The organism is Synechococcus sp. OH20 (genome assembly GCF_047502685.1).
Taxonomy (GTDB): domain Bacteria; phylum Cyanobacteriota; class Cyanobacteriia; order Thermostichales; family Thermostichaceae; genus Thermostichus.
In genome coordinates this window covers 1-57,311 of sequence record NZ_JANSIQ010000007.1, presented here as the reverse complement: position 1 = coordinate 57,311, position 57,311 = coordinate 1, and the positions used below count along the sequence as shown (strand labels likewise).

Genomic DNA, 57,311 nt, shown 5'->3' with positions numbered 1-57,311 from the left:
GCTGCCTATTTCAGGATATCCCTATCCCCGTGGCTTTTTCGCGGGATCGAGTAACAGTTTTCGGCGTTTTTTTTGCATTCCTTATCAAAGTCTCCGCCATTCTCACAGGAGACTCCACAGCAGCGCTCACCTGTCAGGCAAGGGGGAAATCAAGGTAGAAATGCACGGAGATCCACACTCAGCAGTTCAGGAAATAGGGCAAGCGAGCCCCACGCTTTGGCCAATGAAAGCGAACGAAAGGAACCAAAATGAACCCAGACACAACCAGACAAACCAGGCCGGAGTAGAGGTGAAAAACCCCGATCGGATCGGCTTGCTCCATTCCCTCGCCTGCCCAGGATCCCAGCGCCAAGGCTAGGAGATTGTTCAAGGCATGAGCCAGGACAGGCAAGCTGAGGGAGCGAGTTTGCAGGTAGAACAGGCCCATCACCAAGCCGAATACCGTCAGCCCGATCGGGTTGGGGTGCAGCAGGCCAAAGACAATGGAGGAAGCCAGCAGCCCCCTGGAGAGACCCCACTTGAGGCCCCAGCGGTGGAGCAAAATGCCGCGAAATAGCCACTCCTCCGTTATGGGGGCCACCACCACAATCGAGAGCCAGCGTAACCCTTGATACACCTGCGGCCAGGGCATTTCCCTATCCTTTTCCCCCAGCGAGTGGAGCATTGACTCCGCCAGCTCCGGTGCAGGCAGCGACACCAGGTAGAGCATCAACAAAGTTGTGCCCGTGGAGAGCACCACCAAAGCCAAAACCACCCGCAGCAGGGATCCCCAGGGAACAGCAGCCCGCCAGTTGCCCCACAGCCGCCTCATCTGCAAATGGGCCTGCTGCCCCCGTCGCCAGCTCCAAATACAGGTGATGACGAAGGTAGAGCAATAGATAAGGTAGGCCAGCAGCGGGTCGTCCGAGGGGAGATGCAACAGTTTGGCCAAAGCGATAGCTCCCAAACCTACACCCAGGTTGATCAACACGAAGGCCAACAGCAGATGCCGCGCCTTGAGGGCTGCAAACCCAGTTAAACTCGGCTCAGCAGGCGGTAGCGTGCGGGATCCAGACACAAAGGCAGCTGTTGCAATTTTCCCATTCTAGTGACAGCTCACCCCCAGGTGAGCCGCTGTCAACTCCCCTCTCCCTTTTGGGGAGGAGCCGGGGGTGAGGGAAGCGGCGCAAAGCGCTTGGGGAGTGTCTTAACCTGATTTGCAATAACCATCCATCTGATGCAGCGAGCCGGTGGCTGCCTCCAAGAGTCGCTAGGTTGAGTCAGCAAGTTAAGATGTGTTACGGGATCCGTTGGGGTTTCTATGGGCGTAACACTGTCAACACCAGCAGCGAGACAGCATAACTTGGGTTCCGCGGCGGCAGGTTCTCCGGCTTTGCCCATCCCGCCAGGGTCGGTTTCGCAGTCAAGCCTGCGCTACGACCCAGAGCAATTGGCCAGGCAATATCGGGGGCGTTGGGATCTGGTGCTGGGGCGTCTCTTTCAGTTGATCACCCCCTTTTTGGGCTTGTTGGCCTGGGTGTTTTGGGATCGCTGGCGAGGAGTGGAGCAGAAGCATCGCCCCCAACACGCGATTCGACTGCGGGAGATCCTCACGCAATTGGGGCCGACGGCCATCAAAATCGGCCAAGCCCTCTCCACCCGTCCCGATCTGGTTTCGCCCCTGTTTTTAGAGGAACTGGCCAAGCTTCAGGATGAGCTGCCCCCCTTCGAGAATGCCGTTGCTTTTGCCCTCATCGAGTCGGAGATCGGCCAACCCACAGACAAAATCTTTCGAGAAATCAGCCCCGAGCCGATTGCCGCCGCCAGCCTGGGGCAGGTTTACCAAGCCTATCTGCACACGGGCGAGAAAGTTGCCGTCAAGGTGCAGCGGCCCGATTTGATCGGGCGCATCTCCCTCGACATGTACATCATCCGCAGCCTGGCCGCCTGGGCCAAGCGCACCTTCCGCCGCATCCGCAGCGACTTGGTGGGCATTGTCGATGAATTCGCCGGGCGGCTGTACGAAGAGATGGACTACACCCAGGAAGGCCGCAACGCCGAGCGCTTCCTGGAGCTGTACCGCCACCCCTCCATCTACGCCCCCAAAATTTACTGGGAGTACACCCGCACCAAAGTGCTGACGATGGAGTGGATCGACGGCATCAAGCTGACCCAGCTCGACAAAATCACTGCCGCAGGGCTGGACGGGCGGCACCTGATCGAGATCGGGGTCAACTGCTCCCTTAAGCAGCTTTTGGAGCATGGCTTTTTCCACGCTGACCCCCACCCAGGCAACCTCTTGGCCATGTACGACGGGCGGCTGGCCTACATCGATTTCGGCATGATGAGCACCATCCAGCCCCACCAGCGCTACGGCCTGATCAAGGCCATTGTCCATTTGGTGAACCGGGATTTTGTCGCCTTGGCCCAGGACTACGTGGATCTGGAGTTTCTGGATCCCGACACGGATCTCACCCCCATCATCCCCGCTTTGGAGGCTGTCTTTGCCGAGGCCCTGGGCAGCTCCGTGGCCGAGCTGAATTTTAAAAGCATCACGGATAGGCTCTCGGGGGTGATGTACGATTTTCCCTTCCGCGTGCCCGCCTACTACGCCCTGATCATCCGCTCTTTGCTTACCCTGGAGGGGATCGCCATCGGCTTGGATCCCAACTTCAAAGTGTTGAGTGTGGCCTATCCCTATGTGGCCCAGCGCCTGCTCACCGACCCCGCCCCAGAGCTGCGCACCTCCCTGCGGGAGCTGCTGTTTAACCAAGGGCAATTTCGCTGGAACCGCCTGGAGAACCTGCTGCGCAACGCCGCCAACAGCGAAGATTTTGACCTGCAGGGATCCCTAGAAAAAGCCGTCGAGTTTATCTTTTCTGAGCGGGGGGCTTTCCTGCGGGAGCGCCTGGTGGATGTGCTGTTCTCCAGCTCAGGGAACGGCACCTCAGACGGCTTGGCTCATTTGCAGCGTCTGTGGGAACTCCTCAGCCGCAACCCGACCTTTCAGCCGCTGCAGCTTCTGCCCATCGTCGCCAAAGTGGCCGCCAAGCCGGAAGCCCAACAACTGGGCCGGCAATTGGCCTCCCGCTGGTTGCAACGCTCGGCAGCCCGCCTCATTCGGGACCTGCTGCTGCCGGATGTAGAAAAGCCCAGTTCACCCTCTTCCCGCAACGGGATCCCTGGGCCGTCAGCCTCTGAACGTACTGCTCAACTTCCCCTCACGGCCTAGCTCGGCTGCCTTCAGGGGGCAGTATCGCCTTGAGGGTTCACAGAGGTCAGAGCCAGGGCAATCCACTCGCGAAATTCATCGCGGCGGAAAACCTGGGGGCGAGAGCGGGGGCCAAAACGCATCAGGCTGGGCATGCCGTGCTCCTTAAGCCGAGACTGTAGCCAGGTGCCCACACCGGTTTTGCCATCGTTGGGCATTTCGGTTTGGAAGTCACTGTACATCAACAACAACTGGCTGCGAGATTGGAGCACGGCATTTTCTTGGATTAACTTCGGCAGAGAGAGGGCGGTGGCTGAACCTGCCTCTTTGCTGCCTTTGGCAGCTTCACGGCGACGGTCGCGCGGGCGTGGGTTGACACTTTCACGGCTCTTACGGGTTTTGGGTTCACTAGGCATAGAATCTCCTAAACGACAGAGTGGCTTCCCAACAAGGGTCAAAGCCGGAACTCGCAGGCCAAAGGCCGAGCCCGCTGTGAAAGTGGCCCGATGGGTACAGTTCTGGAGCAATCGCTGAAAAGAGTGCCACGTGCTCTTGGGTAAGCGAAGAAGAACTGCTCTGAGCCAGCGCAAAGGGCCAGGATCCCTTCAGCGCAACAGCAGTCTGCAGCGGGTCGAGTTCCTGCCAGCACATCCAAGACTTATCGTCGTCTTTCCTGTCGGAGGCCAGTTTGGCTACCACGAATCCGCAGGGCAGGCAAGCTTGGATGCTACCCCTATATTGACTTAAAAATGGACAAGTGGACAGTCCCCAGCCAAGAACTCAGGCCTGAAGATTTTGCCGCCCGTTGCGGATCACTCGCAACGATTCCAACAACCGCAACTCCAGGTCTTGCAAAACCTGATCCACGTAACGGTGGGCTTCCCGCTGCAGGCGCTCTGATTCCTGCAGTGTCTGCCGCCGCACTTCCTCGCTCTGTTGATAGGTTTGTTGCAACAACTGCTCCGCCTGGGCTTGGGCTTGCCGCAGGATGGTCGATTCGTTGAGAAGCTGCTCGGCTCTGCGTTGGGCCATGGCTACGATTTCTTGGGCATAGCGATTGGCCTCGGCCAAAATCCGATCCCGCTGGCGCAGCAATTCTTCCGCTTCCTCTAGGGCTGTTGGCAAGTTGAGGCGGATAAAGTCCAACTGCTCCAAAATGCTTTCTTCTTCAATGAGCGTGCGAGACCAGAACAGGCGAGGGCTGCTGAGAATGGCCGCTTCCAGTTGATCCAAGGCTTCCTGGACACGCATCAACGCCAGGGTCTGATCCCCAAACGGTACGCCGGCACGATTGGAAGCATCAGAGGGCAATTCTCGCATCAGTCCAGAAGAGGGTGGCCGCGCTGAGCAAAAGGGCAAAGCAGGCAGGATAACGCCTACCATATCAGGTTCTCGGTTTCCTGAATCTACGCGGTCTCCCCTAGGCTCCAACCACTCCCTGTCAAATGGATGTTCTTTCTGATACGCGGAAATGATAGGCTTTCCCCTTGCGGAGGGGGTGAACCAAACGGCGTGGGTGGGTGGTTAACCGCTCAAAAAACCCAGTAGTCTGGCGACTGAGACCCAAGCTTCAGGCGAGGGAGTGTGTCAACGACAGCTATCTGTGGCACACTGAGGAAAAAGGAGTTGGGCTTCGAGCCGCTCATGCCACAACCGCAGCCTCCCCGCAGACTGGAAGACCAATTTGTGGAGAATGTCTCCCGTTACCCCACTTACTTCGTTACCGTTTTGCTGGGGGGAATCTGGGCTGGCCTCCAGCCTTTTGTTGGTTTGTATCGCAAAAGTCCGGCGGCGGCGGCCCTGGTTACACTGGGATCCCTGCTGTTGCTGCTGTTTGTCTATTTCACCCTGCGAGGCATGACAGGGCACACTCTCCTGCCGGCGTGGATGTTGCGTTGAGGGCATGGGGGATGGACGAAGCGATAGAGTGGACGCCAGAAGCAGAGGCGCGCCTTAAAGAAATCCCCTTCTTTGTGCGTCCGGCTGCCCGTAGGAAGATTGAACAGTTTGCCCGCGAAGCCGGGATCCAGAAGATCACGGTGGCAGTTTACGAGCAGGCCAAGCAAAAGTTTGGCTCCTGAGGGATCCCTCCTGCTGGCCGTAGCAGGGAGATTGGGTTTGCCGCTAGCTTGGTAGAGGCGTTCTCCTCTGTTTTTTGCAACTCATGGCAGATTGGATCCTGTTGGCACTGGTGGGTTCTGCAACCTACCTGCTGCTGCAAAAAAGTGTGGCCCGCCTCTCCAAGGTGCCGTGGCGGATCCTGTGGCTGGTGATGATGCTGCCCCCCTTGGTTTGGGTGCTGGGGCGGCAGGTGCTTCAGTACGAAGTGCCCCCGTTGCTGATGTTGGTGCTCTTTCTCACCTCTTACTTTATCAGCATGACCTTGGTGCGGCGAGGGGGCATTCGACCCACAGACCCCCGGCCTGAGGCGCCAGAAGGGGATCCTTCTCTGGCTGCAGAATCTGAGCCGGAGGAAGAGGAAGAAGACAGCGCCGCCGATCCGGTCTCGCTGGCTCTTGCCCACACCCCCATTTCCGAAGTGCCGCGGGAAAAGCTCAACCACTGCTTCCCCTGGAACGTTTTTTATTTGCAAAACGTGGAGTACCGTCCCCAGGCGATTATCTGCCGGGGCAATTTGCGGGCGGATCCCACCGAAGCCTATGAGCGGGTACAGCGCAATGTAGAAAACACTTTTGGCAAACGCTTCTTGGTGGTGCTGCAGGAGGGGTTTGCCGGCAAGCCTTTTTTTGCCCTGGTGCCCAACCCGGCGGCGCGGCGCTCTCTGGCGGATGGTCGAGAGTTGCCTGTGCTGGCTCTGGGGCTATTGCTGTTCACCTTCTGGACCACCCTGAGTGCTGGGGCCCAGGCGGCTGGGGTCAGCCCTGACCGGCTGCTGCATCTGCCCTCGCTGATGAAGGGGCTGCCCTATGCGGTGGGGATCCTGGCCATTCTGGGATCCCATGAGTGGATGCGCTATTGGGTGGCCCGCCGCCATGGCATCAAAACCTCGCTGCCCTACTTCATCCCGGTGCCCTTTGTGTTGGGGACTTTTGGGGCGTTTATCCAGTTGAAAGAGCCGGTGCCCAACCGCAAGGTGCTGTTTGATATTGCTGTTGCCGGGCCGCTGGCAGGCAGCCTGGTCGCCTTAGTGATGCTGCTGCTGGGGCTGGTCTTTTCGGTGCCTGGGGATCCTCCGGCAGTGCCAGAGGGGCAGCCCACCCCGATCAGCTTCCATCGCATCGACCCACGCTTCTCGGTGCTGCTGGCAATTCTGGCTCGCCTGGTGCTGGGGGATCAGCTGCAGCCGGGGCAGGTGATCGATCTGCACCCGCTGGCCTTTGCCGGCTGGCTGGGCCTGGTGGTGGTTGCCTTTAACCTGGTGCCGGTGGGCCAACTGGATGGGGGGCACATTGTCCATGCGGTGTACGGGCAGCAGATGGGGGCCAATGTGGGGCGGGTAGCCCGCTGGCTGGTGCTGCTGCTGGCCCTGACGGTGCAGCCCTGGCTGTTGTTGTGGGCGCTGCTGCTGTTTGTCATCTCCAGCGCCGACGAGCCGGCCCTCAACGACGTCACTGAGCTGGATGAGGCTCGAGATTTGCTGGGGCTGGGGATGCTGACGCTGCTGGTGCTGATCCTGCTGCCGGTGCCGCCATTTTTGCAAAGCTGGCTTGGCCTGGTCTAGATCGAGGTAGGATCCAAACCGCCCCCGACCTCGTTTCCTTTCATGGAACCCAGCCTGATCGTCCAGAAATACGGCGGCACCTCCGTCGGCTCCATCGAGCGCATCCAAGCCGTGGCCCAGCGGGTAGCCCACACGGTGGATCAGGGGCAGCGGGTGGTAGTGGTCGTCTCGGCCATGGGCGACGAAACCGACCGCCTCGTGGAGCTGGCGGAGCAGATCTTGCAGGGATCCCCGACCACGCCGGCCCAGTTGCGGGAGTGGGACATGCTTCTTTCCACCGGCGAGCAGGTGAGCATTGCCCTGCTGGCCTTGGCGTTGCAGCGCTTGGGCTGCCCTGCCGTTTCGCTGACGGCGACCCAGGTGGGCATTGTCACCACCCGGGATCACAGCCGGGCCCGCATCCTGCACATCCACACGGACCGCCTCTGGCAGCACTTGGAGCGGGGGGAGGTGGTGGTGGTGGCCGGCTTTCAGGGCATCACCAGCCCGGCGGAGCTGGAGATCACCACCCTGGGGCGGGGGGGATCCGACACCACGGCGGTGGCCTTGGCGGTGGCTTTGGGGGCAGAGCTGTGCGAGATCTACACCGATGTGCCGGGGATCTTCACCACCGACCCGCGCAAGGTACCCGAGGCCAGGCTGTTGCCAGAGATTACCGCCGACGAGATGCTGGAGCTGGCCAGCCTGGGAGCGCAGGTGCTCCACCCCCGCTCGGTGGAGATTGCCCGCAACTACGGCGTCAAGCTGCGGGTGCGCTCCAGCCTGGAGCCCTTGCAGGCGGGATCCGAGGGCACCCTCATTCTTTCTCCTCCCCCCCGTCCTCGCCCCGCCGATAGCAGCATTGAGCTGGGCCGGGCAGTGGATACGGTGGAGCTGGATCGGGATCAGGCCAAGGTGGTGCTGGTGGGAGTGCCGGATCGTCCGGGCATTGCCGCCCAACTGTTCCAGGAAATTGCGGCAGCCGGGATCAACGTCGATTTAATCCTGCAGTCGCTCCACCTCAGTGCAGCCGAGGGATCCCCTACCAACGACATTGCCTTTACCGTCAGCCGGGCGCAGGCAGCCCAGGCGGCAGCCGTGGCGCGGCAGGTGGGCCAGGAGCTGGGGTGTAGGGAAGTCCTCGTCGAGGAGGCGGTGGCCAAGGTCAGCATTGCCGGGGTGGGGATGATGGGTCGCCCGGGCATTGCCGCCGAGATGTTTCGAGTGCTGGCGGAAGCCGGGATCAATCTCCAGATGATCTCCATGTCGGAGATCAAGGTGAGCTGTGTGGTGGCTGCCGAGCGGGCTGGGGAGGCCGCCCTGGCGCTGGGGGAGGCGTTTCAGGTGATTCCCCATTTGCATCGGGTCACGGCAGCCCTTGGCCGGGATCCCCTCCCCAGCAACCACCCAGTGCGGGGCGTTGCCCTGGATCTGAAGCAGTCGCGGCTGGGCATCCGCAAGGTGCCGGATCGTCCGGGGACGGCTGCCCATCTGTTTGGGCGCCTGGCCGCAGCTGGCGTTATCGTCGATACCATCATCCAAAGCCAGCGGGGCTACCACAATGGGATCCCCAGCACCGACATCGCCTTTACGGTGCCTCAGGACCAGGCCAGGGCGGCTGAGGCCGTGTGCCGGCAGGTGGCCGAGGAACTGCAGGCGGCGGGGGTCGAAGCCGACCACGACATCGCTAAGGTGAGCATCGTCGGTGCCGGGATGGAAATTTATCCCGGCGTGGCGGCGCACTTTTTTGCTGCCTTGGCCGACGCCGGGATCAACATCGAGATGATCGCCACCTCGGAGATCAAGGTAAGCTGCGTGGTGCGACAGGAGCAGGGAATCCACGCTCTGCAAGCTGCCCACCGCGCCTTTGAACTCGACCGAGCCTAGTCGGCTTTGGCTGCCAACAGCAGGGGGAAGTGGTGGGCGTTGGGGGCGTGCATGGCCTGGATCCCCAGGTTGGCGCGGTTGACCAGGTCGGCGTAGGTGGGGATGAACCGGCCCTGGCCGTCCAGGATGGACTGGTTGAAGTTAAAGCCGTTGAGGTTAAAGGCCATCATCCCAATGCCAATGGCTGCCGCCCAAATCCCTACGGTCGGCAGGGCCGCCATCCAGAAGTGAACGGAGCGGCTGTTGCGCCAGCCAAGGCCGGGGATCCCCAGCCGCCCCAAGAAGGCGTAGTGGCCGGCCAGGAAGTTGTAAGTGACTTCCTCTTGGCCGAAGCGGTAGCCGGCATTGGCCGACTCCTCTTCCGAGGTCTCCCGGATCAGGCTAGACATCACTAGGGAGCCGTGTAGAGACGCCAGCAGGGCGCCGCCAAACACCCCGGCTACCCCCAGCCAACTGGTGGGGTGCATCAAGATGTTGTGTTCCGCCTGGAAGGCCAGCATGAAGTGGAAGGTGCCGGCAATCCCCAGCGGCAGCCCTTCCGAGAAGCTGCCCTGGCCAATGGGGTAGACCAAGAGCACCGCTGTAGCAGCAGCCGCCGGCGCAGAAAAGGCCACCGCAATCCAGGGGCGCATGCCCAGGCGGTAGCTCAACTCCCACTGCCGGCCAAGGTAGCACCACACCCCAATGAGAAAGTGGAGCACGATGAGCTGGTAGGGGCCGCCGTTGTAGAGCCACTCATCCAAAGAGGCGGCTTCCCAGATGGGGTAAAAGTGCAGGGCAATGGCGGCTGAGGTGGGCACCACCGCTGCAGAAATGAGGTTGTTGCCCCCCAACAAAGAGCCAATCACCGGCTCGCGGATCCCGTCCATATCCACCGGCGGCGCGGCAATGAAGGCAATTACAAAACAAAAGGCTGCCGCCAACAACGTTGGGATCATCAATACGCCAAACCAGCCGATGTAAAGCCGATTTTCGGTGCTGGTGATCCACTGACAAAAACTACTCCAACTCCACAGCCGCCGCGCAGCAGCGGAGCGACGAATGACCGTACTCATAGGCCAACTCCTAGAAAATTTCAGCAAAGCCCCCTCTCTCTTGGGTTTGCCGAACCGACGTCAGGAGAGCGCTCGACAAGGCCTGGCCTGAGGGAGCCTTCTTCCAAACTAGACAGTTTTCGGGATGCCGACAGGGATCCCTAACTTGCGCAGCCAGAATGTGAAACAAATTGATTTATCGATACAAATAGGCAAATCAGTGTTGCAATTTTGATGCCTTGGTCTCGGCTTTTCCTGGGCAGCCAAGGCCACTTTCTTCAGCCGAGAACTTCGGAGTTTCTTAAGGTGAAGGTCTTAAGAATTTCTTCAGAAAGGTAACCCAAGAAGGTTGAGAGCTATCGTCCAATTTCGGCGTGAAACTCCTGCAGGGACTTCACCTGCAGGGATCCCAACTGTAGAGCCCGGATGGCGGCGGCAGTGGCTTTGGCCCCGGCCAGAGTAGTAACCAAAGGGATCTTGTAGGCCAGGGCAGTGCGGCGGATCTTTTGGCCATCTTGCTGCGCCTCGACACCGGAAGGGGTGTTGACGAGGAGCTGAATCTGGTGGTTTTTGATGGCGTCGATGACGTGGGGCCGGCCCTCGTGCAGCTTGAGCACCTTCTCGACAGGGATTCCGTGCTCGGCCAGAACTTTTTGTGTGCCGGCAGTGGCCAGCAGACGAAAGCCCAGCTTGACAAACTCTTGGGCCACCGGGATCACGGCTTGCTTGTCGCGATCGTTAACGCTGATGAACACCGTGCCCCCTAGGGGCAGGTTTTGGCCAGCAGCCAGTTGCGCCTTGGCAAAGGCACGGCCAAAGTCGGTGTCAATCCCCATCACCTCACCGGTAGAGCGCATCTCCGGCCCCAGCAGCGTGTCGGTACCAGGAAACTTGTGAAACGGCAGCACCGCCTCCTTGACAGCCACGTAGGGTGGGATCACCTCCTGGGTAAAGCCCAGCTCCGCCAGGGTTTTGCCGCTCATCACCTGGGCGGCATAATCGGCCAAGGGATGGCCAATGGCCTTGCTGACGAACGGCACGGTGCGGGAAGCGCGCGGGTTGGCCTCCAGGACGTAGACCTGCTCCTTCTGGACGGCGTATTGCACGTTAATAAGCCCCACCACCTTGAGAGCTTGGGCCAGCTTCACCGTCCAGTCGCGAATCACCTGCAGCACTTCGGGGCTGAGGGTGCGGCTGGGCAAGACGCAGGCGGAATCCCCCGAGTGGATCCCGGCCTGCTCGATGTGCTCTAGGATCCCGCCAATGGTTACAGCCCCGGTGCGGTCGGCAATGGCATCTACGTCCACCTCCACCGCGTCCTCCAAAAACTGATCCACCAGCACGGGACGGTCGGGATCCACCGCCACCGCCAGTTGCATGTAGCGCTGCAGGTCTTGATCCGAATAGACAATCTCCATGGCCCGTCCCCCCAGCACATAGCTGGGCCGCACCACCACCGGGTAGCCGATGCGGCGGGCAATTTCCAGGCTTTCTTCCACGCTGCGGGCAATGCCGTTGGCCGGTTGGCGAATATCCAGCTCCCGCAAGATGCGCTCGAAGCGCCCGCGATCCTCGGCTATGTCGATGGAGTCGGGGGAAGTGCCCCAGATGGGTGCCTGGGCTGCTGCCAGCCCCTGGGCCAGTTTCAGGGGGGTTTGGCCGCCAAACTGCACGATCAGGCCCACCGGCTGCTCAGCTTCGACCAGGTTCATCACCTCTTCGTGAGTGAGCGGCTCAAAGTAGAGGCGATCGGCGGTGTCGTAGTCGGTGGAAACCGTCTCGGGGTTGGAGTTGACCATGATGGTCTCATATCCGAGGCGGCTGAGGGCAAAGGCAGCATGACAGCAGCAGTAGTCGAACTCGATCCCTTGGCCGATGCGGTTGGGGCCGCCCCCCAGGATCATCACCTTCGGCTTGGCGGTGGGGAAGGTCTCGGATTCGCTCTCGTAGGTGGAGTACTGGTAGGGGGTGGTCGCCTCGAACTCGGCAGCGCAGGTGTCCACCGTCTTGTAGGTGGGGATCACCCCCAGTTGCTTACGGCGATCCCGCACCTGAGCTTCGCTGGAGCCGGTCAGGTGGGCGATCTGCCGGTCGCTGAAGCCCATTTGCTTGAGGTGCCGCAGATCCTCAGCACTCAGGGATCCCAGTTCTCGCCCCTTGAGGGCTTGCTCCACTTCCACCAGCTCCTGCAGCTTGTCGATGAACCAGGGATCAATATGGGTAAGCTGGGCAATTTCCTGGGCCGAAAAACCCATGAGCAGGGCGGTGCGAATGGTCAAGAGGCGAAAGGGGTTGGGGGTGCGCAGGTTGGCCCGCACTTCCTCCGGCTTGGGGAAGACTTCTGGCCGGTCGCTGCCAAAGCCGGGGCGGTCGATCTCCAAAGAGCGCAGCGCCTTCTGGATGGACTCCTGGAAGGTGCGGCCAATGGCCATCGCCTCCCCCACCGACCTCATCTGGGTGGTCAAGACCGGCTCCGAACCGGGGAACTTCTCAAAGGCAAAGCGAGGGATCTTGGTGACCACGTAGTCGAGGGTGGGCTCGAAGCTGGCCGGAGTTTTGCGGGTGATGTCGTTGGGGAGCTCCGGCAGCGTGTAGCCCACGGCCAGCTTGGCAGCAATCTTGGCAATGGGGAAGCCGGTGGCCTTGCTGGCCAAAGCAGAAGAGCGGGAAACCCGCGGGTTCATCTCAATCACCCGCACTTCACCGTTGGCGGGGTTGACGGCAAACTGCACGTTGGATCCCCCCGTTTCCACCCCGATCTCGCGCATGATGGCGATGGCGTAGTCCCGCAGCCGCTGGTACTCCTTGTCAGTAAGGGTCTGGGCCGGGGCCACGGTGATGGAGTCGCCGGTGTGTACCCCCATGGGGTCGATGTTTTCAATCGAGCAGATGATCACCACGTTGTCCGCCAGATCCCGCATCACCTCCAGCTCAAACTCCTTCCAGCCAATCACCGACTCCTCCACCAGGATCTGGGAGACCGGGCTGGCCTCGAGGCCGGCGGCGCAGATCTCTTCAAATTCTTCTTGGTTGTAGGCCACGCCGCCGCCCGTGCCCCCTAGGGTATAGGCGGGGCGGATGATGAGGGGATAGCCGATCTCGTGGGCGATTTGCTTGGCTTCGGCCAGGCTGCGGGCCAACCCTGACCGCGGTACGGCCAGGCCAAGCCGCTGCATTGCCTGCTTAAACAGCTCCCGATCCTCGGCCTTTTCGATGGCCTCCCGCTTGGCCCCAATTAGTTCCACGCCGTACTGGTCTAGGATCCCGCGCCGGGCCAGTTCCACGGCCACATTTAAGGCCGTCTGTCCCCCCATGGTGGGGAGCAGGGCATCGGGGCGCTCCCGCTCGATGATCTGGGCCACGAAGTCCGCCGTCACCGGCTCGATGTAGACGCGATCCGCCATACTGGGATCCGTCATGATGGTGGCCGGGTTGGAGTTGACCAGGATCACCTCGTAGCCCTCCTCTCGCAAGGCTTTGCAGGCTTGGGTGCCGGAGTAGTCGAACTCGCAGGCTTGGCCAATGACGATCGGCCCCGCTCCAATGAGCAAGATCTTGTGAATGTCGGTACGGCGCGGCATGGGATCCCAGGGGTGGCAGAGTCAGCCTTCTATTGTAGGAGGTCACCTGCAGGTCAAGTTGCTCGTCGGGATCCCTCTTTTTTGGGATTGGCCCGGCTGGCTGCGCTCGCCAACAAAACAGGCAAGGCCGCTGTGCAACTCACTTGGCTCTGAACTCTTGGGGTTGTAGGTGCCGCAGCCAAGCGTTGACGTTGACCCGAATCCGTTGCCCAACCTGTAAGAGGCGGTGCAGATTTTCGGCGGAAATGTCGCGGCACTCTTCTGGGGGCCAAGCCGGGCAGCGGGGGCCGACCTGACGTTCCAGGGTCGCCAGGTAGAGCTCTTGGAGACGATCTAGATTAATGGGCAGGCGCAGATCCGCGGCCAATTGCAACCACTCTTCCAGGTTGTGGAGCTGTTCGCCAACAGTCTCCAGCTCAAAAGCGTGGGCAAGCTGCCACATCCCCCGCTGCAAGAGCCGATCCAGAACACGGGCTGCTTCTTCCCGCCGCAACTGACACCCCAACTGCTCCGCCTCACGGGCGATCGCCCGCAACTCCATCAGGTGATCCCGCTTGCCCTCTTCTATTTCCATCGCCCGCAAACTGTTCAACAGGCGCTGGTTGAGGGTGATCTGAGCTGCGGCCAACAATTCTTCCGGGATCGGCAGGCCATCGGCACGAAAAGCCATCAGGATCCCGTAATTGTCCAGGTAGGTTTGGCGATAGAGTTGGGCCAGGCGGTCTAGGGTATCTTGGGTAAGCCAGCGCATCATCTGCTGCCGGTCTTCGTCGTTCAGGGCGTTGAGGTCAAAGGTTTCCGGCCCAAACAGATCTTGCAGAGCCAGGATCATCTCCACCCGACTGGGGGATCCGGCCAGCAAGCGGGTTTTCAACTGTTCATAGCTGCGCCGCCCGGCAAACGGCCTAACGCCACATTGAAAGTCCCAGCCGCCGATGTGGAGCATGGCGTAGATCAGATCGTGCTCTTCGCGGGTGCTGGGAAAGGTAAGCTTCACCCGCCCGATGGCCAGTGTGGATCCCCCTATCGTCAGGCGCTCCTGATCCACTGGATCCAACCCATACCCTTGGGAGCGGGGGATGCCGTTAAAGAGAGACAGCATGGCGTGCTGGGCCACCAGCCGCTGTGGGCTGACCAGGGTGGGACGCACCAAGGCGCAGTAGACCCCCTTGCCGTCTTTGTAGAGGTCGAGGTTGCTGGGAGCCTTGCTCAGGCGGTTGAGGAACTCCTCTTCTAGGCTCACATCCGTCACGGCTGCCGCCAACTGGATAGCCCGTGCCGCATAGCGCAGGATCTGCACCCCTTCAGGACGGGATAGCTCCTCAAAAAACCAGCCACAACTGGTAAACATCAACTGGCTGTAGCGCTGCATCTCCAACAGGCGCAGCACCTGCACCTGATCTTCAGCCCTGAGGCGGTGGCTCTGATGCTCCCGCAAAAACGAATCGCAGCGCTCCCGATCCAAGATCACCTCAATGTAGTGATCCCGCGCCAGCCAGGGATCCCGCAGGTAGGCTCTGGCTTCCGTCTCGTAGATCTCGGCAAGCTGATCCCGCAGCCAGTTGAGGGCCTCCCGCAACGGTTGCCGCCAGCGTTGGTGCCACCCACCCACCGCTCCACAGCCACAGTCGCGCGACCAACGTCCTACCCCGTGGGCGCAGCTCCAGGCGGTGACCGGTTTCAGTTGCACCTCCCAAGTGGGGGGATGTTGGCTGAGAAAATGGCTGTAGTTGCCCACCTGCCAGCCCCGGCGAGGAAATTCCTCGCAAAAGGCATAGGCCAGCGTGCGCTCCACTCCGCGCTTGTGGTGGCCAAAAGTCTCGCCATCGGTGGCACAGTTGACCAGATAGGCTTCCCCCTCGGTGTCCGGGTGCAGAGCGGAACGGATCCGCTCCGCCAGCGACTGGGTGCTGTAAACGATATCCCCAAAGCCCAAGTCACGGGAAATGGGGCCGTCGAAAAAGAAAATATCCAAGTACCCCTCTCGGTCGGGGGTAAAGCAGCGGTAGGGCCGCCGGGGATCGATCTGGTTCTGGCTGACATCCATCCATTCCGTTTGCCCCAAAGGGCGAACGCGCTGCGCCTGGCTGGGGGCCAAAATGACGAAGCGGATCCCACAGTCGACCAAGGCTGTAACCGTCGCCGCGTCGATGGCGGTTTCCGCCAGCCACATACCTTGAGGATGGCGCCCAAAACGGTGTTGGAAATCGGCAATCCCCCAGCGAATCTGGGTGTACTTGTCGCGCTCGTTGGCCAGCGGCAGGATGACGTGGTTGTAGACTTGGGCGATGGCATTGCCATGCCCCTCCAGCCGCTCGGCGCTGAGACGGTCGCCGGCCAAAATGCGCTGGTAAACCTCAACGTCGTGCTCCTCCAGCCAAGAGAGGAGGGTGGGGCCGAAGTTAAAGCTCAGGAATTCATAGTTATTGACAATGCGCACCACCCGTCCCTGGTCATCCAGAACGCGGGCAAAGGCATTGGGCCGATAACACTCCGCCAGAATGCGCTCGTTCCAGTCGTGAAAGGGGCTGGCGCTGGGCTGACGCTGAATGCGGTTAAGCCAGGGATCCTCCCGCGGCGGCTGATAGAAATGGCCGTGTAACACCACGTAGGGAGCAGTTGCCCTTGGCCGCGCCGAGGCCCGATCGCCAGCCCCCGCCGAGAAGGGAGCTATCTGGGTCGGCGAGTCTCCATAGCCTGACTGTGCCGCTGGCCTGTCGGAATTCTTGGAGCCACTCGGCATCATAAGATCACACTCCTTAAGCTCCCCCCAACTTGGGTTACAGGGGGACGAGCCGTTAACTTAAATTCATATTCATACGTTACAGCGATCCCCGATCTGCGGCGGTGAATGTAAAAGATTCAGTTAGAAATTTGACAGGCAACAAACATCGGTCAGTAATCTTTGCGTTTTTCTCACAACAGAAGGGATCGCGGCTGGATCCCTTCCCTGAGCAGACCCAAGCTCGCCAACTTACATTGCCCAGTGCCACCAGCCCAGACCCACCAGCACCGCCGTGATGCCGTAGAGGCATCCCACCACCTGCACCTCTGACCAGCCGCCCAGCTCCAGATGGTGGTGCAAGGGCGACATGCGCAGCAGCCGTTTGCCTTGTCCGGTTTTGCGTTTGGTGTACTGGAAGTAGCCCACCTGCAGGATCACCGACAGGGCTTCTGCCACCAGCACTGCGCCCATCCAGGCCAGGGCCCAGAGCTGATCCCCCAACAGCGCCAGCCCTGCCAGAGCGCCCCCCAAGCCCAGGGAGCCGGTATCGCCCATAAATAGCCGCGCCCGGTGGTGGTTGTGCACCAGAAAGCCCAGACAGGCGCCGCTGAGAGCAAAGGCCAGCCCTGCCAACTCCGAATCCGCTGCTGTCAACCCAAGCCCCGCCAGGACAAGGGCCACCACCCCTGCCGCCAAGCCGTCCATGCCGTCGGCAAGGTTGACGGCGTTGTTGGTTCCCACCAACACAAACAAAGCCAGCGGCCAGAACAGCCAGCCCAGGGAGAGGGTGCCTATTCCCGGCAGGGTTAGAACGGTAGGGATCCCTTGCCAGGCCAGGTAGCCGCAAAAAACCAGCCCGATCCCCACCTGGAGCAAAAGCTTCGCTTTGGGGGGCAACCCCTTGTTGGAGCGCTGCCGGATGACCAGCCAATCGTCCAGCCAGCCGACCAAGCCATAGGCCAGCGCCAGCAGCGCCACCGCCAGCCACTGGGGATCCCAGCCGCTCCAGCTCCCGGCCACCAGCAGCCCCACAGGCAAAAAGCTGATCCCACCCATCGTCGGCGTGCCTGCTTTCTTATGGTGGGACGGGGGCCCCTCTTGGCGGATGACCTGCCCTGCCTTCCAGCGCCGCAAGGCAGGGAGGAGCAGGGATCCCAGCAAGGCCGAAGCCAACACGCTCAATCCAAAGGGGACGATCACCTGGGGCCGGATCCCGATCACCAGGGCCGAGAGGGCCAAGCCCAGAGTCAGGGAGAGCGCCATCCCACCCCAGTCCGCCTCTTCCAGATCGGGAAGCGTATCCGCATCCGTCCTTTCTGAACCCCTCACACCTTCAACCTCCAACACGCCACAACCGCTCAAAAAACTCCGGCAGGGGAGCCCAAGAAAACTCTATCCTGCCGGAAGCTCAGAGTTGAAGGGCCGGTGGGCGCCTAGTAGGGCCACTTCCAGTTGCGCACCTCCGGCAGATCCTCCCCATGTTCGCGGATGTACTGCTTGTGCTCGACGAGCTTATCCTGAATGATCTGCTTGATGTGGGCCCGCTCGTATTTGAAGCGCTCCACCCGGTCTAACACGTCATCCGCCAAGCTGAAGCGATCCACCTCGTTGAGGACGCACATGTCAAAGGGGGTGGTGGTGGTGCCTTCCTCCTTGTAGCCGCGCACGTGCAGGTTGTGGTGGTTGGGACGGCGGTAGGTGAGGCGGTGGATCAGCCAGGGGTAGCCGTGGAAGGCAAACACGATGGGCTTATCGGGCGTGAAGATACTGACGTAATCCACATCGCTGAGGCCGTGGGGGTGTTCGCTGGGCGGCTGCAACTTCATCAGGTTCACCACGTTCACCACCCGGATCTTGATGTCCGGCAGGTGCTGCCGCAAAAAGTCCGCCGCCGCTAGGGTTTCCATCGTCGGCACATCGCCGCAGCAGGCCATCACCACATCCGGCTCGGAGCCCTGGTCGTTGCTGGCCCACTCCCAGATCCCCAGGCCCTGGGTGCAGTGCTTGATGGCGGCATCCATGTCCAGATACTGCAGGGCCGGCTGTTTCCCTGCCACGATCACGTTGACGTAGTGGCGGCTGCGCAGGCAGTGGTCGGCCACCGAGAGCAGGGTGTTGGCATCCGGGGGCAGATAGACGCGGATGATTTCGGCCTTTTTGTTGACCACGTGATCCAAAAAGCCGGGATCCTGGTGGCTGAAGCCGTTGTGATCCTGCCGCCACACGTGGGAGGTGAGCAGGTAGTTGAGGGAGGGGATGGGCCGCCGCCAAGGGATGTGCCGGGTGGTTTTCAGCCACTTGGCGTGCTGGTTAAACATCGAGTCCACCAGGTGGATGAAGGCTTCGTAGCAGGAGAAGAAGCCGTGGCGGCCTGTCAACAGGTAGCCCTCCAGCCAGCCCTGACAGACGTGCTCGCTCAAGATCTCCATCACCCGCCCATCGGGGGAGAGGTGCTCGTCGTAGTCGTAGATAGGGGCCACCCAGGTGCGGTCGCTGGCCTCAAACACGGCGTTCAGACGGTTGGATGCAGTTTCGTCGGGGCCGAAGAGGCGGAAGTTGTGGGGGTTGAGCTTCATTACATCTCGCAAAAACTGTCCCAGCACCTTGGTGGCCTCGGCCTCCGTGGTGCCAGGGCGCGGGACGTCTACGGCGTAGTTGCGGAAGTCCGGCATTTTCAGCTCCCGCGTCAGCAGGCCGCCGTTGGCGTGGGGCAGGGCACCCATGCGTTTTTCCCCTTTGGGGGCCAGCTCTTGCAGCTCGGGCCGCAAACGGCCGTTTTCGTCGAAGAGCTCTTCTGGCTTGTAGCTGCGCATCCACTCTTCCAGGAGCTTGAGGTGCTCCGGGTTCTTGGCCAGATCCGCCAGTGGCACCTGGTGGGAGCGCCAGAAATCCTCTACTTTTTTGCCGTCCACCTCTTTGGGGCCCGTCCAGCCTTTGGGGGTGCGCAGGATGATCATCGGCCACTGCGGACGGGTAGGATCCCCTTTGCTGCGGGCGTGCTGCTGGATTTCTTGAATCTCGTGGATCACCGTGTCCAAAGTGGCGGCCATCAACTGGTGCATCTGGGCTGGCTCGGAGCCTTCGACAAAGTAGGGCTTGTAGCCATAGCCCACAAACAGGCTTTGCAGCTCTTCACGGCTGAGGCGGGCCAGGATCGTCGGGTTGGCGATCTTGTAGCCGTTGAGGTGCAGAATCGGCAGCACCGCCCCGTCGTGGATGGGGTTGAGGAATTTGTTGGAGTGCCAAGAGGCGGCCAGGGGGCCGGTCTCGGCTTCTCCATCCCCGACTACACAGGCCACCAGCAGATCGGGGTTGTCGAAGGCCGCCCCAAAGGCGTGGGCTAGAGCATAGCCCAGCTCTCCCCCCTCATGGATGGAGCCGGGGGTTTCCGGGGCCACGTGGCTGGGTACGCCGCCGGGGAAGGAGAACTGCTTGAAGAGCTTGCGCATGCCCTCGGCGTCTTGGCTGATGTTGGGGTACACCTCGCTGTAGGTGCCCTCCAGGTACGTGTTGGCCACCAGAGCGGGGCCGCCATGGCCGGGGCCGGTGATGTAGAGGATGTTGAGGTTTTCCCGCTTGATGATGCGGTTGAGATGCACGTAGATAAAATTCAGCCCCGGTGTGGTGCCCCAGTGCCCCAGCAGGCGCGGCTTCACATGCTCTAGCTTGAGGGGTTCCCGCAGCAGCGGGTTGTCCATCAGGTAAATCTGCCCCACCGACAGGTAGTTGGCGGCCCGCCAGTAGGCGTCCATTTTGCGCAGTTCGTCGTCGGTCAGCGGTTTTGTCGAGAGCTGTTCTGCCAAAACCATAGCCGTACCCCCTAGGTATCTCTACTCCCATGGTGGGCCAGGTTGGGGCGTGGGCTTGGGGATCTTGGGATTCCTTTGGATTTGGGAGATGGGGTGAGGGTTGACAAGGGCGGGCCTAGGTAGAGCTGCAGCATTTTGCCCATGACCATTAGATACTCTCCCTGAGGGGCACCCCTCACCCCCAACCCCTCTCCCAACCCTCACCCCCAACCCCTCTCCCTGAGGGAGAGGGGAGTTAGGGATCGATGTGACAAACCTATTGTTGAATAAGGCCATGGAGATTACCCAGCAGCGAGGAAGCGTTGAGCAAAAGTTGGCATCATCCGGCGTTGGGTTAGTCTTGCTCAAGCGGCAGGTATCTTGTTACCACCACCAGGGCTTGAGGGGGGTGCCGTCGGGGAAGATGAGGCCGACAATCTGGGATCCGCTGTGCTTGAGGCCCTCGATCTGGGCGCCTTGCAGGTTGGCCTGGGCGAGGTTGGCGCGGCTGACATCGGCCCGGCGCAGGTTGGCCCCCTGGAACTGGGCCTGGCGCAGCTCGGCGCCGCTGAGATCGGCTCCTTCCAGGTCGGCATTTTGCAAGTTGGCCTCCCGCAGATCCGCCCGCTGCAGGTTGGCCCCCCGCAAGTCTGCTCCTTCCAGGTCAGATCCGCGCAGATCGACGCGCTTCAGGTCGGCCCCCCGCAGCCGGATCTGGCGCAGCACCAGCCCCCTCAAGTCGGCCTTGCTCAGGTCTTGACCACAGAGATCCTGCCCCTCTCCCCCCCAGTTCTGCAACTGCCAGATGTGGCGCAGCCGCTCCTCCAGGTGGGTCTCTTGGGAAAGCCGGGATCCCCGCAGGCTGGTGCCGCTGACTTTGGCCCCTCTCAAGTCGGCTCCCTCCAGATCGGCCCCCTGTAAGTCGGCTCCGCTCAGCTTGGCCCCTTGCAAATTGGCCTGGCGCAGATCCGCTTGCTGCAGTTGGGCGCCGTTGAAGTTGCAAAAGCGCAGGTTGGCCTTTCTCAAATTGGCTTCGTGGAAGTTAGCACCCCCCAGCCGCGCCTCTTGCAGATCCACTCCCTCCAAGTCGGCGTAGGTGAAGTCCCGCTCGCCGCGCCGATAGGCCACGATCACCCCTTGCGCTCCCCCCACCGGGCGAAAGGGGCTGTAGGCGCGACAGGCCCGCTCCGCCTCCGGCTGCCCTAGCTGCGACAACAAGCGCCAAGCCGCCAGGCGCACCGCCCAAGAGCTGTTGCCGGCCAGGGCCGCAATCAGCTCGGCCAGGCCCGCCGACCCGTACTGCAGCAACTGGGGCAAGGTGGCCAGACGCACCGCCTCGTCGCTGTGGGCAAGGCGCCGCCGCGCCCCCTCGATGCCTCCCAACACCAAAGCCTGGGCCGGGGCGGTCGCCGTTTGACCCCCCAACACCAGATCCCAAAGTCGTGGCCGGGTGCCACCGGAGAGCTGGGAGTTGCCGATCATAGGCCCGGCTATACCCAACGTCCCACCACGACGCGGATGGTGCCATCCTCCAACACTTCTTCGGCCTCAATGGCATAGCCCTGTTCCCGGGCCGAGCGCAGCAAGCTTTTGTGGGCGTAGCGCTGCAAAATCGGCTCCAAGAAGGTCTGGGGATCGATACCTGCTCCCCACAGATCGGTCACCAGCTCGTAGTGATCCCCGTTGCGGCGAAAGCCGATGTCGAAGCCATTTTGCTGACGGATCACCAAGTCGGCGCGGGTGCGATTCCACAGGTAGCCGCGCAAGCTGGCATCCCGCTGCACGGCGTAGCCCAGTTCCTTTAGGGTCTCTTCCAAGAGCTCGGCGTCCTTGATTTGCACTTGCAGAGTGGTGAAGTGAGACATGGCGGTTACAATCCTTTGCGGGATGGAGACGGGATCCTCCACTATAAAGTGCCCTTGCGGTTGTGGAAAAAATGTGAAAAAGCATCACGTGGATCCCTAACTCCTCCCCTGGACAAAGGAGTCGCGGAAGTGTCTCAATCGGGTTTGCAATGAGCCTATCGGTGGGCGGATCCCTGCCGGCAAAATGGTTTAATGGGAGTTTAGCCCTTCACTTGACCCCTATGGCTGAGACCTTTCTTTACAACGCCTTGCGTGCCGCCCTCGACGAAGAAATGGCCCGCGATTCCAATGTATTCGTGCTGGGAGAGGATGTCGGCCATTACGGCGGCTCCTACAAAGTCACCAAAGACCTGTATCGCAAGTATGGGGAGATGCGCCTGCTGGATACCCCCATTTGCGAGAACAGCTTCACCGGCCTGGCCATCGGGGCAGCCATGACCGGCTTGCGCCCGGTGGTGGAAGGGATGAACATGGGTTTTTTGCTCCTGGCCTTCAACCAAATCGCCAACAACGCCGGCATGCTGCGCTACACTTCCGGCGGCAACTTTAAGATCCCACTGGTCATCCGCGGGCCGGGCGGGGTGGGCCGCCAGTTGGGAGCCGAGCACTCGCAGCGGCTGGAGGCTTACTTTCAAGCGGTGCCCGGCCTCAAGATCGTGGCCTGTTCAACCCCTTACAATGCCAAGGGTTTGCTCAAGTCGGCCATCCGCGACGACAACCCCGTTCTCTTTTTCGAGCATGTGCTCCTGTACAACTTAAAAGAAGATCTGCCGGAGGAAGAGTATCTTTTGCCTCTGGATAAAGCCGAAATTGTCCGATCCGGGTCGGACGTTACCCTGCTCACCTACTCGCGCATGCGCCACCACGTGCTCAAGGCTGTGGATACTTTGGTGTTACAGGAGATCGATCCCGAGGTGATCGATTTGATTTCCCTCAAACCTCTGGATATGGAGACCATTGCTGCTTCGGTGCGCAAAACCCACCGGGTGGTCATCGTTGAAGAAGACATGAAAACAGGCGGCATTGGGGCGGAGCTGACCGCCCGCATCATGGAAGAATTGTTTGACGAGCTGGACGCGCCGGTGGTGCGGTTGGCCTCCCAGGACATTCCCACCCCCTACAACGGCACGCTGGAGGCAGCCACGATCGTGCAGCCGGCAGATATTGTGGCGGCGGTGGAGCGGCTCCTCTACGCTGATTAGAGCCCCTGGCATCAGACGTCGAAATCCTACTCCCAGCTCCGCAATCACCTGCAAAGTTCTCAGGGCAACCTTGCTAAGATTTCCATGGCAGGGATCCCAGGCTATGCAAGGCGTACTGCTGATCCTCTACATGTTGTTTGTCAGTGGCCTGATTGCCGTGGTTGGGGATCGGGTCGGCTATCGGATTGGCAAAAAGCGCCTCACCTGGTTTAACCTGCGCCCCCGCCACACGGCGGTTTTGGTAGCCGTGATTACCGGGGTGAGCATCTCGGCGCTGACCTTGGGCACACTGCTGCTCCTCAACCGCTCCCTGTCGGAGGCCCTGTTCAGCTACACCAACCAAATTGCCCAGGCGGAGCAGGAGCTGCGGGCCCTCAACCGCCAAAAGGCCCTGCTGGAAGCCGAAAATGCCGCTCTCAGGGTTGAGCGAGACCGCCTCAAGCTGGATCTCGACCAGTTTCGCAGCCAGCAATCGGCAGCCCAGACCCGCCTGAGCGAAGTCCGGGATCAACTGACCTTGGCGCTGCAGGAGCGGCAAGAGGCAGAGGCCAAGCTGGCGGCAGCCAATGAGCAACTGGCCCAGGTGCAGCCCAGCCTGGCTCGAGCCCAGGCCGAGTTGGAGGCGGTGAAGGCAGAGGTGGAGTCGGCCCGGCAGGTCATTGCCACGCTGCAGTCGCAAAAACAAGCCCTGCAACTGGATCGGGATCAGTTAGAGCGCTCGTTGGATACGGCCCAGGCAGCTCTGGCCCAACTGGAGAGCCAAAAAAAACAGCTTGAGCAGGAGATCGAGCAGCTCAACCAGTTGGCGGTGCGGTTGCGGCGGGGAGAGTTGGCCATCCTGGCCGGAGAAGTCTTGGCGACGGGGGTTGTCGAGTCGCCGGAAGGGGCCAAACCGGAGGTGATCCGGCAACAGTTTGAGCGACTGTTGGCTCAGGCCGAGCGACGGGCCCTCGCCCTCGGATCCCAGCCCATGCCCCCTCTGGAAAACGCGATCTTGATCCGCCGCGAGGATGCCGATCAAGCCTTGGAAAAGCTACAAGAACCCGGTAGCTGGGCGGTGCGCATTCTCTCGCTCTCCAATCGGCTCAAGGGCGAGCCTGTGCCTGTGCTGGTACAGATCTACCCCAACCAGCGGATTTTCGCCAAGGGATCCGTGCTGGCCCAGGGGGTGATCCAGCCGGGTTTGAGCGAAAATCAAATCCAGCAGCAACTGCTGCGACTGCTGAACCAGGCCAATCAGCGCTCGCAAGAGGAGGGGCTCCTCTCCGATCCCATCACCGGCACCGTTGGGGAATTCTCGCAGGTGAAGTTTTTGGAAGTGGTGCAGCGCCTCCGTCAAAGCACCACCCCTATGGATGTAAAGCTGGTTGCCGACACAGACATTTACACGGCGGGGCCGTTGCGGGTGAGTTTTCTGATGGCCGACCAACCCAGCTCTTCTGGAGTTTCACAAGCGGGGCCCCCTGAGGGATGATGGACTCACTCCGTCCGGTAAGGCTGGAAGAGGGGCGGGTGCTGATCGGTTTTGACCCGGGGCGGGACAAATGTGGCCTTGCCGTTGTGCAAGTCCGGCCGGTGTGGCAGGTCTTGCATCGGGAAGTGGTCTTGGCAGGGGAGGCGCCGGCCAGGTTGCAGAGCCTCTGGCAGCAGTTTGGAGCGGAGCGGGTGATCCTGGGCAACCAGACGACGGCCCAGGCCTGGAAACACCAACTGGAATCACTCATCCCCCCGCCGCAGATCGTCCTGGTGGACGAGCGCCACAGCTCGGAAGAGGCCCGGCGGCGCTACTGGGATTTTTACCCGCCGCGAGGATGGGAGCGACTGTTGCCCAAGGGGATGCGGATGCCGGCCAAGGCGTACGATGATCTGGTGGCTCTGATTCTGGTGGAGCGCTATTGTCGTGAGACTGAGCCGACGTGAGCTGCTGCAGGGGATCCTGCTGGGGCTGATGGTGACAGGGTGTGGTGGGCACCTGCCTCTGATTGTGGCGCTCAAGCAAGGGATCCCCGCCAGCCTGGTGAACGAGTTTCGCCGCCGCACTCAGGCCCGCTTTCGGCTGCAACTGGTGGATGAGCGGGCCCAACTGCTGGCCTATCTGCGGCAGAGCGTCCAGCCGCCTGGTTCGGCCTGGCGGGTTCGGCGGCCGGTGGCAGCTCTAAGCCTGTTGGGGGCCGACGCTTTGGATCGGGCCGTGGCTGCCGGATGGCTGGATCCCTTGCCGCCTGAGCTTTTGGGGGAACGATGGTCCAATTTGGATCCCCGCTGGCAAGCCGCTGCGCGCCGGGAAGGACAGATCTGGGGTGTGCCTTGGCGCTGGGGGGTAACGGCCATCGCCTACCGCCGCGATCGGGTGGGCAAGCCGATTCGGGACTGGGAAGATCTGTGGCGGCCTGAGCTGACCGGCAAGATCACCCTGCCGGATCACCCGCGGGAGGTGATCGGGCTTGTCCTCAAAAAGATGGGCCGCTCCTACAACGATCCCCTCGACCCTGAGGATGTCGAACTCCGGCAAGAGCTGGGATCCCTGCACCGCCAGGTTTTGGCCTATACTTCCGCCGACTACCTGCCCATCTTGCGCCTGGCCGATAGCTGGGTGGCCGTGGGCTGGTCGCAGGATCTCTATGCCACCCAAGCCAACTACCCGGAGCTGGAAGTGGTGATCCCGGCGTCTGGCTCCGCCATCTGGTGGGATGTCTGGGTGCGACCTCACCTCAAAAACCCTGCCGACCCAGAATCAACCCAGACAGATGCTGGATCCCTGCTGGCCAACTGGATTGACTTTGTCTTGAATCCTGAGTTTGCCCCCCGCCTGGTGAATCTGAGCGGGATCGCTTCGGTTGTGCCGCTGGATTTGGCGCAACTGGCCCCCCGCCTGCAACGCCGAGCCGACTTTCAAATCTCCACTTGGCAACGCGCAGAGATCTGGCGCCCCTTGAGCTCAGCCGAGGCCGAGTCCTATCTTAATCTCTGGGATCAAATGCGACGGGGCCTTCTGTAGAGCCACGGCCCGTGGCAGGCTTTGGCATCTATCGGGTGGACAGTTGAGAAGTCTTGTGCCGGCCCGCAATACTTTGTCAAGGTTTGCAACGCTGCTGAGGAGCTGTGGTAGGATGCCTGCTGTCTGATGAGCCAGTCGCATTTGCATCGAGGAGAGCGCCTTGAGCCTGAGAGTTGCTGTTGTGGGAGGTGGCCCAGCCGGAGCCTCTGCCGCCGAAGTTTTGGCCCAAGCCGGAATTGAAACCTTTTTGTTGGAGCGGAAGCTGGACAACGCCAAGCCCTGCGGGGGGGCCATTCCCCTCTGTATGGTCTCCGAATTCAACCTCCCTGAGGAGATCATTGACCGCAAAGTGCGCAAGATGAAGATGATCTCCCCTTCCAACTATGAGGTGGATATCGTCCTCGACAACGAAAACGAATACATCGGCATGTGCCGCCGCGAGATCTTGGATGCCTTCTTGCGCAACCGTGCCCATCAAAAAGGGGCGGAGCTGATCAACGGCAAAGTGATGCATCTGGAAATTCCCCAAAATAACCGGGATCCCTACATCCTCCACTACAACGATTTCTCCGACGGCTCGAGGCAAGGGAGACCGCGTTCTTTGGCGGTGGATGTGGTGATCGGGGCGGATGGGTTCCACTCCAAGGTGGCGGAAGCCATTGGTGCTGGCGACTACAACTATGCCCTGGCCTTTCAGGAGCGGATTCGGCTCCCGGACGACAAAATGGCCTACTACGAAGAGCGGGCAGAGATGTACGTGGGGGACGATGTTTCTCCAGACTTCTATGCCTGGGTCTTCCCCAAGTCCAACCATGTAGCCGTAGGCACCGGCACCATGAAGGCCAACCAGGCCAACATCCAAAAGTTGCAAGCTGGGATCCGTGCCCGCGCTGCCGAGCGGATTCGGGGGGGGCAGGTGATTAAGGTAGAGGCCCATCCGATCCCGGAGCATCCGCGTCCGCGCCGCGTGGTGGGCCGTGCGGCTTTGGTGGGAGATGCGGCAGGCTATGTAACCAAATCCAGCGGCGAAGGGATCTATTTTGCCGCCAAGTCGGGCCGCATGTGTGCCGAGACCATCGTCGAGACCTCGAACGGCGGGAAGCGCGTCCCCAGCGAGGAGGAGCTCAAGCTGTATCTCAAGCGCTGGGATCGCCAATACGGCCTGACCTACAAGGTTTTGGATATTCTACAACGGGTGTTCTACCGTTCCAACGCCACTCGCGAAGCCTTTGTGGAGATGTGCGCCGACCGGGATGTGCAGCGGCTAACCTTTGACAGCTACCTCTACAAGACGGTGGTGCCCATGAACCCTTGGGTGCAGTTCAAGATCACGGTCAAAACCCTGGGCAGCCTGATCCGCGGCAACGCTTTAGCTCCCTGAGGATCCCTACTGCCACTGGAAGGTGACGGTAACGCGATCCCAATTGGCTTCCGTTTTCAGCACACTGGCAGAGGCCCGTTGTCCGGCGGGCACATCGCTGGGCTCAAACGCGGCCACCCGCGTATCGATGACTGCTTCTCCCTGATAGAAGGTGAAACGAGCGCGGGCGTTGAGAACGGTGCGGGTGCTGCGGTTGATCGCCTCCACGCTCAGGCGGCTGCCGGCCCCTACCCGTTCTTCTCGAATGGATCCCACGATCACGAAATCTCCCGGGTTGGGCGCAGATGTGGCGGCGGTCGGCGTTGGGCTGGCCATCGGTGGGGCCGTCTCGTTCTGCTTGAGGAGCTCCAAAACGCGGGCCAACTCTTGCTGGAAAAAAACAAAGGCTTCCCGCGATTGGTTGGCTACCTGGGCCAAAATCAGCCGATCCGACTCCTCTACCGGAATTTCCAGCAGGGGGGCCGGCCCTTTGAGGGTGACTCGAATGCTGGCGACCTCTTGGTTGATGAACTTATCCAGGTAGGGAAAGATGTTGAGAATGCAGTCTTGAAAGGATCCCATCGGCATAATGCGATTGTTCGTCAGCACCAAGTCGGCCCGCTCACAGCTAGCCCGATCCTCCATATCGATCTCCAGGGGCACGCGGAAGGATCCCAGGCTGGTGTTGGTGATGGTGACGCCAATGCCGTACACCTCCTGTCGCCAGCCGTGGATGATCTCCAGGCTGGGACTGGTCACTTCCTCGGTGAAGTACTCTCCCGCCCAGACAGGGGATCCCCCCAGAGATAGGGTCAATAGCAACACAGGGAAATAGCAGGTCAGTCTCCGGTTCACCTCAACCTTCCTCCACGCACAGCTTGTGAATTCTGGGGCAAGGCATCGATTTGCTTCCCTGAGATGGAAATAGCCTAGCCTCAGAGCTACCGCCCAACCAAGAGACGCACCTTTTGCACTGGACACCCTCTCCGCCCCGACCTTTTGCACCAGCAGCCAATGGTCATCTCCGCAGGTATCCGAAACATCCATTTTTACCTCAAAGCACCCCCTCAGCGGGTCTGGAGAGGCCATTCTTTGCAGGGATCCCCAAAGATCGCCACCTACTCCGTACACTGGGATCCTGGGGGGGCATGATGACCGGACAACGACTCAGCCTGTGGACGAAGCTGGCCTATGGGGTGGGGGATCTGGGCACGGGCATGACGGCCAATATCCTCATCTTTTTCCTGCTGCCCTTTCTCACCAATACCGTCGGCATGGCGGCGGGCCTGGCCGGCAGCATCTACGCCATCACCCGCTTTTGGGATGCCCTCAACGATCCCCTCATCGGCATCCTCAGCGACCGCACCCGCAGCCGTTGGGGTCGTCGCCGCCCCTGGCTGCTGTTTTCGGCTCTTCCCTTTGCCCTGACCTTTGCGGCGCAGTGGTGGATCCCTTTTCCCGGTCGAACTGGGCTTTTGTTTGCCTATTACCTGGCGGTGTCGCTGCTGTTTAACACCTTCTACTCTGCCGCCAACATTCCCTATGCCTCTCTGACAGCGGAGCTGACCCAAGACTACGACGAGCGCACCCAGCTCAACCAGTTCCGCTTTGCCTTCTCGGTGGGGGGCAGCATGGTTGCGGTAGTCAGCTTTCCGCTTTTGGTTAACCTGCTGCCGGATCGGGCTGCCGGCCATCTGCTGGCGGGAGCTTGTTTTGGGGGGATCTCGGCTGTGCCCCTGCTGCTCTGCTTTTGGGGGGTGCGAGAACGGTATCAATCCTGGCGGGATCCGCTGCCCCTACTGCAGCAACTGCGGGTGGCCTTCAGCAACCGCCCCTATCTATTTGTCAGCGGCATCTACCTGTGTTCTTGGCTGGCGTTTCAGTTTACGGCCACGATCATTCCCTATTTCATCGTTTTCTGGATGCAGTTGCCGGAGGTGTGGATCTCGCTGGTGGTGTTGGCGGTTCAGAGCGTTGCGGTGCTGACCCTGTTTGCCTGGACGCGACTGAGCGCCCACCTGGGCAAGCGCGCCATGTACCTGATTGGGGCGGGGTTTTGGCTGATCTCGCAAGCCGGCCTGTTTTTCCTACAGCCCGGCCAGGAGCGGCTCATGATTGCCCTGGCGCTGTTGGCGGGGGTGGGGGTTTCGGCCACGGCCTATCTCGGCCCCTGGTCGATGTTGCCGGATGTCATCGACCTGGATGAGCTGCAAACTGGGGAGCGGCGGGAAGGGATCTTTTGTGCCTTGATGGTGTTCCTGCAAAAGGTAGGCCTAGGACTGGGGCTGTTTTTCCTAGGGCAAGTTCTGGAGTGGTCTGGCTTTATCCCTTCGGTGGCCGGGGGGCCGCCGCCCACCCAGCCGGAATCGGCCCTGTTGGCCATCCGCCTTGCCATTGGCCCCTTGCCGGCGGTGGTTTTAATCGGCGGCATCCTGCTGGTGTGGCTCTACCCCATCACCCGGCAGCGCCACCGGCAGATCCTGCAGGAACTAGAAGCAAGACGGGCGGGATCCGCCTAGACAAGAGCCGCTTCCCCTCTTTAGTTGAGGATGATGCGCAGGCCGCTGCCGGAAGGCTGCACCGGCTCGGAGTTGGGCAGAATCCGCAGGCCGCTGCCGCTGGGCCGGATCCCGGTGTTGTCGGTATTGACGAAGAAGGTGTTGGAGCGGCCATCCCGCTCGTAGACCACCACGTCGTTGGAATTGAACTGGGAGCGGCAGATGATGGGGGAGTTGTCGGCAGCAGTGGCGGCGCTGCAGCGGTAGCCAGGGGCAGAGACCACTTGGCCCTCGGCATCGATGGAAAAAGGAACTCCCCCGGGCGGGAACGGAGCCAAGAGCGGCTGGTCGGGGTTGAGGATAACCGAGCCACCGGTGCTGGGTTCGACAACGATCCCGCGGCCATCAATGACGATCCGCTGAGCTTGTACAGGAGCGACAGCCCCCAAGAGCAAAGCCAGGCTTAGCCCCAGTGGGCGGGGAAAAAACAGTTTCATCGAACCTCTCCTTTGGCCCAGGGCCATTCCACTCTTTGGGATCCATCGGCTACCTTGGAGGGATCCCTAACTTGATCTTGGCCCAGGTAGGGAGGATAACCCAGGGCGGAAGCCGTCACCTCGCTTGCCAGGATGGGCACTTGGCCTTCGGCTCGACTACCACAGCCCGGAACGCCCCAGCGCCAGACCCACCACCAACATCCCCAACACCAGAAAAGGCTGAGCGCTGGCCTGGTATTTCACGTCGTTGTTGAGGGGATCCCGCAGCAGGTACATGTCTTGGAAGGTGATCTGGGGGATAATGAGCAGCACCAAAATCGCCGCATAGAGTTTTAGGCCGGCTCCCAGCAAAAACGAGGCCATGCCGAACTGAAATAGATCAATCATCAGCGCCGCGATCCAGGCCGCCCCCACAGCGCCAAACATCACCGGCAAAGAGGCGAGTCCAAATTGTCTATCTCCCTCGATGCTTTTGAAATCGTTGACCACGGCAATCCCCAGGCCGGCCAAGCTGTAGATTAGAGTTAGGATGCAGACTGTCCAGTTGAGCTGGCCAAACAGGGCGTGGCCTGTCCACCAGGGCAAAGCAATGTAGCTGGCGCCCAGGGCGTAGTTGCCCAGCCAGCCATTGCGCTTTAGTTTCAGGGGCGGCGCCGAGTAGATGTAGGCAATTAGGGCTCCCGCCAGGGCAATGCAGGTGATCACCGGGAAGTCGTGGCCGGTGTACCAGTCCAGGGCATAGGCCAACCCCAGCCCCAAGATCAGCAGCACCCAGATCTGGATAACCACCCGCTGCAGGGAGATGGCCCCGGAAGGGATGGGGCGGTAAGGCTCGTTGATGGCGTCGATGTCGCGGTCGTAGTACTCGTTCAGAGTCTGGGTGTAGCCGGTCATCAGGGGGCCGGCCAGGATCATGCCCACCAGGATGAGGGCCACGTTCTCCCAAGTCCAGGTGAAATGGCCAGAAGAGGCCGCCCCCGGAATCAGGCCCCACACCAGCGGGATCCAGGTGACGGGCTTCATCAGTTGCAGGTGGACTTGCCAAACGGAGCGAGACTCCACCTCTGCCCCTTTCATGCCCAAAAGTTGACGGACACGCCGGCTGGCGGATCCTTGGTCGGTTTCAGGAGCCGGCGCGGTTTCTGCGCTGGGATCCGCAGCAGGGGCCATTGCGTCTGCCGCTGGCGCCAAAGATGGCTCTTGAGAGGTGCTTTCGCTCATAGTGGGGTGCGCAATCAAACTTCAACAACGGGGATACCCACCCCCATTCTGAGGCATCTTCCCCCGTTCCTCAAAACTTTCCTCTAGACAATCTGCGCTGCCACGAATAGGGATTGGTGCTGGGCCGGGATCCGCTCTTTCTCGGCTGCCGGGATCACCAAGGGGGGCTGCCGGGTGTAGTTGACGGGATCCCGGAACCAAGGTCGGCTGTAGGTGTTGTAAAGGAGGGGCCGGGGAGCGGTAGAACGATTGGCCCGGCCTAGGTGGATCAAGCGGTAATCGAACAGCAGGCAGGATCCCTTGGCCAGCGGCGGATCGACAAAGGGCATCTGCCGGGCCAGCTCGGTGTAGTGGGCCTCGAAAACGGCATGGCTGCCGGGCCAGAGACGGGTTATGCCGTTCTCTTCGTTGACATCCACCAGCGGAATGAGAAGATTGAGGGCATAGCAGGGGATGATGGCATCCAGAATTGCGTCGCCGAAGAGGTGGGAGAGATCCCGGTGAACCTGTTGGTCGGCGGATCCCGGGAGAGAAACTACCACCCCCATCCCGCTCAGGATCAGGCTTGATCCCAAGATTCGCTGCAAAATAGGCAGGACTAAGGGGTGGGCATAGAGCAGGGGATCGTTGAAGGGCCCCTCCAGGCGCACCGTCACCATCACTCGTCGATTGCCCACCAACAGGGCGTCGGTGTGGTTCTCGTGGGTGCAGTAGCGGCTGTAGGTGGCCAGAAAGCTGCTGTGCAGCTTGTCGATGAGCGCCGTGGGGAAGATCTCCGGCAGCACCAGGTAGCCCTCGGTGGAAAACAGGTGAAACGCCTGCTCTACGGTCTCCGGATCCGGCTGCTGTCCTGTATGGCTAAAGCGCACCTCGGCTAACACGAACCTTTACCCCTTTTGCAGACTGGCCACTGCCATCAGCATGCCCCGCGCCTTGTTCAAACATTCTTGATATTCCCGCTCTGGATCCGAGTCGGCCACGATGCCCGCCCCGGCTTGGACGCTCACCTGGCCCCGTTGAACCAGCAGGGTGCGGATGGTGATGGCGGTGTTCAGTTGGCCGGAGAAGTCATAGTAGCCGTAGGCACCGGCGTAGGGGCCGCGGCGGCACCCTTCCAGCTCGTGGATAATCTGCATGGCGCGAATTTTGGGGGCGCCGGTAACGGTGCCGGCAGGAAAGGTGGCCCGCAGCAGATCCCAGGCGCTGTAGCGGGGATCCAACTGCCCTACCACGTTGCTGACGATGTGCATCACGTGGCTGTAGCGCTCAATCTGCATCAGGTCGTCCACCTGCACGGATCCCAGGCGGCAGACCCTTCCCAGGTCGTTGCGGGCCAAGTCCACCAGCATGACGTGCTCCGCCCGCTCCTTGGGATCCGCCAAGAGCTCTTGCTCCAACTGGCGGTCTTCGGCGGGGGTAGTGCCGCGGGGGCGGGTGCCGGCGATGGGACGCACGGTGGCGATGCGCTCTTCCCCCACCCGGCTGAGCTTGACCATCACCTCTGGGCTGGAGCCAATCAGGCACAGATCCCCAAACTGCAAAAATGCCATGTAGGGGGAGGGGTTAATCAGCCGCAGGGAGCGGTAGAGGCGAAAGGGATCCCCGTCAAAGCGGCTGGTCAAGCGCTGCGAGAGCACCACCTGAAAGATCTCGCCGGCGCGGATGTAGGCTTTGGCCTGCTCCACCGCCTGGCAGTAGGCGGCGCGGCTGAGGGTGCTGGGGGGAATGGCATCGGGCAGGTGGGGCTTCCAGTCGAGGCTGAAGTGGGATAGCGACAGGGGAGCGCTGAGCTGTTGCAGCAGCGTTTCCACCCGCTGGCAAGCTTGGGCGTAGGCCTGCTCCGCCGGCTGCTGGCGCGTGTCGGCAAAGGCCACCACCCAGATCTTGCGCTTCACCTGGTCGAAGATCAGGATGCTGTCCACCTGCATTAGGATGGCGTCGGGCGGATCCCCTGGCTGCGGGGGATGGATGGGCACCTTGGGCTCAATCCAGCGAATCAGCTCATAGCCCCAGTAGCCGAACAGCCCGCCAATGCTGCTGGGCAACTCCGGCAGGTGCACCGGCTCATAGGGCTGCAGGCAGCGGGCCAAAATGGCAAAGGGATCCCCATGGTGCTGCTCTCGATGCCCGTCGCGGTGGATTTGCAAGGCCTGATCCCCGCGCACCTCTAGCACCCACAGGGGATCGCAGCCGAGGAAGCTGTAGCGGGCCACCTGCTCCCCTCCCTCCACCGATTCCAACAAAAAGTTGTAGGGCCGCCCGGCACAGACCCGGTACCAGGCGGAGACGGGCGTTTCCAAGTCCGCCACCCATTCCTGGTACACCGGGATGAAATTGCCCTGTTGGCTGAGGGCGAGAAACTCCTTCAGGGAAGGGGAGATCATGGCCTGCACTTCCTGCGGTTTGCCTCTCGACTTTACCCTAAGGCGGGCAACCATTAAGCTGAGGGGGGCTTTTCTCTCGGGAACCTTGGCCATGCACACCCCATCGCAGATCCTTCGCGAGCGCCTGCGCTTCCACGGCCACAAGTACACTTTTGTCAGCCAGCGTTTGCGCTTTCCCAACGGCACAGAAGGGGAGCGGGAGTACCTCATCCACCCCGGCGGCGTCGTGGCCGTGCCGGTGACTGCCGAAGGCAAGTTCGTCTGCATTCGCCAGTATCGCTTTGCCGTCGCCGCCTACCTTTACGAATTTCCTGCCGGCACCGTCGAGCCGGGAGAACATCCGGATGAAACCATTCGCCGCGAGCTGGAAGAAGAAACCGGCCTGCGCGCCCACCGCTGGGATCCCCTCGGCCAATTTTATCTGTGCCCCGGCTATTCCAGCGAGATCATGTACGCCTACCTGGCGCGGGATCTGGAAGTGCTGGATGCTCCACCGGCCAAGGACGAGGATGAAGACATCGCCGTCGTGGAGTTTTCGCCTGCTGAACTAACGGAAATGGCCCGTTTTGGCCTGGACTTTGATAGCAAATCTATCGCCTGCTTTTGGCGGGCCCAATTGTTTTTGGCGGCAGAAAAGGGGGCTATTCCAAGTGGCAACCAGACATGAGTAGCAAACTCTGGCCATTGCAATTGCCGGTGAACCTTTGCCTTGCCTAGCTTCCCTCCCTCGGAGCGAGAGTTAGGGATCGATCCAGCGAGCCGTTCCATTTGTAATGACTACGACTTTTTTGTACAGCTTTTTCTAGCGTTATCTACGGCAGCCAGTATAGATCAATCTCTTGCGTCAGTCGCCCCTGACCATCAAGGCAGGCGCGACGTTGAATTGAACATCAGAGGGATCCCTTATCCCGGCTATTTTGTTAACTGGAGAAGCCTTGGAGTCTCCTAGAATTTTAGGGTCGAGGGGTGAGGAAATATGCGGAAGCTGTTGTATTCCTATGGTCGCATAGCCTGGGGAGTGGCCTTGGTTGTCACCCTACCAACTGCCGTTGGTTCTGCCCATTCCCAGCCTATGCTTCCGCTTTTGCCGGCTGTTTCTGAGGGGGGCAGCGCGCGCGAAGGAGTTGTTGCCCTATTTCGTCAATCCATCTGGTGGGACTTCATCCGTGGCAATCGTGGCGAAAACCTGCGCCTGTTTGCGGCCAGCCTCACCGCTTCCGATCGTCAGGATGTAGTGGCCGTGTTTGAAATCCAGCGGCAGCCGACAGTGGAGCCGGTGGTGCGGGTTCTCAGCTTTGGACATCAGGGAGGATACGATTTTCGCCTGCTCCACACGGCTGAGCCGATCCCAGGGCGGTTGGTGGAAGCTCACCTGCGCACCGACATCACCCCCAGCACCCAGCCCAAGTTGGTGCTGCTCACCGAGCGAGGGGGCATCAGCCTGCTGCGGTCTGTCTTGGTCTTGGAACACCGGCTAGAGGGGTTTGTGCCGTTGCTAAGCGTAACAGACTTAAGCAATGCTAGCCTGCGGGTCAGCCCCCAAGGGATCCTGGTCATCTCCAGCGTGCCGGGATCCAACCGCGACTCGCGCGCCACCCTCTACCAGTGGGAAGGAGATGGCTTTGTCCGCCGCGATCTGTAGCATCCCAAGTTTTTCGATTGGCGACAAGGCATAGGCCGCTGGATTCGTTCCCAATTGCTGCGAAGCAGTCCCCTGCAACTCCCCTCTCCCACTGGGAGAGGGGTCGGGGGTGAGGGGAGATCCCACTGGGAGAGGGGTCGGGGGTGAGGGGAGACTCCCATTGAAAGAGGGATCGGGGGTGAGGGAAACGTCTCCAGCCTATTGAGGGTGACCAGAGAGCTGCTGAGCCTGCCAGCAGACGCCCAGGCTGGGCGCTTGGCCCACCTGCCAGAGAAACAGGCTTTCAGCTCCCAGGGGATCCAGGCTCCAGGGATCCAGGCCAGACCCAAACCACCCGTAGGGATCGACAGGAGCGGGCTGGCCGGAGTTGGTTTGATCAAGGCGGCGCACCTCAAAATGGAGATGGGGCCCGCTGGCGCAGCCGCTGTCGCCCGACAGGCCGATTACGTCCCCTGCCGCCACTCTCTGTCCCTCCTGCACCCGGATTTGGCTGAGGTGGGCGTAGAGGGTTTCCAAGCCGCCTGGCTCGTGCAGAATGCGCACCCGCAACCCCCTGACCGGGCGGCCCAAGCCAGGACACAAAAACTGCGGCTCTTGACGCGCCAAGGTGACCCGTCCTGAAGCGGCGGCCAAGATCGGCGTACCCACCGGCATGGCCCAGTCGTAGCCGGCGTGGCCATCGCTTTTGCCGCAGGGGTGCAGCGGGCCAGGGAGCCAAACTTGGCCTTGCCCACTGACAAACCGTCCGTTGCCATCTTCCTCCCCCAGGGGCATATCGTGGTCGAAAAGGTTGGTGACGGGAAATTCGCCGACAAAGGGCTTGTGCAAGAACGGCCACTGGGGCAGCGGCGCATCCCCATCAGCAGAGCGATGGCTCTCCAGCGCCAGCCGATAGTTTTCCAGCTCCTGACGCTGAGCCGGATCCTGCGACTGCCGATACAAGAGATCCACCAGGCGCAGGGCCTGAGACCAGTCCCGGCGCTCCACAGCCCGGGCCAACTGGGCGTACACCCCCACCAGGGATCCCTGCCACCGAGGTAGGGGCAGGCCCTGGGCAAAGACAGAGGGGATGTTTACGAATTGATACAATAGACAGCAAAATATCAGCAGTGTCACCGTTAGCAGCAGTGACACCTCTGTCCAGGGAGCCATCCCAAGTAGGCCGGCCCGCAAGCAAGCGGGTTCGTTCTTGGAGTTGGGCTTTCTTCCCAGGCCACCCGCTTTTCTCCTCAGCCGTTGTAGGAGCGGTAGAGAGGCAGAGCGGCTTTGCTTAACCACTCTCCTGGAGTTTCTCATGCGTTGGTTCTCGTCCTCTGGTGTTCTCGTCAGTCCGTCTTTGCAGCTTTCTGTTTGGCGAAGTGTTCTGCCTCTGTCCGGCTCAATTTGGCAGCGGCTGGAAGCTTTGGCGCTGGGTTTGCACATTCTGTCTTTGCTCTTCGGGTTGGCAGGGTTGCTTTGGGTTGTACCCCATCCTGAGTGGGTGGCCAGTTTGTCCCCCGTTGGCATTCAAGCCTTCTCCTGGAGCATGGGCAATGGCGGCGTTGCCTACATGGTGTTCGGGGCGCTGGCGGCGGCTTTGATGGGATCCCGACTGTTGGGAGTGCGGCGCCTGTTGATGTTTTTGATCCCGGCGGTGGGCATCTCCCTGGCCAGCGAGCTGTTGGGCACCAGTACAGGGATCCCCTTTGGCGACTACGGCTACCTCAGTGGGCTGGGCTACAAGATTGCCGGGCTGGTTCCCTTCACGATCCCTTTGTCTTGGTTTTACGTGGGGCTGTCCTCTTACCTGTTGGCGCGGGTGGCGCTGCAAGCGGGTCGCCACTGGCTGATCCACTGCGAGGCCATCCTGTTGGGGGCGCTGCTGCTCACCGCTTGGGACTTCGTGCTGGATCCGGCCATGACCCGCGGCTTGATCCCCTTTTGGACGTGGTTTCAGCCGGGGCCTTTTTTCGGCATGCCGTTGCAAAACTTCGGCGGTTGGATGCTGACCGGGGCCGCCTTTATGACCGTAGCCAACCTCCTCTGGGGGAAAGATCAGCCTGTGTTGAACCGCCGCCAGTTGTTGGGGCCGCTGGTGCTTTATGTAGCCAATTTTGCTTTTGCCCTGCTGATGAGCCTGGGATCCGGCATTTTCGCGCCGGCGGGGCTAGGCCTGTTGCTGGGCTTGGGGCCAGCCTTAGGGTTGTGGTGGAACGCCCCGCCTGCACCCTCCCATCCCGAAGCGGTTGAAGGAGAGGCAGCTCGAACCTGGCAGGCGCTGGAGGATCCTGGCTGGGCGGGGGTGAAATAGCTGCCTGGCGTAGTTATGAGGGAGCAACAGTGCCCTGTAGCCCTTTCGGTGCTCACCCCTCTTGCTGGCCCATATCTGCCTGGACGAATGGGGGGATCCTTCGGGGCCACCCAAAATGGAGCCCAAGTCGCGGCGGCGGTGGTGTTTATTTAACTGCTGCCGCCGTGGCCAGATTTCTTTTCTGGATGAGGCAAAGTGGAAGCCGGTTCCGTTTCCTTTGATTTGTCCTGTAGCAAGCCGATCAGCAAGCAGGCCACCCCAAGGTTGATGGCCACATCCGCCACGTTAAACACCGGAAAGCGGATCCAAACCAGATTAAAAAAATCCACCACGTAGCCGTTGAGAAAGCGGTCGATGCCGTTCCCTACCGCTCCTGCCCAGACCAGACCGTAGCCTGCCTGTTCCCAACGGCCCAGGCTGCCGCCGCGAATCGCCAGCAGCGCCAGCGCCACCGCTACCCCCAACGAGACCCACTTGAGAAACTCTGCCGAATCGGCAAACAGGCTCCAGGCGGCGCCGGTATTTTCCACATAGGTGAGGTGAAACACCCCCGGCCACAGCTCGATTTCCGGCCCCGGCAGCAGCCGCTCCACCGCCCAACGCTTGGTCGCCTGATCCAGGATCACGCCCAGGATCCCGGCCAGCCAAAAGCCCGTGTTTTTCATGCCCTTTTGCTTCACCACGTCCACTGGCAATAGCGCTCAGAGGAGCACTTTTCCCATCCTGACATTCTCTCTCCCGCCTGTGGGTGACAAACCGCAGGGGCAAGGCTTGGGGGTTGTCTGTCTGGAGAGCTCAATGAGGACAAAGAAAAGCACCCGCCTGGCTGAGCCGGACGGGGATTCCACAGTCCAGATAAAGAGAGCCAGAGCGGCTACCGACCCTGTTGCTCCAGGGATCGGCGCAACTCACTGGCCATCTGCAGAAACTCTTGCGGATTGCCCGCCTTGCCGTAGGAGGAGCGATCTTCAACCTTTTTGCCACTGCCTTGGCGGGTGCGGGTGTTGAGCAAAGAGCTGGCCATTTCCATGAACTTGGCAGGGTTTCCTTCGCTGCTGCCCCGCATCACAGAGGTTCGTCCGGCACGAGTCACTGCCATAGCTACCTTGATTCTCAGAAACGAAATGCTTGTTCATATCTTCCCACAAGGGATCCCAAACCCGCCAGGCCCAGCGCTCTATTAAGCTAGGAGAATTGTTGGAGATAGCCGTGAATTCTCAGGCTTTGCATCACCAATTCGATACATTCAGAGATGCTTTGCTCGGCGGTTTTGCACACCACCTCTGGACATTCCGGCGGCTCGTAGGGATCGTCGATGCCGGTAAAATGCTGGATGAGACCTGCCCGCGCTTTGCGATAGAGGCCCTTGACATCCCGACGTTCGCATACCTCTAGGGGGGCATCCACAAAGACTTCGATGAAGTTGCCGATCTGCCGCCGCACCTCCTGCCGGGTGGCCCGATAAGGGGAAATGGCCGACACCAGCACGATCACCCCGTGGCGGGTCAGCATCTCTGCCACAAAGCCAATGCGGCGAACGTTCTCATCCCGATCCGCCCTGCTGAAGCCCAGTTCCTTGCTGAGGTGTTGCCGCACCAGGTCTGCATCGAGCACTTCCACCGCCAGCCCCAGAGCCTGCAACTGCTGGGCCACACCGCAGCTCAGGGTGGTTTTGCCCGCGCCGCTGAGCCCCGTAAACCAGACTGTTACCCCCCGCCGCCCCATGGGTGTGGATCCCGTCTCCTTAGAGCTTCGTCAGAATAGCATCCTCAGAGCAGAGTGATACACTCGAATCACTGTCCATTCTCTCTCTGTCTTGCCGCCGGCCATGTCACCGCTGAGCTCTTCTTTCGTCGATACCCCCTCGCAATCCGCGACCACTGCCGAGCTGTTCGAGCAGCATGTGATGTCCACCTACGCTCGCTATCCTCTGACCTTGGTGCGGGGGGAAGGCTGCCGGGTTTGGGATGAAGAGGGGCGGGAGTACCTGGATTTTGTGGCTGGCATTGCCACCTGCACGTTGGGCCATGCCCACCCCGCTTGGATCCAGGCGCTGACGCAGCAGGCGCAACAGTTGCACCATGTTTCCAACCTCTACTACAACCAGCCGCAGGCGCAACTGGCCCAATGGCTGACCCAGCACTCCTGTGCCGATAAGGTGTTTTTTTGCAACTCGGGGGCAGAGGCCAATGAAGGCGCCATCAAGCTGGCCCGCAAGTACGCCCATACGGTGCGCGGGATCCAGGATCCGGTGATCCTCACCGCCCAGGCCAGCTTTCATGGACGCACCCTGGCCACCATTACCGCCACCGGCCAGCCGAAATACCAAAAAGACTTTGCCCCTCTGGTGCCCGGCTTCGATTACGTTCCCTACAACGATCTCGAGGGTACGGCGGTGGTGTTGGAGCGCTGGGGCGAGCGGGTGTGTGCCGTGCTGCTGGAGCCGCTGCAGGGGGAGGGAGGGGTTGTCCCAGGAGATCCCGCCTACTTCCAGTGGCTGCGCCGGGTCTGCAGCGAGCGGGGCATCCTGCTGATGTTGGACGAGGTGCAGGTGGGCATGGGGCGCAGCGGCAGGCTCTGGGGCTACTGCAACTTGGGAGTGGAGCCGGATGTGTTCACCTTGGCCAAGGGTCTCGCCGGTGGGATCCCGATTGGCGCCCTCTTGGCCAAAGAGTTTTGCGCCGTGTTTCAGCCGGGGGATCACGCCAGCACCTTTGGCGGCAATCCCTTGGCCTGTGCAGTGGGCCTGGCGGTTTGCCACACCCTGATGGCCGAAAGCCTGGTTTGGAATGCCCAGCAGGCAGGAGCCTATCTGCGCCAGGGGCTGTCTCGCCTGGCAAGGCAGTTTCCGCAGCTTGTTCAAGAGGTGCGCGGCTGGGGCCTGATCCAGGGTTTGGTGGTGCGCATCCCGGCGGCTGAGGTGGTCAGGGCGGCCCTGGAGCAGGGGCTACTGCTGGTGCCGGCGGGATCCCAGGTGGTGCGCTTTGTGCCCCCCTTGATCGTCACGCCAAAGGAGATTGACGAGGCGCTGGCGCGGCTGGAATCGGCTCTGCAGAGCTTAGCCGTTGGCGATGGCGGGACAGAGTCCTGGCAAGCTTAGCCCTGGTAGAGCTGTTGCAAAAACGCCTGCAGCCGCTGGCGGGCCTCATGGGGCAAGGGATCCCTGGCCTGCTCTAGCAGGGGCAGTACCTCCTCGGCGTAGGCCGGGACAAAACCGTCAGCCGGCCAGAGCAAATCCGAAGTGGATTGCAGGTTTAAAACTTGGGATCCCTGCTCGAGCAACAGGGGCCGCACCCAGAGCAGCGCCGGGGATCCCGCCTCAAGATTGTGGAGAGAAACCTGAATCAGCTCCACGTAGAGGGTGGCTTGCGGCCCCGGCAAAGCTAGAAGGCGGCGGGGTGAGGTGGGGGCACTCCCTACTTCCGTCCCAGCAGGCAGAGGACGTCCTCTAAGGGGGGGCTCCTCACCAGAGCCACATTGAGCAGGCAGACAGGGCCACAGGGTCATGGAACGGCTGGCTTCCGCTTAGGAACGATCGAGACAAACTACACCTGATCTTAAGAGACGCCTTCTCAGGTTCTGCGAGGGGATCCCGTCGGAAGCAGAGATTGCCCAAGGTGCTAGTCTTGCAGGCAAGGCTCCTCGAAATTCCTTGCAACCGGATCCCGCCATGATGCACACCTTTATCCCACCCCACCGCTTTTTCCCCTACCTGACCTGGACGGAGATCCAGGCCATGCCCAACAAAGAGAATGTGGTGATCATCCAGCCCGTAGCCTCGATCGAGCAACACGGGCCCCACCTGCCCCTGGTGGTGGATGCCTGCATCGGCACCGCAATCATCGGGCGGGCTATGGAAAAACTAGAGCCGGGGATCCTGGCCTATGTCCTGCCCACCCAGTGCTACGGCAAAGCCAACGAGCACTGGCATTTTCCGGGCACCATCACCCTCTCGGCGCAAACCCTGATGGCGGTGCTGACCGAAGTGGCCGAAAGCATTTACCGGGCCGGGTTTCGCAAGCTGGTGTTCCTCAACTCCCACGGCGGCCAGCCCGAAGTGCTGCAGATTGTGGCCCGCGACCTGCACCAGAAGCACGAAGACTTCCTCCTTTTCCCCATCTCCGTCTGGCGCGTTCCCCACCAAGGCCAGGAGCTGATGACCCCGAAAGAACGGGAACTGGGCATCCATGCCGGCGACGGCGAGACCAGCATGCTGATGTACCTGTTGCCCGAGACAGTACGAACTGACCGCTTGGTCTGCGAGTACCCTCAGGATCTGCCGGAAGACAGCCTGATTAGTCTGGAAGGGCGGATCTCTTTTGCCTGGACAACTCGCGACCTCAGCCGGAGTGGTGTCCTGGGGGATGCCACCGCCGCCACGCCGGAAAAAGGCAAACTTTTGGTGGAGTCCATGGCCGATGGCTGGGTGCGGCTGATCCGGGATCTGTACAAGTTCCAACAGCCCCAGGCTTGGCGCAAAGACCCGCTGCCAAGGTAGGGAATCCCAGCTGATGTCTCCTTGTGATGCTTCTGGCCAGCCCAGCCTGCTTCTCAGGAGCGGAAGCAGCGACTTCGCCAGGGCGGGTGATAGGCTTGAGGGGAAGTTCCCCTACCCTGTGAGGGGAGAGCGATGGTTCTTGCCTCAAAGCCAGCCACCCCCCCTATCCTCGAGCGGCACGACGCCACTTGGCAGGACTACCTGACCATTTGCAACCATCCCACCCTGGACTGGCAGAAGATTTCTTTTTACCAGGGCTGGTTGTGGGTCAACATGGGCAAGGAAGGGCCAGAGCACGCCTCCGTCAGCGATTTCATCACCATCATTTTTGGGTTTTGGGCCTTTCTCCACCCGGATGTGCCCCTGCAGTCCTACGGTCGCTGTCTGATTGAGTACCCAGAAACCCATGCCTGCGCCCCTGACCTAGTGCTCTACAAAGGGGAGAACATCCCCAGGTACCAAGCTGGCGAGCCGCGGCAGATTGATTTGCGTTTCCAAAGACCCCCTGACCTGGTGGGCGAGATTGCCGACACTACCCTTGCTCTCGACCTGGACGAGCAGAAGCAGCTTTATGCCAGCCTGGGCATTCCTGAGTACTGGGTCATCGATGTCAAGGGGCGGCGCGTTTTTGCCTTTGCCCTGGCCGAGGATGGACGCTATCGGGCCATTGCCCAGTCGCAGGTGCTGGCGGGCCTGCCGATAGCCCTGCTTGAGCAAGCTCTGGAACGGTTGGCCAACGAGACCAACACCGCTGCCGCCAACTGGCTCCTGCAACAGCTCCAACGCCAGGCTTGAGGCCACCGCTGATCAAGATTTCAGGAGAGGTCAGTCTTCTGATTCTTCTATCTTGGGATCCAAGCTCTTGGCGGTAAGGCGCAGGGCCTCTGCCTGATCCATCACTCGTGGAGCTTGTGCTGCCGTCTCAACGCCCTGGCGATAGTTCTCCCACAGAGGCATTTCCGGGTAGGTCTGCTGCAGTTCCTCAATCCGATCCAAAAGGGCCGCCAGCCAGCCGGCTGTGCCCCAGGTGAGCAAAAACTGGAAGGGGTTCCAGAGGTTGAGCTGCCGCCCCAACTCATTTAAGCTCTCGTTGCGGATAGGCGGATCGAAGATGTTGGCCACCGTCATCAACTGTCGTGCCAGCAGGGGTCGAAGGGCTTTCTCGGCAGCCTCCACCACGGCAGGGATGGCGGCCTGGATCCGGTCGGGGTCGGGAATATTCCGCGCCTGGGGCAAGGCTTGCAGCACCAACTCCAGCCGCCGCCCTGCCTCTGCTGATTCCAAGGCCGATTCCAGGGTGGTGCCCACACTGAGAAACACTTCTCCCGTCAGCAGCCGCACTGCATCGATGACCAGGTGATACAGGGGGGGGATCACGAGCTTAATCCACTCGCTCTGGAAAAACTCCCGCAGCCGCCGGGCCGCATAGTCCCCCACCTGGGTGGTCTGGATCCCCACTTGGGTGAGATTGAGGTACCAGTCGGGGGGGGATCCCTTGGGATCCAGCCAACGGCGCAGGGTTTGCCATTCTTCTTGCGTGAGAGCGGTGCGTCCCTGTTTCAAACCGGTTCGCCGCAGCTTGCCCTCGGCATTCAAGAGCCTGCGCAGCTCCGGTGTGCCCAACAAGGACAAAGCACCTGCCGAACCCACACTGCCAATCTCGATGGCAATCAAGGTGACCAACAACGCGGCTGAGGCTGTCACCTGGATCTGGCCAGTTTTGTCCATCACAAGAGGCAGGCGGCTGTTGCCATAGGCACGGGCACTCATCGCCTCCAGAGCAGAGCGTTGCTCAGAGCTCAGCACCCAGGAATCGGTTTCCGCCGGCTCCTGCAGGCCGTGATACAACAGGCTGGCCACCCAGGCTCGATCGGCAGCCCGCCCCAAAGAGCCAATGACCACCTCCCATTGGCAGGGGTTAAGCAAGGGCAGGAGGGCTTGCAGCTCTTGCCGGATGGGCTCTGGAGAAGTTGCACTTCTTGCCCTGTCCAGAGCTGCCTGCAGCCGATCCCGCGCCTCTCGGCACAGCCCGCCCCACTCCAGTTGCAGGCGGGCCAGGGTTTGTTGCACCGTTTCTTCGGAGCGCCGGGGCAGATCCTGCCAGCCCGCCTCCAGTTGCCGCCACAGCTCCTCCCAGTTCAGGCCCTCAGCAGCGCCATTGACGGGATCCGCAGCAGTGCTGGGCGAGGCATTGTGGGGCTCGGAAGCGGAAGAAGGATCCAGGGGCTCAGACATGGACAGAGGTGGCCTCAAGGGGATTACCGGCATTATAGCTAGGGGTAGAAGGCCAGCCGCGGTAAACCCAACGTTTCCGGCCATCCCATCATCAAGTTGAGACACTGCACTGCCTGCCCGGCTTGCCCCTTCATCAGGTTGTCGATGACCGACAGGACGATAACCCGGTTGGTGCGGGTGTCCACCTCCAGCCCAATCAGGCAGGTGTTGGTGCCGGAGACCCATTTGGTTTGCGGGTAAACCCCCCGCGGCAGCACCCTCACCCAGGGGGATTGGCGATAAAAAGCATTGTAGATAGTGAGCAAGTCTTCCCCCACAAAGCCGGGATCCCGCAGGTTGGCGTACAACGTAACGTGGATGCCCCGCACCATGGGCACCAGGTGGGGCGTAAATTGCACAGTGATGGGCGTGTGGGTCAGGTCGGCACAGCCCTGCTCGATCTCGGGCGTATGCCGGTGTTGGGCCACGCCATAGGCCGCCAGCGAGCCGTCCACCTCGGCAAACAGGGATCCCACCTTGGGGGTGCGACCTGCCCCCGAAACGCCGGACTTGGCGTCGAAAATGAGGCTGTCCAGCTCCACCAACCCCTGCCGCAGCAGCGGGGCCACTGCCAGCAACGAGGCGGTGGGATAGCAGCCGGGACAGCCCACCAGTTGGGCTTGGGCAATCGCCTCGCGATACAGCTCTGGCAGCCCATAGACCGCCTGCTCATTGGCTTGGCGATAGGCAGGGCTGGGCCAGTTGGGATCCGTCTGCCCCAGGCGGTACCACGATTGGTAGGTGGCCAGGTTGCGGAAGCGGTAGTCTGCCGAGAGATCTAGAACTTTGCAGCCTTTGGCCAGCAAAGGCGGGGCCAGGTCCGCCGCCAGCCCATTGGGCAAAGACAAAAACACCACCTGGCTGCTGGCGGCAATGCGATCCACCTCTACCGGCTGCACGGTCAGATCCACCACCTGGGCCAACTGGGGATAGAGATCCCCATAGCGCTTGCCGGCACTGTCCTGGCCGGCCAAGTAGGTAAGCTGCACGCCGGGATGCTCGCTCAGCAGCCGCACCAATTGCACTCCTCCATACCCGGAAGCCCCGACAATGGCGACGCGGACGGGATCGACGGGTGGGAAGGAGCGGGGCGCCATATTGGCCATGGGGAGCTGCCTGTGCAGGAGAAGTTACATGATGGCTTGCCTTAAGTTCTATCGCATTTTTCCGCCGCATTTGCCCCTGCATCTTGTTCATCCGCACGGGTATTGCCCAGCAACCCAGTGGGATTTGTTATGCTGGGCTCACCGGAGCTGCTTCGGCCTTGGCAGCGGCTTCTATCTTTCTTTGTGTCTGTCTGGGTAGCTTCATCATCTTCGGTCTATGCACTATGAGCGATTGATCAACATTGTTCTGCGAGCCTACGGCCAAAGCAGCCGCCATGGTCTGGATCAAGAAACCCTGACCCTCTACTCCGAAGGCCCCTACACCCTCTACAAGCTCACCTCCCATTTCGACCGCCGCTCCATTTTTGTCTTGGCCCAGAATCAGCGGGATATGTTTGTTTCCGGCGATGCATTTCACAACAAGCTGATCCCGGGGGAATGGCAGGCGTGGCTACACCAGAAAGCGTTGAGCATTGCTCCCGATACAGCAAAAGCGGGCTAGTCGGAGACGAGCCCACATCCAGCCTGTCGAGATCCGGCCAAGAGCTGTAGGGACTACCTGTTGTTGGCCAAAACCCCTGGTTGAACCTGTCGGGGCACCACCGAGAGCCGATCCAGCTCAGCACAATAGGCCAGATCCCTGTCGTTTTCCGGCCCAAGCCCCAACAGCCGCTGCCCGTGGCTAGAGCGCCGCAACAGACCCAGGAGATCCTCCTGCCAAGTTTGGTAGAGAGCTAGGGCGGCCACCGCTTCGTCGTTGCCCAACTGCTCCAACGAGCAGCCCAAGCGATGCAAAATCGCCCCGGCACAGGCGGTGTCTTCCAACGAAAAGGCCCCTTCCCAGCCGGATCCCACCAGCCACACTTCGGCAAAAGCTCCTTGTCTGAGAAATTCCACCACCGCTCCCAAGTTCACCAGGGCCGCCGTGATCACCACCGGGATCCCTTCTAGGCGCTGCAGGCTGCGCGTGCCGTTGGTGGTGCTCAGGAAGATGCGCTTGTCTTGCACGCGGTCGGGGGTGTAGTCGAGGGGGGAATTGCCCAGATCGAACCCTGCCACTGCTTTGCCCCCCCGTTCCCCCGCCAAAAGCCGCTTGCAAGCCGGCCAGTTTTGGCTTGCCTCCTGGAGCTGTTGCAAGTGAGCAAACACCTGTACCGCCTCTGCCCCTGCTGCCAGCGCTGTGGCAATGGTGGTGGTGGCCCGCAGCACATCGATGGCCACCGCGCACTCTGGGATCCCGGATAGAGGCACCTGTTCGGGCGTGTAGAAGTGGGAAAAGCGCATGGGAAAAGGGTGAGGAGCGAAAACGTTAAAACTCACGCCGGGCAAACACCAACACCGCCAGAATTAGCAGCAAAAGGGTGTAAACCAAGCCGTAAAGTGCATCTACGAGAAGTTCTGCCGGAGGGGGAACTTGGCCGTAAACGGCAGCGTCTCTCAGGTTGAGGCGCTCCAGATCCGGCAACACCCAGTAGATCATCTCGAACACTTTGCCCAACCCGCCATCTTCCACCAACTTGCTCAATTGCAACAGAGCACGGCTGGCATGGCCCATCAGGAACAGGGCAATGGTGTAGAGCGTAGCCAAAATTGAAGAGGTAAAAACCCCGAATAGCAGGGCGGCGGCGACAATCAGCGCCAGCTCCAAGAAAGTAAAGGCCGCCGCCCAGGAAACGGCCAAAAGGGGAATCGGAGCCTGCACCACCAGCAAACTCAGCAGAAAAACGGCCGTCATCAGCAGCACCAGCACCGACAGCAGAGCCGACAGGCCCAGATGCTTGCCGACAATGAACTCTGCCCGGCTCATGGGTTTGGCAATCAGCACATAGACAGTGCGCTTTTCGATCTCTTTATTCACCAGCCCTGTGCCAACGAAAATGGCCACGATCAGCCCAAAGAAGTGAATGGCCGCCAACCCCAAGTCGGCAATAATCTTGTTGTGGGCTTGGTTAGCCACCTGCGGGATCAAAACAATGGCTCCCAGCATGGCCACCGCAAATACCATCACCAGGTAGAGAATCCGATCCCGAATCGTTTCTCGGAAAACGTTGTGGGCAATGGCCACCACGCGCGTCGCATCCATGTCTGCACCCAAAGCCGTGACGATCCGACTGATACACTGGTAACAGATCCAGCTCCCATTTTATGCAGTTCCAGGCCCAGATCCAGATTCACCTGCGCCCCTCTGTGCTCGATCCTGCCGGGGCCGCCGTCCAGTCCAGCCTACATCAGTTGGGGCACACCCAGGTGCGGCAGGTGCGTATCGGCAAGCACATCCAACTGCAGCTAGAGGCTCCCGACGCCGAAACTGCCCGACGCCAGGTGGGCGAGCTGTGCGACCAACTGCTGGCCAACCCGGTGATCGAGACCTATCAAATCCAAGTGGATCCCATCGAGGGTTAATTTACGGGGTTCGCATGATTGGGGGTTGATCGAGCTTTCGCGCCACTGTAGAGCCAGCAGGGTGTATCGACAAAGACAGTTTGGCAAGGCGATTGGGGAAGCCTAGGTTTAAGGGCTGGGCAAAGGCAAGCTTTTCACTACAAAACCGCAATTCAGTTACTCGAAAAATCCGACATAATTGGCTTTGAAAGTTTGAATATGAAAGGTTTGGCTAGGACTGGGATGGCAAAATCTATCCTAGATAGGGGCAGTTTCTGTCTATTGTCGCCCACAAAAAAATAGCGGTGAATGCAAACGGCACCACCCAAAATTGCTCCAATTGCGGCACTCCCGTATCTAAGACGATTGCAGGCCGAGGGCATTGACTGTCGTCCTGTTTTCGGGAGTCGTTGCGTTTCAAACCCGATTAAGACGCTCCCCAGGCGCTTTGCGCCGCTGACGCGACCCCCCTAGCTCTTCTTCTTCTTTTTGGGAGAGGGGAGCTTTTTTATAGACAGGCTTTTAGCTTTTTCAGCACCGCTCGATCCAGTACCAACAGGGCTGAGTGCAGGCCACCTGAGTAGCCCCAGAGAAAGCCCACCGGCAGGTGACCTTTTGGTGCTTCCAGGTTGGTCTTGAGCTCCCCATACCCCAACCAGCGGCCCTGCACCCGCCAGCCGACTCTTTCTCCCATGCACGCTTCGCGGGGCAACGCCAAGAAGGAGCCCGATCTGATCCCGCCTCCCGCCTCGGGATCACACTCCTGCCAGAGCTGCTTCTGGACGGTGAAGCCGAAGCGCCCATGGCTGGCCTGCATCCACAGTTGGTCGATCAGCCGCAACAGCGGGCAGGGGAAAGCCTGAACATCCTTGGGATCGAAAAAGCCCACCTGGGATCGCCCGCCCAGCTTTAACATCAGGGCCGTCGTCCAGCGATCCGCTTCCCCCCACCGCCCGGCCCGCAGCCGATCCCACAGCCCTTGTAGGGCGGGAGCCGCTTCTCCCACCCAGTCTGGCCAGGGGAGAGTAGCGGGCAGGGATCCCTCCCAGCTCCCTTGCCTTTCTGGACAGATCTCAAAAGGAACCAGGGATCCGGATGCCCCCTCTTTTTTCTTTATCGTGGCAGGGGTGGGGGGCGCCACTATTTGCTCCAGCTCTTCTGCTGAGTGCTGGGCCAGGAGCTGTTCCAGCTCATCTTGAGGTTGCCGGGCTAGAAGCTGCTCTAGTTCCTGCAGATCCTGGGTGCGAAGGGCCGGCTCAAAGGCAACCGGCTGCTTCTTCTCTTCTGGAGAGACCGCTGCCGGCAACAGGGCCAGCCACTCGGACATGGTTTGTGGGCGCTCTTCGGGGTGGAGAGCCATCCCTTTGAGGATGGCGGCCTCTACAATCTCGGGAATGCTGGGGTTGAGGCTGCGGGGGGTATCCAACTGGCGGCCTGTGGCCCGCACCGGCGCACACAGGGGCACCATTCCTGTCAGCAGGGTGTAGAGGGTCGCTGCCAAGGCGTAGACATCGGTGAAGGCTCCGCGGCGGCGTAGGCTGTCGTATTGTTCCAGAGGGGCGTAGCCATCGGTGCCGTAGGAGGTGTGGCGCTGGATCAGACCTTGGGCGTAGGCCCGCGCCAGCCCAAAGTCGATCAACACCGCTTGCCCAGATCCCTCCCGCACCAGGATGTTGGCCGGCTTCACGTCTCGATGCAGAATCCCCTGTTCGTGCAGGGCCATGAGGGCGGATCCCACCTCCCGCGTCAGGCGCAGGGCTTCCGGCAGGGGCAGCGGCCCCTTTTGCCGCAAAAGCTGGTGCAGAGTCTGGCCACGGATGTACTCCATCACAATGCACCAGCAATCCTGCTCCCAGATCACCTCTTCCACCTTCACCACATGGGGGTGGCGGCAACGGGCCAGTTGCAGCGCCTCGTTCATGAAGTTTTGCTGGAAGCGGGGATAATCGGGATCCTCGCGGATGCTGTCGTTTAAGACCTTGATAACCACATAGTCAGCACGGACGCTATCCCAGGCGCGGTAGGTGATGCCAAAGCCCCCTTCCCCCAAAATGGCCTCGATGCGGTAGCGCCCCCCCTGCAATTCTTCGCCAACTGCCCAAGCCATACGCGATCTCGCTCCCCGCCTCTAGGGCTATTCTGTCACGGGGATCAGTAAATAGACGGCACATAGAACTGCTCGTTGCGGGGCGGCCGCCGATAGGGCTCTCCTGGCGGGCGCGGCGGCAGCTCTATCGCCTCAGGGATTAAGTCTTCGTAGGGGATCTTGCTGAGAATGTGGTGAATGCAGTTGAGACGGGCCCGCCGCTTGTCGTCGGCCTCCACCGTGAACCAGGGCGCCTCGGGAATGTTGGTGTGGGCTAACATCGCGTCCTTGGCTTTGGAATACTCGACCCAGCGGTTGCGGGACTCCAGATCGATGGGGCTGAGTTTCCAGCGTTTGAGCGGATCCTTCACCCGTTTTTGGAAGCGGCGCTCCTGTTCTGCGTCGCTCACGGAAAACCAGTACTTCAAAAGGATAATGCCGGAGCGCACCAGCATGCGCTCAAATTCGGGACAGGAGCGCATGAATTCCTGATACTCTTCCTCGGTGCAAAAGCCCATCACTCGCTCGACTCCGGCCCGGTTGTACCAACTGCGATCGAAGATAACGATCTCGCCGGCAGCGGGGAGATGGGCCACGTAGCGCTGAAAATACCATTGGGTGCGCTCTCGGTCTGAGGGCACCCCCAGGGCAACCACCCGGCAGCCGCGGGGATTGAGGGGTTGGGTCAGGGTCGTGATCATGCCCCCCTTGCCGGCAGCATCGCGCCCCTCAAAGATGATCACCACCTTTAGGCCCTGGTGCTTTACCCAGTACTGCAGCTTCACCAGCTCCACCTTGAGCGGGAACAAGGCTCGCTCGTAATCTTTGCGGGAAAGTTTGGGGCGCTCAGGGGCAGGTTTCGAGATCCCGCCGATTTTGAGCCATTTCTTCTTTTTGCCCTTAACGTTCGGCTTCACCTCAGAGAGAGGGGTTTCAGAGGAAAGGTGGGGTTCGGGGATCACAAAACAGCTCCAAAACTGGACTGACCAGGGGGTTGGTCGGGGCCAGGATCCCAGCCTACCTGCTCAAGAGCCCACCGGCAGCACCCCCGTCTTCACCTGGAAGGTGCGCGCCTGGCCATTGCGGATGACCCGCAGCGTCAGCGTCTTGCCCACCCCCGCCGCTTCCACCAACTGCTGCACCTGCTCGGCATTGCGGATGGCTTGCCCATCGATCTCGGTGATAACATCCCCCTCTTGCAAGCCAATTTGCTCAGCCGGGGAGCCGGGAATTACCTGCCCGATCAACACCCCCTCTTGCACCGTCAGCGGGGTGGGGCGGGCCGGGTCACGGTTGAGGCGGGCCACCAAATCGGGGCTGAGGGTAATCATGCGAATGCCCAAGAAGGCATGCTCCACCCGGCCATTGCGGATGAGTTGCTCGGCAATTTCCATGGCGCGGTTGATGGGGATGGAAAAGCCGACGCTCTGGGCCCGCTGGAAAATGGCCGTATTCACCCCAATGACGCGACCTTCCGCATCCAGCAGCGGGCCGCCCGAGTTGCCGGGATTGATGGCCGCATCCGTTTGCAGGAACGTCACCCGCTTGTTGGTGGCCCCAATCTGCCCGGAGGAACGCCCGACGGCGCTGATGATCCCTGCCGTTACGGTGTTGTCCAGGCCCAGCGGGTTGCCGATGGCGATGGCCCAATCCCCCGGCCGTACCTGGTCGGAGTTGCCCAAGGTAACCGTGGGCAGATTTTCGCCCTCGATCTGGATCACGGCGATGTCGGTCACCGGATCTGAGCCTTTGACCTCCCCTTCAAAGGTGCGTCCATCCAGCAGATGAACCCTAACCCGCTCGCTGCCTTCTACCACGTGGGCGTTGGTGAGGATGAGGCCGTTGGCATCGATGATGAATCCGGATCCGGTGCCTTCCTGCTGAAACTCCTGCGGCAGTTGCGGGATTTGTCCCCCAAAGAAGCGACGGAACAGGGGCTGGTTAAACAGCTCGGGATCGATGGGGCTGGCTACGGTGCGGGTGGCATCGATGCGCACCACCGCCGGGCCGACCTTTTGGGCAACAGCGGCAATGAAATTGGAAGGCCGCACGGCATCGGCGGGAGAGGCAGACTCAGGCAGAAGGGATCCCACCCCCCCGCCGGCCCGCTGCGACCAAGTGGCAAGGGGAGTTTGCTGCAGCCATGCTTGCCCCGCTCGAGACGACAGCCAGACTCCCCCGGCAACGCCGCCGCCGAACAAAGCCATCGCCAGAAGTGTTTGCCGTAGAATCCGCGCCATGATCCCTCCCAAAGCTAAGCCGTATTGCCGAGAAAACAAATGCGAAGATGGAGAAAGCTTGAGCCAAATCCACCAACTGAGGCCAGCTCAGTCCAGCTTCACATCTATAATATTCCGCCCACCCTCACCCATTCCTCTAGATTGGTAAGGGCTTTGCGCTTAACTTAGCAAATCTGGCGGGCAACGGCAGTGCTCAAACGCCCAATGACGATCGGCAATTCGAGCAAGCTCCCCTCTTTGTTGCCCCAGGGGCGGGATCCGTGGCAGCGCCACCGCGCCTGGATGCAGTTGGCCCTGCGAGAAGCCGAGCGGGCAGGAGAAGCTGGGGAGGTGCCGGTGGCAGCTCTGGTGGTGGGGCCGGGGGAAGAGTTGTTGGCCCTGAGCGGCAACCGGCGGGAACGGGATCGGGATCCCACCGCCCATGCGGAGATTTTGGCCCTACGGCAGGCGGGGCAGCGCCTGGGCGACTGGCAGTTGCAGGGCTGTCGGCTATATGTCACCCTCGAGCCCTGCCCCATGTGTGCGGGGGCGATCAGCCAAGCGCGGTTGGCCCAGGTGATTTACGGCGCCGACGATCCCAAGGCCGGAGCGCTGCGCAGCGTGCTCAATGTGCCTGCTTCTGCCGCCAGCTTCCATTGCCCAGAGGTCATCGGCGGGGTTTGCGAGGCCGAGTGTCGTCGCTTGTTGCAGCAGTGGTTTTGCCGCCGGCGGGGGATCCCCCTGGCAACCTAATGGGGAACTTGGGCGACAAAAAGGTCGGCTTGAAGTCGTGCATCCGCGAGAGGTTTTTGATACTGTCATATCGGCTAAGGCCTCCGGCCCGCTAACGCGAGCGGCTGGCCGGGATCCCCTAGGACAGGCAGCGGCTTGAGTTTCGGGTGAGTTTTGAGATCTGCCTTCTCAGGCCTTGCTTTGTAGATTTTCTGGTGGATCCCTTCCTCGCCCATCGGTGGGCAGGGGATCCGCTGCTCATAGGTGGTCTCTACCCAGAGGAGTGACGTGTGAGTGTAGCCCTCTTTTCCTCTCCGGTTGTGTCTCCGCTGCCCTCGGCTTGGCTGAGGGGGATCGGCCTTCTGGTCTGGGCCTGGCTCTGTTTGGCCTTCCCGGTGCAGGCGCGGGTGCTGCTGCGGGTGGGGATTGCCGTCAACAAGCCGCAGGTCAGGCTTGGCAGCTCTGCCCCGGCCCGCCTGTTGAACGCCCAGGGACAGCCACTGGCCGAAGTTCCGGCCATGCAGCCGCTGCAGGCCAGCCGGATAGGCTCAGCGGTCAGTTTGGCCGGCCAACAGGGAGAACGCCTTTACCTACAGCCCACTACCCCCGATGGGTTGGTGTTCATCGACCAGAACTGGTACCGCGGCTGGGTGGAGCTGATCCCCGGCGAGAGTGGGGTGATCGCCATCAACCAAGTTGGCTTGGAAGACTACGTTTCCAGCGTGGTGGGCAGCGAGATGGGACATCGTTTTCCCATGGAGGCCCTCAAAGCCCAAGCGGTGGCCTCCCGCACCTACGCCCTCTACCACCGCAGTCGTCGCTCCCAGCAGCCTTTTGACTTGGGAAATGGCGTCGATTGGCAGGTCTACAAAGGGGTGGCCGCCGAATCCAACCGCACCCAAGCGGCAGCCCGCGAAACCGCCGGACAGGTGCTTATCCACCAGGGGCAGTTGATCAATGCCGTTTTCCACTCCTCCGGGGGCGGGCACACGGATGATGCAGGGAATGTCTGGTTAGAATCGCGGCCCTACTTGCAGGGGGTGCCCGATTTCGATCACCACTCGCCGGTGTTTAGCTGGACGGCTACCATTCCCGCCCAGCAGCTCCAGCAGTTGGCCGGCGGGATCGGAGCCATCCGTTCCATCGAGATCCTGCGCAGCTCCCCCTGGGGACGGGCCATCACCCTGCGCCTGGTGGGATCCCAAGGCAGCAAAGACGTCAGCGGCAGCGAATTCCGGCGGGCCCTGGGGTTGCGCAGCACGATGATCGCCATCAGCCCCCGCGGGGAGACGGCCACTACAGCCAGCCTGACCCCTATTGCAGCAGCCTCACCGGCTTTCTTCGAGATCCAGGGGCGCGGCTACGGGCACGGGGTGGGCATGAGCCAGTGGGGAGCTGCCGCCCTGGCCAGCCAAAACTACTCCTACCAACAGATCCTCAGCCACTACTACCGCAACACCCGCCTGGCCGTGGTGGATGGACGCTAGGGCTCAACTTCGGGAAAAAACTCACAAAATAACCGATTGGTAGCAAAAGTAGCTGTAGTTTTTAAGAGTTTGTGGGTAGCAACATTTTGATCGCTCTGGAGAAGTTTCCTGAGAGTTCGTTGGGGTTCTGCAGATCTTGTTAACTCTGATGCCGCACCCTCTCTTGAGTGTGGCGGAATCGAAACCTGGTCTGCTGGTGGTCGCTGTTTTTGAGGGCTCCACGCCACTGTGGCAAGATCGAGGAAAGCTCCGCAAAAGCTGAGCTGCGTCTCCTGAAGATTTTGTAGAAATCTTGAATTCTCTTCTGCGGATCCTCAGGATCGGCTCAATAATAATTGAGATACGTTTACCGGGATCGACCTCTACCTCTTCTTTTTCGAGCCCATAACTTTAACCTCAGGTATCTGCCCTATGTCCATTGCCACCTTAGCCCCCGCTTTTCCTGAACGTTGCCCGGCGCTGCCGCAGGCGCTTACCCCTTTGTGCGAGATCGCCCGCAACTACTGGTGGACTTGGAACCCCGATCATCTCACCATTTTCCGGGAAATGGATCCTGCCCTGTGGGAAAAAACCTCTCACAACCCGGTGCGCATGCTGGAGGAGGTTTCCTACTTGCGCCTGGCGGCCTTGGCTACTGACGTCAACTACCTCAACACGTTGAACCGGATGGTGCAGTCCTATCGGCAGTACATGGCGGCTGAGGATACCTGGGCCAAGCGCACCATGAAAACCTACGACTGGCAGCGCCCCATCGCCTATTTCTGCGCTGAGTATGGCCTACACGAGTCTTTGCCCACCTACTCTGGGGGCTTGGGTATGTTGGCCGCCGATCACCTCAAGTCGGCCTCCGATTTGGGAGTGCCCCTGGTGGCCATTGGATTGCTCTACCGTCAGGGCTATTTCCAGCAGCGCCTGGACACCAGTGGCTGGCAGGGGGAGCTTTATGAAGACTCCGAGTTTGAGTCTTTGCCGCTGACCTTGGTGCGTCAGCCGGATGGCAGCCCTCTGTTGGTGGAAGTGGCGATGCGGCAGCGGCTGGTGAAGGCGCGTGCCTGGCGGGCGGACGTGGGCCGGGTGCCTCTCTTGCTGCTGGACACCGACCTGGAGGAGAACGATCCCATCGACCGCTGGATTACCGCCCATCTCTACGGGGGCAGCACCGACACGCGCATTGCCCAAGAGTGTATCCTCGGCATCGGGGGGGTGCGTCTGCTGCGCCAGTTGGGCCTGGATCCCATGGTCTATCACATGAATGAGGGGCATGCCGCCTTCTTGACCTTGGAGCTGCTGCGGGAAGAGGTGGCGCGGGGCACGACTTTTGAGGCGGCGGAGGCCAAGGTGCGGGAAAAATGTGTCTTTACCACCCACACACCGGTGCCGGCTGGCCACGATGCTTTCAGCCCCAACGAGATGGATGCGTTCTTTGCTTCCTTCTGGCCACAACTGGGCCTGACGCGGGAGCAATTTTTGGCTTTGGGAGCTCGTCGCAGCGGGGATCCCTGGGAGCCCTTCAACATGACGGTGCTGGCTTTGCGCTACGCGCGGGCGGCCAATGGGGTAAGCAAGCTGCACGGACGGGTTTCTCGCGAGATGTGGCATGTGCTCTACCCCGAGCGGTCGGTGGATGAGGTGCCCATCAGCTCTATTACCAATGGGGTGCACGCCCGCACCTGGGTTTCCCCCCTCTTCTGGAACCTCTACGATCAGTACTTGGGCCCCGACTGGCCGGAGCGGGTGTCGGATCCGGAACTGTGGGCCAAGGTGGAAGAAATTCCCGATGAGGAGCTGTGGCGGCGCAAGGAAGCCCTGCGGGAGCGGTTGGTGTCTTTTACCCGCCACCGGGTGTTGCGGGCGCGGCGCAACCGCGGCGAAAGCAATGAGCGTATCCAGGCGGTCAACCAGTTGTTGGATCCCAAGATCCTGACGATTGGGTTTGCCCGCCGCTTCAGCACTTACAAGCGAGGAGATTTGATCCTGCGCGATCTGGAGCGAGTGACCCGCATCTTCACCAATAAAGAGTATCCTGTGCAGATTATCTTTGCCGGCAAGGCCCATCCGCGGGACGAGGGGGGCAAGCGCCTGATCCAACGGGTGGTGGAATGGTCCAATCGCCCTGAGGTGGCCAACCGGGTCGCCTTCATTGAAAATTACGATGCCTATGTCGGTCGCAACTTGGTGCAGGGGGTAGATGTGTGGCTGAACAACCCGCGACGCCCTCTGGAAGCTTCTGGCACCTCAGGGCAAAAGGTGGGCTTCAGCGGGGGGTTGAATCTGTCGGTGTTGGACGGCTGGTGGCCGGAGGGTTACAACGGCCGCAATGGCTGGGCCATCGGCCAAGAAATCGAAGGCTTGGATCCCGCTGCCCAAGACGATTTGGACGCCAACTCTCTCTACGATTTGTTGGAGTATGAGGTGATCCCCATGTTCTATGAGCGGGACGAGCAAGGGATCCCGCGCCGCTGGATTGCCCGCATGAAGGAGGCGATCCGCACCCTCAACCCGGTTTTCAACACCGACCGCATGGTGGCCGAGTACGTGTTGAAAATCTACGAGCCTCAGCCCCTGGAAGCAGAGGTGAGCCGGACTTTGTCAGGTTCGGCTGTGGTCGGCTAGGATCCCCCGGCCCCTCTCCCAGAGGGAGAGCCCTCACCCCCGGCCCCTCTCCCAGAGGAATGGCCCTCACCCCCGGCCCCTCTCCCAGAGG

49 protein-coding genes are annotated in these 57,311 nt (G+C 61.0%); 22 read left to right on the top strand and 27 right to left on the bottom strand.

The annotated features are described in order from the left end of the window. Positions 1–178: 178 nt before the first annotated feature. Complete coding sequence (locus NW826_RS01620) at positions 179–1,057, bottom strand: lysostaphin resistance A-like protein (RefSeq protein ID WP_414335634.1); 879 nt, start codon at positions 1,055–1,057, stop codon at positions 179–181. 243 nt (positions 1,058–1,300) lie between these two features. Here NW826_RS01620 and NW826_RS01615 point away from each other — a divergent pair, with 243 nt between their 5' ends. Further along, positions 1,301–3,211, top strand: a complete 1,911-nt coding sequence (locus NW826_RS01615) for an ABC1 kinase family protein (protein WP_414335636.1) — start codon at positions 1,301–1,303, stop codon at positions 3,209–3,211. A gap of 11 nt (positions 3,212–3,222) precedes the next feature. On the opposite strand, the gene NW826_RS01610 is transcribed toward NW826_RS01615, so the two are convergent. Continuing rightward, a complete protein-coding gene (locus NW826_RS01610) occupies positions 3,223–3,606 on the bottom strand; it encodes a hypothetical protein (protein ID WP_414335638.1) in 384 nt (127 codons plus the stop codon). 364 nt (positions 3,607–3,970) lie between these two features. Further along, positions 3,971–4,573 carry a hypothetical protein gene (locus NW826_RS01605; RefSeq protein ID WP_414335640.1) on the bottom strand — a complete coding sequence of 201 codons (603 nt, stop codon included), beginning with the start codon at positions 4,571–4,573 and terminating at the stop codon, positions 3,971–3,973. Between the two features lie 261 nt (positions 4,574–4,834). Between NW826_RS01605 and NW826_RS01600 the strand changes: the two genes are divergently transcribed. The 4 genes from NW826_RS01600 to NW826_RS01585 all read left to right on the top strand — a co-directional run bounded on the left by NW826_RS01600 (position 4,835) and on the right by NW826_RS01585 (position 8,738). Then, positions 4,835–5,089: a DUF751 family protein gene (locus NW826_RS01600; RefSeq protein ID WP_414335641.1), complete on the top strand. Its 255-nt coding sequence runs from the start codon at positions 4,835–4,837 to the stop codon at positions 5,087–5,089. 11 nt (positions 5,090–5,100) lie between these two features. Further along, complete coding sequence (locus tag NW826_RS01595; RefSeq protein ID WP_414335643.1) at positions 5,101–5,271, top strand: PCP reductase family protein; 171 nt, start codon at positions 5,101–5,103, stop codon at positions 5,269–5,271. 83 nt (positions 5,272–5,354) lie between these two features. Next, positions 5,355–6,872, top strand: coding sequence for a site-2 protease family protein (locus tag NW826_RS01590; RefSeq protein ID WP_414509266.1), 1,518 nt, complete (start codon positions 5,355–5,357; stop codon positions 6,870–6,872). A gap of 42 nt (positions 6,873–6,914) precedes the next feature. Further along, positions 6,915–8,738, top strand: coding sequence for an aspartate kinase (locus NW826_RS01585; protein ID WP_414509265.1), 1,824 nt, complete (start codon positions 6,915–6,917; stop codon positions 8,736–8,738). Here the strand turns inward: NW826_RS01585 and NW826_RS01580 are convergent. From NW826_RS01580 to NW826_RS01550, 7 genes are all read right to left on the bottom strand, one after another. Further along, positions 8,735–9,793 carry a Photosystem Q(B) protein 1 gene (locus NW826_RS01580; RefSeq protein WP_414509264.1) on the bottom strand — a complete coding sequence of 353 codons (1,059 nt, stop codon included), beginning with the start codon at positions 9,791–9,793 and terminating at the stop codon, positions 8,735–8,737. The genes NW826_RS01585 and NW826_RS01580 overlap by 4 nt on opposite strands. 335 nt (positions 9,794–10,128) lie before the next feature. Beyond that, on the bottom strand, positions 10,129–13,353 hold the full coding sequence (gene carB, locus NW826_RS01575) for a carbamoyl-phosphate synthase large subunit (protein WP_414509263.1): 3,225 nt from the start codon (positions 13,351–13,353) through the stop codon (positions 10,129–10,131). A gap of 139 nt (positions 13,354–13,492) precedes the next feature. Further along, positions 13,493–16,099 carry a DUF3536 domain-containing protein gene (locus NW826_RS01570; RefSeq protein WP_414509262.1) on the bottom strand — a complete coding sequence of 869 codons (2,607 nt, stop codon included), beginning with the start codon at positions 16,097–16,099 and terminating at the stop codon, positions 13,493–13,495. Positions 16,100–16,327: 228 nt separating this feature from the next. Next, entirely contained in the window at positions 16,328–17,341 is a 1,014-nt protein-coding gene (mraY, locus tag NW826_RS01565) for a phospho-N-acetylmuramoyl-pentapeptide-transferase (RefSeq protein ID WP_414333544.1), read from the bottom strand. Positions 17,342–17,511: 170 nt separating this feature from the next. Then, the gene (locus tag NW826_RS01560) at positions 17,512–19,887 is read right to left on the bottom strand and encodes a phosphoketolase (RefSeq protein ID WP_414509261.1); all 2,376 of its coding nucleotides are present in this window, start codon (positions 19,885–19,887) and stop codon (positions 17,512–17,514) included. Positions 19,888–20,250: 363 nt separating this feature from the next. Continuing rightward, positions 20,251–21,348 carry a pentapeptide repeat-containing protein gene (locus NW826_RS01555; RefSeq protein WP_414509260.1) on the bottom strand — a complete coding sequence of 366 codons (1,098 nt, stop codon included), beginning with the start codon at positions 21,346–21,348 and terminating at the stop codon, positions 20,251–20,253. 8 nt (positions 21,349–21,356) lie between these two features. Next, positions 21,357–21,731: a DUF1257 domain-containing protein gene (locus NW826_RS01550; RefSeq protein WP_414333509.1), complete on the bottom strand. Its 375-nt coding sequence runs from the start codon at positions 21,729–21,731 to the stop codon at positions 21,357–21,359. A 221-nt stretch (positions 21,732–21,952) separates the two neighbouring features. Between NW826_RS01550 and NW826_RS01545 the strand changes: the two genes are divergently transcribed. From NW826_RS01545 to chlP, 5 genes are all read left to right on the top strand, one after another. Next, positions 21,953–22,933 carry an alpha-ketoacid dehydrogenase subunit beta gene (locus tag NW826_RS01545; RefSeq protein ID WP_414333511.1) on the top strand — a complete coding sequence of 327 codons (981 nt, stop codon included), beginning with the start codon at positions 21,953–21,955 and terminating at the stop codon, positions 22,931–22,933. Positions 22,934–23,036: 103 nt separating this feature from the next. Continuing rightward, positions 23,037–24,407 carry a DUF3084 domain-containing protein gene (locus NW826_RS01540; protein ID WP_414333513.1) on the top strand — a complete coding sequence of 457 codons (1,371 nt, stop codon included), beginning with the start codon at positions 23,037–23,039 and terminating at the stop codon, positions 24,405–24,407. After that, the gene (locus NW826_RS01535) at positions 24,404–24,853 is read left to right on the top strand and encodes a resolvase (RefSeq protein ID WP_414333515.1); all 450 of its coding nucleotides are present in this window, start codon (positions 24,404–24,406) and stop codon (positions 24,851–24,853) included. Before NW826_RS01540 ends, NW826_RS01535 begins: the two co-directional genes overlap by 4 nt. Further along, positions 24,834–25,931 carry an extracellular solute-binding protein gene (locus NW826_RS01530; protein WP_414333517.1) on the top strand — a complete coding sequence of 366 codons (1,098 nt, stop codon included), beginning with the start codon at positions 24,834–24,836 and terminating at the stop codon, positions 25,929–25,931. The genes NW826_RS01535 and NW826_RS01530 overlap by 20 nt, the downstream gene beginning before the upstream one ends. Before the next feature lie 160 nt (positions 25,932–26,091). Continuing rightward, positions 26,092–27,312, top strand: coding sequence for a geranylgeranyl reductase (chlP, locus tag NW826_RS01525; protein WP_414333518.1), 1,221 nt, complete (start codon positions 26,092–26,094; stop codon positions 27,310–27,312). A 6-nt stretch (positions 27,313–27,318) separates the two neighbouring features. Here the strand turns inward: chlP and NW826_RS01520 are convergent, their stop codons facing one another. Continuing rightward, a complete protein-coding gene (locus NW826_RS01520) occupies positions 27,319–28,146 on the bottom strand; it encodes a hypothetical protein (protein WP_414333520.1) in 828 nt (275 codons plus the stop codon). A gap of 296 nt (positions 28,147–28,442) precedes the next feature. Here NW826_RS01520 and NW826_RS01515 point away from each other — a divergent pair, with 296 nt between their 5' ends. Further along, positions 28,443–29,810 carry an MFS transporter gene (locus tag NW826_RS01515; RefSeq protein ID WP_414509259.1) on the top strand — a complete coding sequence of 456 codons (1,368 nt, stop codon included), beginning with the start codon at positions 28,443–28,445 and terminating at the stop codon, positions 29,808–29,810. 20 nt (positions 29,811–29,830) lie between these two features. On the opposite strand, the gene NW826_RS01510 is transcribed toward NW826_RS01515, so the two are convergent. From NW826_RS01510 to trpE, 4 genes are all read right to left on the bottom strand, one after another. Then, positions 29,831–30,286: a hypothetical protein gene (locus NW826_RS01510; protein ID WP_414333524.1), complete on the bottom strand. Its 456-nt coding sequence runs from the start codon at positions 30,284–30,286 to the stop codon at positions 29,831–29,833. A gap of 156 nt (positions 30,287–30,442) precedes the next feature. After that, positions 30,443–31,456 (bottom strand): chlorophyll synthase ChlG, encoded by a 1,014-nt coding sequence (gene chlG / locus NW826_RS01505; protein WP_414333525.1) that lies wholly within the window; start codon positions 31,454–31,456, stop codon positions 30,443–30,445. 134 nt (positions 31,457–31,590) lie between these two features. Continuing rightward, complete coding sequence (locus NW826_RS01500; protein WP_414509258.1) at positions 31,591–32,388, bottom strand: phytanoyl-CoA dioxygenase family protein; 798 nt, start codon at positions 32,386–32,388, stop codon at positions 31,591–31,593. A gap of 6 nt (positions 32,389–32,394) precedes the next feature. After that, a complete protein-coding gene (trpE, locus tag NW826_RS01495) occupies positions 32,395–33,891 on the bottom strand; it encodes an anthranilate synthase component I (RefSeq protein WP_414509257.1) in 1,497 nt (498 codons plus the stop codon). Between the two features lie 91 nt (positions 33,892–33,982). Between trpE and NW826_RS01490 the strand changes: the two genes are divergently transcribed. Beyond that, the gene (locus tag NW826_RS01490) at positions 33,983–34,558 is read left to right on the top strand and encodes an NUDIX hydrolase (RefSeq protein ID WP_414333529.1); all 576 of its coding nucleotides are present in this window, start codon (positions 33,983–33,985) and stop codon (positions 34,556–34,558) included. 309 nt (positions 34,559–34,867) lie between these two features. Next, a complete protein-coding gene (locus NW826_RS01485; RefSeq protein WP_414333531.1) occupies positions 34,868–35,533 on the top strand; it encodes a hypothetical protein in 666 nt (221 codons plus the stop codon). A gap of 198 nt (positions 35,534–35,731) precedes the next feature. On the opposite strand, the gene NW826_RS01480 is transcribed toward NW826_RS01485, so the two are convergent. Beyond that, the gene (locus tag NW826_RS01480; RefSeq protein ID WP_414509256.1) at positions 35,732–36,649 is read right to left on the bottom strand and encodes a M23 family metallopeptidase; all 918 of its coding nucleotides are present in this window, start codon (positions 36,647–36,649) and stop codon (positions 35,732–35,734) included. A gap of 178 nt (positions 36,650–36,827) precedes the next feature. On the opposite strand from NW826_RS01480, the gene NW826_RS01475 reads away from it, so the two are divergent. Then, positions 36,828–37,823, top strand: coding sequence for a carotenoid biosynthesis protein (locus tag NW826_RS01475; RefSeq protein ID WP_414509255.1), 996 nt, complete (start codon positions 36,828–36,830; stop codon positions 37,821–37,823). Positions 37,824–37,972: 149 nt separating this feature from the next. On the opposite strand, the gene lspA is transcribed toward NW826_RS01475, so the two are convergent. The 3 genes from lspA to cysC form a co-directional block, all read right to left on the bottom strand. Continuing rightward, positions 37,973–38,488 carry a signal peptidase II gene (lspA, locus tag NW826_RS01470; protein ID WP_414509254.1) on the bottom strand — a complete coding sequence of 172 codons (516 nt, stop codon included), beginning with the start codon at positions 38,486–38,488 and terminating at the stop codon, positions 37,973–37,975. 209 nt (positions 38,489–38,697) lie between these two features. Continuing rightward, a complete protein-coding gene (locus NW826_RS01465; RefSeq protein ID WP_414333537.1) occupies positions 38,698–38,922 on the bottom strand; it encodes a hypothetical protein in 225 nt (74 codons plus the stop codon). An 86-nt stretch (positions 38,923–39,008) separates the two neighbouring features. Then, on the bottom strand, positions 39,009–39,548 hold the full coding sequence (cysC, locus tag NW826_RS01460) for an adenylyl-sulfate kinase (protein ID WP_414509253.1): 540 nt from the start codon (positions 39,546–39,548) through the stop codon (positions 39,009–39,011). Between the two features lie 103 nt (positions 39,549–39,651). Here cysC and NW826_RS01455 point away from each other — a divergent pair, with 103 nt between their 5' ends. Further along, the gene (locus NW826_RS01455) at positions 39,652–40,923 is read left to right on the top strand and encodes an aspartate aminotransferase family protein (RefSeq protein WP_414509252.1); all 1,272 of its coding nucleotides are present in this window, start codon (positions 39,652–39,654) and stop codon (positions 40,921–40,923) included. Here NW826_RS01455 and NW826_RS01450 read toward each other — a convergent pair. Next, entirely contained in the window at positions 40,920–41,330 is a 411-nt protein-coding gene (locus NW826_RS01450; protein ID WP_414427043.1) for a hypothetical protein, read from the bottom strand. The two genes, NW826_RS01455 and NW826_RS01450, sit on opposite strands and share 4 nt — an antisense overlap. A gap of 166 nt (positions 41,331–41,496) precedes the next feature. Between NW826_RS01450 and NW826_RS01445 the strand changes: the two genes are divergently transcribed. Together NW826_RS01445 and NW826_RS01440 are read left to right on the top strand one after the other, a co-directional pair. Then, positions 41,497–42,321, top strand: coding sequence for a creatininase family protein (locus NW826_RS01445; RefSeq protein ID WP_414509273.1), 825 nt, complete (start codon positions 41,497–41,499; stop codon positions 42,319–42,321). A 132-nt stretch (positions 42,322–42,453) separates the two neighbouring features. Further along, positions 42,454–43,116: a Uma2 family endonuclease gene (locus NW826_RS01440; protein WP_414509251.1), complete on the top strand. Its 663-nt coding sequence runs from the start codon at positions 42,454–42,456 to the stop codon at positions 43,114–43,116. A 30-nt stretch (positions 43,117–43,146) separates the two neighbouring features. Here NW826_RS01440 and NW826_RS01435 read toward each other — a convergent pair whose 3' ends face one another. Together NW826_RS01435 and argC are read right to left on the bottom strand one after the other, a co-directional pair. Further along, positions 43,147–44,556: a hypothetical protein gene (locus NW826_RS01435; RefSeq protein WP_414509250.1), complete on the bottom strand. Its 1,410-nt coding sequence runs from the start codon at positions 44,554–44,556 to the stop codon at positions 43,147–43,149. A gap of 38 nt (positions 44,557–44,594) precedes the next feature. Then, positions 44,595–45,701, bottom strand: a complete 1,107-nt coding sequence (gene argC, locus NW826_RS01430) for an N-acetyl-gamma-glutamyl-phosphate reductase (protein ID WP_414335956.1) — start codon at positions 45,699–45,701, stop codon at positions 44,595–44,597. A 217-nt stretch (positions 45,702–45,918) separates the two neighbouring features. Between argC and NW826_RS01425 the strand changes: the two genes are divergently transcribed. Next, complete coding sequence (locus NW826_RS01425) at positions 45,919–46,203, top strand: hypothetical protein (protein WP_414335958.1); 285 nt, start codon at positions 45,919–45,921, stop codon at positions 46,201–46,203. 53 nt (positions 46,204–46,256) lie between these two features. Here the strand turns inward: NW826_RS01425 and NW826_RS01420 are convergent, their stop codons facing one another. Beyond that, complete coding sequence (locus tag NW826_RS01420) at positions 46,257–46,985, bottom strand: 2-phosphosulfolactate phosphatase family protein (RefSeq protein WP_414337205.1); 729 nt, start codon at positions 46,983–46,985, stop codon at positions 46,257–46,259. Positions 46,986–47,010: 25 nt separating this feature from the next. Next, positions 47,011–47,784, bottom strand: a complete 774-nt coding sequence (locus NW826_RS01415) for an ABC transporter permease (protein ID WP_414335959.1) — start codon at positions 47,782–47,784, stop codon at positions 47,011–47,013. Positions 47,785–47,846: 62 nt separating this feature from the next. On the opposite strand from NW826_RS01415, the gene purS reads away from it, so the two are divergent. After that, entirely contained in the window at positions 47,847–48,104 is a 258-nt protein-coding gene (gene purS, locus NW826_RS01410; RefSeq protein ID WP_414335961.1) for a phosphoribosylformylglycinamidine synthase subunit PurS, read from the top strand. Positions 48,105–48,591: 487 nt separating this feature from the next. Here the strand turns inward: purS and NW826_RS01405 are convergent, their stop codons facing one another. From NW826_RS01405 to NW826_RS01395, 3 genes are all read right to left on the bottom strand, one after another. Next, positions 48,592–50,190 (bottom strand): protein kinase domain-containing protein, encoded by a 1,599-nt coding sequence (locus NW826_RS01405; RefSeq protein ID WP_414334946.1) that lies wholly within the window; start codon positions 50,188–50,190, stop codon positions 48,592–48,594. A gap of 44 nt (positions 50,191–50,234) precedes the next feature. Further along, complete coding sequence (gene ppk2, locus NW826_RS01400; protein ID WP_414509272.1) at positions 50,235–51,044, bottom strand: polyphosphate kinase 2; 810 nt, start codon at positions 51,042–51,044, stop codon at positions 50,235–50,237. A 150-nt stretch (positions 51,045–51,194) separates the two neighbouring features. Continuing rightward, complete coding sequence (locus NW826_RS01395; protein WP_414427042.1) at positions 51,195–52,409, bottom strand: HhoA/HhoB/HtrA family serine endopeptidase; 1,215 nt, start codon at positions 52,407–52,409, stop codon at positions 51,195–51,197. A 204-nt stretch (positions 52,410–52,613) separates the two neighbouring features. On the opposite strand from NW826_RS01395, the gene NW826_RS01390 reads away from it, so the two are divergent. The 3 genes from NW826_RS01390 to glgP all read left to right on the top strand — a co-directional run bounded on the left by NW826_RS01390 (position 52,614) and on the right by glgP (position 57,220). After that, positions 52,614–53,141: a nucleoside deaminase gene (locus NW826_RS01390; protein WP_414334948.1), complete on the top strand. Its 528-nt coding sequence runs from the start codon at positions 52,614–52,616 to the stop codon at positions 53,139–53,141. Between the two features lie 269 nt (positions 53,142–53,410). Continuing rightward, a complete protein-coding gene (locus NW826_RS01385) occupies positions 53,411–54,607 on the top strand; it encodes a SpoIID/LytB domain-containing protein (protein ID WP_414509249.1) in 1,197 nt (398 codons plus the stop codon). A 411-nt stretch (positions 54,608–55,018) separates the two neighbouring features. After that, complete coding sequence (gene glgP, locus NW826_RS01380) at positions 55,019–57,220, top strand: alpha-glucan family phosphorylase (RefSeq protein WP_414367766.1); 2,202 nt, start codon at positions 55,019–55,021, stop codon at positions 57,218–57,220. Positions 57,221–57,311 lie beyond the last annotated feature (91 nt).

Bases quoted from the DNA above. Each gene is read 5' to 3' on its own strand.
- lspA (WP_414509254.1), bottom strand. From the start codon at position 38,488: ATGAAAAACACGGGCTTTTGGCTGGCCGGGATCCTGGGCGTGATCCTG.
- NW826_RS01445 (WP_414509273.1), top strand. From the start codon at position 41,497: ATGCACACCTTTATCCCACCCCACCGCTTTTTCCCCTACCTGACCTGG.
- NW826_RS01455 (WP_414509252.1), top strand. From the start codon at position 39,652: ATGTCACCGCTGAGCTCTTCTTTCGTCGATACCCCCTCGCAATCCGCG.
- NW826_RS01485 (WP_414333531.1), top strand. From the start codon at position 34,868: ATGCGGAAGCTGTTGTATTCCTATGGTCGCATAGCCTGGGGAGTGGCC.
- NW826_RS01515 (WP_414509259.1), top strand. From the start codon at position 28,443: ATGACCGGACAACGACTCAGCCTGTGGACGAAGCTGGCCTATGGGGTG.
- trpE (WP_414509257.1), bottom strand. From the start codon at position 33,891: ATGATCTCCCCTTCCCTGAAGGAGTTTCTCGCCCTCAGCCAACAGGGC.
- NW826_RS01615 (WP_414335636.1), top strand. From the start codon at position 1,301: ATGGGCGTAACACTGTCAACACCAGCAGCGAGACAGCATAACTTGGGT.
- NW826_RS01570 (WP_414509262.1), bottom strand. From the start codon at position 16,099: ATGATGCCGAGTGGCTCCAAGAATTCCGACAGGCCAGCGGCACAGTCA.
- NW826_RS01590 (WP_414509266.1), top strand. From the start codon at position 5,355: ATGGCAGATTGGATCCTGTTGGCACTGGTGGGTTCTGCAACCTACCTG.
- cysC (WP_414509253.1), bottom strand. From the start codon at position 39,548: ATGGGGCGGCGGGGGGTAACAGTCTGGTTTACGGGGCTCAGCGGCGCG.
- NW826_RS01490 (WP_414333529.1), top strand. From the start codon at position 33,983: ATGCACACCCCATCGCAGATCCTTCGCGAGCGCCTGCGCTTCCACGGC.
- NW826_RS01580 (WP_414509264.1), bottom strand. From the start codon at position 9,793: ATGAGTACGGTCATTCGTCGCTCCGCTGCTGCGCGGCGGCTGTGGAGT.
- NW826_RS01610 (WP_414335638.1), bottom strand. From the start codon at position 3,606: ATGCCTAGTGAACCCAAAACCCGTAAGAGCCGTGAAAGTGTCAACCCA.
- carB (WP_414509263.1), bottom strand. From the start codon at position 13,353: ATGCCGCGCCGTACCGACATTCACAAGATCTTGCTCATTGGAGCGGGG.
- glgP (WP_414367766.1), top strand. From the start codon at position 55,019: ATGTCCATTGCCACCTTAGCCCCCGCTTTTCCTGAACGTTGCCCGGCG.
- NW826_RS01595 (WP_414335643.1), top strand. From the start codon at position 5,101: ATGGACGAAGCGATAGAGTGGACGCCAGAAGCAGAGGCGCGCCTTAAA.
- NW826_RS01415 (WP_414335959.1), bottom strand. From the start codon at position 47,784: ATGGATGCGACGCGCGTGGTGGCCATTGCCCACAACGTTTTCCGAGAA.
- NW826_RS01465 (WP_414333537.1), bottom strand. From the start codon at position 38,922: ATGGCAGTGACTCGTGCCGGACGAACCTCTGTGATGCGGGGCAGCAGC.
- NW826_RS01550 (WP_414333509.1), bottom strand. From the start codon at position 21,731: ATGTCTCACTTCACCACTCTGCAAGTGCAAATCAAGGACGCCGAGCTC.
- NW826_RS01510 (WP_414333524.1), bottom strand. From the start codon at position 30,286: ATGAAACTGTTTTTTCCCCGCCCACTGGGGCTAAGCCTGGCTTTGCTC.
- mraY (WP_414333544.1), bottom strand. From the start codon at position 17,341: ATGGCGCTCTCCCTGACTCTGGGCTTGGCCCTCTCGGCCCTGGTGATC.
- NW826_RS01560 (WP_414509261.1), bottom strand. From the start codon at position 19,887: ATGGTTTTGGCAGAACAGCTCTCGACAAAACCGCTGACCGACGACGAA.
- NW826_RS01420 (WP_414337205.1), bottom strand. From the start codon at position 46,985: ATGCGCTTTTCCCACTTCTACACGCCCGAACAGGTGCCTCTATCCGGG.
- NW826_RS01440 (WP_414509251.1), top strand. From the start codon at position 42,454: ATGGTTCTTGCCTCAAAGCCAGCCACCCCCCCTATCCTCGAGCGGCAC.
- NW826_RS01540 (WP_414333513.1), top strand. From the start codon at position 23,037: ATGCAAGGCGTACTGCTGATCCTCTACATGTTGTTTGTCAGTGGCCTG.
- NW826_RS01390 (WP_414334948.1), top strand. From the start codon at position 52,614: ATGACGATCGGCAATTCGAGCAAGCTCCCCTCTTTGTTGCCCCAGGGG.
- argC (WP_414335956.1), bottom strand. From the start codon at position 45,701: ATGGCCAATATGGCGCCCCGCTCCTTCCCACCCGTCGATCCCGTCCGC.
- NW826_RS01585 (WP_414509265.1), top strand. From the start codon at position 6,915: ATGGAACCCAGCCTGATCGTCCAGAAATACGGCGGCACCTCCGTCGGC.
- purS (WP_414335961.1), top strand. From the start codon at position 47,847: ATGCAGTTCCAGGCCCAGATCCAGATTCACCTGCGCCCCTCTGTGCTC.
- NW826_RS01405 (WP_414334946.1), bottom strand. From the start codon at position 50,190: ATGGCTTGGGCAGTTGGCGAAGAATTGCAGGGGGGGCGCTACCGCATC.
- chlG (WP_414333525.1), bottom strand. From the start codon at position 31,456: ATGGCCCCTGCTGCGGATCCCAGCGCAGAAACCGCGCCGGCTCCTGAA.
- NW826_RS01425 (WP_414335958.1), top strand. From the start codon at position 45,919: ATGCACTATGAGCGATTGATCAACATTGTTCTGCGAGCCTACGGCCAA.
- NW826_RS01475 (WP_414509255.1), top strand. From the start codon at position 36,828: ATGCGTTGGTTCTCGTCCTCTGGTGTTCTCGTCAGTCCGTCTTTGCAG.
- NW826_RS01600 (WP_414335641.1), top strand. From the start codon at position 4,835: ATGCCACAACCGCAGCCTCCCCGCAGACTGGAAGACCAATTTGTGGAG.
- NW826_RS01435 (WP_414509250.1), bottom strand. From the start codon at position 44,556: ATGTCTGAGCCCCTGGATCCTTCTTCCGCTTCCGAGCCCCACAATGCC.
- NW826_RS01545 (WP_414333511.1), top strand. From the start codon at position 21,953: ATGGCTGAGACCTTTCTTTACAACGCCTTGCGTGCCGCCCTCGACGAA.
- NW826_RS01450 (WP_414427043.1), bottom strand. From the start codon at position 41,330: ATGACCCTGTGGCCCTGTCTGCCTGCTCAATGTGGCTCTGGTGAGGAG.
- NW826_RS01395 (WP_414427042.1), bottom strand. From the start codon at position 52,409: ATGGCGCGGATTCTACGGCAAACACTTCTGGCGATGGCTTTGTTCGGC.
- NW826_RS01535 (WP_414333515.1), top strand. From the start codon at position 24,404: ATGATGGACTCACTCCGTCCGGTAAGGCTGGAAGAGGGGCGGGTGCTG.
- NW826_RS01605 (WP_414335640.1), bottom strand. From the start codon at position 4,573: ATGGTAGGCGTTATCCTGCCTGCTTTGCCCTTTTGCTCAGCGCGGCCA.
- NW826_RS01555 (WP_414509260.1), bottom strand. From the start codon at position 21,348: ATGATCGGCAACTCCCAGCTCTCCGGTGGCACCCGGCCACGACTTTGG.